The organism is Nocardioides potassii (assembly GCF_021648885.1).
GTDB classification, from domain to species: Bacteria; Actinomycetota; Actinomycetes; order Propionibacteriales; family Nocardioidaceae; genus Nocardioides; species Nocardioides potassii.
Map to the genome: position 1 here is coordinate 108,237 of NZ_JAKJHZ010000005.1, position 56,548 is coordinate 164,784.

A 56,548-nucleotide genomic window follows, 5' to 3' on the forward strand; every position below is an offset into this window, starting at 1 on the left:
GGCACGCCCGGGCGTACGGCGTCGATGCCGGCCTGCTGCGCCGCGTGGACCAGGTCGTAGAGCTCGCGCTGCAGCGGCGTGAAGGTGCCGTCGACGGGCAGCGTGCGCGTCACGTCGGCGGTGTAGAGGTTGCCGCCCTCCACGCCCATGTCGAGCAGCACCAGCTTGCCGGGCTCGATCGCACCGGTGTTGTCGATCCAGTGCAGCGTGGTCGCGTGCGACCCGCCGGCGCAGATCGAGTCGTAGCCGATGTCGTTGCCCATCGCGCGGGCACGGCGGAAGAACGTCCCCTCGATCCAGCGCTCGCCGAACTGGAGCACCCGGTCCCACTCGCGCACCGAGTCCTCGAAGCCGAGGGCCGTGATGTCACAGGCCTCCTGCAGCTCGCCGACCTCCCAGTCGTCCTTGATCAGCCGCAGCTCGTCGGCGACGCGGCCGAGGTCCTCGTCGGTCGTGACGTCGCGGGTCTTGCGGTCGTCGTCGAACGACGGCAGGTCCTTGACGTGGCGCACCTCGATGCCGAGGGAGTCGGAGATCTCCCGGGCCGACGGGCGGCGGCCCGCCCACAGCTCGCCGTACTGCCGGTCGCGGAAGAACTCGTCGGTGTCGCGCTCGGAGCGCGGGCGGGCGTAGAGCACCGACTCGCCATCGTCGATGACGAGGACGGCGTCGGAGGTCTGGTTGCCGCTGAAGTAGGTGTGCGCCGTGTCGGGGCGGAAGCGGTAGTCGGTGTCGTTGGCGCGGACCTTGTAGGTGCCGGCCGGGAGCACGAGCCGCTCGCCGGGGAACGCGTCGGCGAGCTTCTGGCGTCGCGCGGCCGCGGCGTCGGCGACGGGGTGCCGCGGCACGTCGAGCGTGCGGTCGCCCCAGCCCTCGCGCATGAAGGCGGCGTAGGCGGCAGGGACGGCCGGGTCGTGCGACTCGGTCTTCAGCTGCTCGGCAGGGTTCTCGGCGGGGATCTCAGCGGTGGTCTCTGCGGTCGGCTCGCTCACGCCGGTCACTGTACGCGGCCCCGGCCCGCACCCGGACGGGCGTGAGGACCCCCTCGAACGGGTGCGGCGAGGCGGGTCGCACGAGCGTGCTCCGTTAGGGTCGGGGCATGCACCGAGGTCGCCGCGACAGCGTCGCGTTCACCGTCGTGGTGGGCATCCTCGTCCTGCTCGGCGGCCTCGCCATGGCCCTCGTGATCGGCCTCTCCGGCGCCCCCGGCTCGCTCGCCGTGGCGGCCCTCCTCGCGGCCGTCCCGGTCGGCCCGCTCGTGGGCTGCTTCATGTGGCTCGACCGTTACGAGCCTGAGCCACGCAACCTGCTCGCCGCAGGCCTGCTCTGGGGTGCGTTCGTCGCGACCGCGGCCGCCCTCGTGTTCCAGGGGATCGGGCTCGCCGGCGGAGCCAGCGAGCGCGACACCCTCTCCGTCGTCGCACCTCTCACGGAGGAGGCGACCAAGGGCGCGTTCCTGCTCCTGCTGCTGTGGTGGCGCCGCCACGAGCTCGACGGCGTCCTCGACGGCATCGTCTACGCCGGGATGGTCGGCATCGGCTTCGCGTTCACCGAGAACATCCTCTACCTCGCGGCGGCCTACGACGGCACGGACGGCCTCGGTCCCGGTGGCACCGAGGCGCTCACCGGCACGTTCATCGTCCGCTGCCTGATCAGCCCGTTCGCGCACCCGCTGTTCACCGCGTTCACCGGGATCGGCGTGGGGCTCGCGATCGCGTCGCGCCGCACCGTCGTACGGGTGCTGGCGCCGGTCGCCGGGTTCCTCGTGGCGGCGTTCCTGCACGGTCTCTGGAACGCCTCGACCCTGTCGGGCACCGGCCACTTCTTCCTCGTCTACGGGACGCTGATGCTGCCTGCGCTCGTCGCCGTCGCCGCGTTCGCGATCTACCGCCGACGCTCCGAGCGGCCGCTGCTGGCCGCCGCCCTCCAGGACGCCGCCGACCGCGGCCTCCTCCCGGCCACCGACATCCCGTGGTTGGTCGACCTGCGGGCGCGTCGGCACGCGCGACGGTGGGCACGCGCGCACGGTGGCACCCCGGCCGAGCGCGGCATGCGCGAGTACCAGGCGGCCGCGATCGAGCTCGGCTACCTGCACCACCGCTACCTGCGTGGCACCGCGCCGGACGACTTCTCGGTCCGGGGCCAGGAGTTCGTCGAGCAGCTGCGGCGCATCCGTCCCTACATCTCCTTCCCCGGACAGGTGGTGCCGACGCGATGACCGAGCAGCAGCCCGGGATGACCGGTAAGGCGTCGGCGACGGGACGTCGTTCCGCCGAGCCCACCACCGCGATGGTGACCGCCCTGGTGCGGATGCGCGGTGCGCTCCAGGAGACGCGGCTGCCGCTGGAGCTGCCCGGCGCCGACGAGCAGCGGGCGTCGCGCGCCGAGATGGTCGACCAGCTCGAGGACTACGTCATCCCGCGCCTGATGACCCTCGACGCGCCTCTCCTCGCCGTCGTCGGCGGCTCCACCGGCGCCGGCAAGTCGACGCTGGTCAACTCCCTCGTCGGCACCCGCGTCACCACCCCCGGAGTGCTGCGCCCGACCACGCGCTCGCCGGTGCTGGTGCACCACCCTGACGACGCGCAGTGGTTCGGCCAGGAGGGCCTGCTCCCCGACCTCGAGCGGGTGACGCGCCAGACCAACGACCCGTCGGCCCTCCAGCTGGTGGCGTCGCCGGCGATGTCGCCTGGGCTCGCCATCCTCGACGCGCCCGACATCGACTCGGTCGAGGAGCGCAACCGCGTGCTCGCCGCGCAGCTGCTCGCGGCCGCCGACCTGTGGCTCTTCGTCACCTCGGCGGCGAGGTACGCCGACCAGGTGCCCTGGGACTTCCTGCGCAAGGCGGCCGAGCGGTCCGCTGCCGTGGCGATCGTGCTCGACCGCACGCCGCCGGACGCCGTGGAGACGATCCAGACCCACCTCGCCCGGATGCTCGCCAGCCGCGGCCTGAAGGACTCGCCCCTCTTCACCGTCGAGGAGGGCGAGGTCTCCGAGATGGGGCTGCTCAGGTCCTCGGCCGTGATGGAGATCCGCCAGTGGTTGCAGGCCCTGGCCAACGACCAGGAGGCGCGCGCGGCCGTCGTGCAGCAGACCCTCGAGGGCGCCGTGCGCACGCTGGCGCGCCGTACGCACCAGGTGGCGGACGCGGCGGGCGAGCAGGCCGACGCCGTACGACGCCTGCGCGAGGACGCCAACGAGGCCTACGACCGTGCCGCGGTCGCGATCGCCGAGTCCTCGGCCGACGGCACGCTGCTGCGCGGCGAGGTGCTGGCGCGCTGGCAGGAGTTCGTCGGCACGGGCGAGCTGCTGAAGTCGCTGGAGACGCGGGTCGGCTGGATCCGCGACCGGGTGGTCAACGCGGTGAAGGGCAAGCCGCAGCAGGCCGAGCGGGTCACCGTCGCCGTCGAGTCCGGGCTCGAGACGCTGATCCTCGAGCACGCCGAGGCGGCCGCCGAGCGTGCCGAGGCGTCGTGGCGCAGCACCGCCGCCGGCCAGATCCTGCTCCGCGACGCGGGGGAGGATCTCGGTCGGGCGTCGCGCGACTTCCGCCGCCGGGCCGAGCGCGTCGTCCGCGACTGGCAGTCCGACGTGCTGGAGATGGTCCGCACCGAGGGCGCCGACAAACGCTCCACCGCGCGCTTCCTCGCCTTCGGCGTCAACGGCCTCTCGGTCGCCCTGATGGTGGTCGTGTTCGCCCACACCGCGGGCGTCACCGGCGCTGAGGCGGGCATCGCCGGAGGCTCGGCCGTGCTGGGCCAGAAGCTGCTCGAGGCCGTGTTCGGCGACCAGGCCGTGCGCTCGCTCGCCGAGCGCGCCAAGCGACTCCTCGAGGCGTCGGTCAGCGAGCTGCTCGACAGCGAGCGGCGCCGCTACACAGACCTCCTCGACAGCCTCCGCATCGAGCCCGAGGCGCCCGAGCGGCTGCGCAAGGCCGCCCGCAAGGTCGACGACCTGCGGTTCGCCGCGAGCCGCGGGTCGCAGGTCGCAGAGCCGGGGTCGGACGCGCGTGACGCCGCCGAATAGGGTTGGTGGCGAAGCCGCACCACCAGGACCGTGAGGGAGTCATGACGTCATTGCTCGAAGGGGCCAAGAAGCTGGTCACCCGGAGCTCTGACGTCGGCGCCCGGGTCGACGGCCTCGAGCGCGCCGCCGCGGGTGCGCGAGGTCGGGTCGACGACGAGGTCGTCGACCACGCCGACGCCGTCGCCGCTCGCGCGGCCGGTCGCCTCAAGCTCTCCGCCGACCACACCGTCGTCGCGCTCGCCGGCGCCACCGGCAGCGGCAAGTCGTCGACGTTCAACGCCCTGAGCGGGCTCGAGCTCTCCGCGGTCGGGGTCCGCCGCCCCACCACGTCGTGGGCCACGGCGTGCGTGTGGGGCAAGGAAGGTGCCGAGGAGCTCCTCGAGTGGCTCGGCATCCCGGCCCGCCACCAGGTCACCCGCGACTCCATGCTCTCCTCGGCCGACGAGGACGACGAGCTGCGCGGCGTCGTGCTGCTCGACCTCCCCGACCACGACTCCACCGAGGTCTCGCACCACCTCGAGGTGGACCGGCTCGTGCAGCTCGCCGACATGCTGGTGTGGGTGCTCGACCCGCAGAAGTACGCCGACGCCGCGATCCACGAGCGCTTCCTCCGCCCGCTCGCCAGCCACCGCGACGTGATGCTCGTGGTGCTCAACCACATCGACTCCGTGCCGGAGAACCGGCGCGCCAGCATGGTGGAGGACGTACGACGCCTCCTCGACGCCGACGGCCTCGCGGGCGTGCCGGTGCTGCCGATCAGCGCGCGCCACGGCTGGGGCGTCGACGAGCTGCGCGGCATGGTCGCCAAGCGGGTCGCCGAGAAGAAGGTGACCCGGTCGCGCCTCGAGGCCGACGTCCGCGCCGCCGCGGAGCGGCTGCAGGAGGCGACGGGCAGCGGGAGGACGCCGACCCTCTCGAAGGAGCGGGTCGCCGCGCTGGACGACGCCTTCGCCGACGCCGCCGGTGTGCCGACCGTGGTGAAGGCGGTCGAGGACTCCACCCGGATGCGAGCCAACCGCGCCACCGGCTGGCCGGTCACCGCGTGGTTCTCCAGGCTCAAGCCGGACCCGCTGAAGAGGCTCCACCTCGACCTCGGAGCCGCCGGCAAGGAGCTGACCGGTGCGGCCCGCACGTCGGTGCCGAAGGCCACCGGTGTCCAGCGTGCTCGGGTCGACACCGAGGTGCGCGCCCTGGCCGACCAGGTCGGCGAGGGGATGGCGCCGTCGTGGGCGCAGGCCGTCCGCGCCGCGTCCGTGTCCCGCCTGCCCGACCTCGGCGACCGGCTCGACCGCGCGGTCGCGTCCACCGACCTGGGCGCCGACCGGATCCCGGCGTGGGCCGGACTGGTGAAGGTCCTGCAGTACGTCCTCATCATCTCAGCGCTCGTCGGCGCCGGCTGGCTCGCGCTGCTCGCTTTCGGCTCCTATGCCCGCCTGCCCGAGCCGCCCACCCCCGAGGTGTGGCAGTTCCCGGTGCCGACCTTGCTCCTGCTCGGCGGCATCGGCCTCGGGCTGCTCCTCGCGCTCGTGTGCCGCTGGCTCGTCTCGCTCACGGCACGGGCTCGCGCCCGCAGGGCCGACAAGCGCCTGCGCGACGCGATCTCCGAGGTGTCGCAGGAGATGGTCGTGACGCCGATCCAGGCCGAGCTGGCGTCCTACGCCGAGGTCCGCGACGGCCTCGCCGCCGCCCTGCGCTGACCTCCCTCCGCCGACGGCGGCGGCACGTGTCCGCGAAGTGGCCCTCGGGCTGACCGGCCGGACCACACGTGTCCGCGACGTGGCCCCGGAACCGCTGGTGTGAGGGCCAGTTCTCGGACACGTGTACGCCGTCCGCTGCCAGCAGGCTCCCCGGCAGCCAGGCGCGAGCGACGCTGTGTCGGGACCGACTCGGGCCACCAGCTGTCCACAGCCCACACCGATCGACCGTCGTCCACAGGCCGTCGAGTCGGGTGGGCGCCGCTGTCGGCGTACCGCCGCAACCTTGGGTGATCCGCGGCGGGACCGACCGCCGCCTCGAGAGGAGACCCGATGTACGACACCCAGATCACCCTCGCCGGCTGGATCGGCGGCGACGTCACCCTGCGCGAGGTCGCGCAGGGCCGGCACGTCGCGTCGTTCCGGATGGCCTGCACCCCGACCCGCTACCGCGACGGCGAATGGGTGAAGGGCACCACGTCGTGGCACACCGTGAAGGTCTGGAACCGCCTCGCGCGCCATGTCGCGGCCTCGCTGCACAACGGCGACCCGGTGGTCGTCCACGGCCGGCTGGTCGCGGACGTGTGGGAGCGCGACGGCAAGCCGCAGACGTCGTGGGAGGTGGTGGCGAGCTCGGTCGGCCACGACCTCGCCCACGGCACGACCACCTTCGCCAAGCCGGAGGTCGTGCAGGTCGCGGCTCCCGAGGTCGCGGAGCCGCAGGCCGCGTGACAGGGCGTGTGACGAAGCGGTCGCCCGGACGGCCGGACTGTCACACGTCCTCGAGCCGGATCAGGGCTCGTACGACACCCACACGTCGTTGCGGACCAGGTTTTCCAGGTCGTCGAGGCTCAGCGGTGGCCTGGCCGCCGACACGGGGGAGTCCTCACTCCACTTGTCGTCGAGGCTGTTCGCGCCCGCCGCGTACACGGTGCCGCCGTCGCGGCGCAGGACGACTTCGTTGATCACGACGCCGTCGAACCACCGTGCACTGAGCCGGTGGCCGACGACGTTGCCCGCGGCGTCGAGCAGCTCTTCGCACCGGGTGCGGTCGGACGAGCTCTCGCCCCCGCAGCCGATCCGGCGGTCCATGCCGATCTGGCCCATGTCCTCCGCAGGCCCCGGCGAGAGGATGACGTTCAGGCGGCCCGGCCCACCCGTGGTGACGAGCATCGGGCTGATCGAGCCGTGAGCCAGCCCGCCCTCGGGGGTGTCGGCCTCCAGAGGACCTGGATCGGTGACGGTGACCCCGTCGGGCGCGATCGCCTCTACCGCAGCCACCATGTCGGTCGCCGGCATGTCCCACCAGCCCTTCGGGGCGGGGTGGACGGGTGCTGGCGGCTGGGTGGCGATGAGATCTCCGTCGCGCACCGGCCTGTCACCGCCCGCGGCGATCCACGGACCGGCCAAGCCCGCGAGCGCGATCGCGGCGATACCTGCAGCGGCGTACGACGCGCGTCGGCGGGTGCGTAGCCGGCGACCGCGCGCGAGCGCGATGGATGGCAGGTCGGACGGGGGGCGAGTGCCACTCATCGCGGAGTCGATGACCTCGCGGACGTAGTGCTCGTCGGTGTCGATGCTCATCTGGTTCCCTCCTGGGACGGGATCGGCTCGCGGATGTCGGCGAGCTGGGTGCGCAGGGAGGCGAGGGCGCGCAGTGACCTGTTCTTGACCGCCGCCCTGCTGAGGTGGAGCGCGCGAGCGGTCTCCTCGACGGAGTGGTCCTCCCAGTAGCGCAGCACCACCACCGCCCGGTCGAGCGGTGCGAGGTCGCGCAGCGCCGCGAGCAGGGTCATCCGCAGCTCGGGGTCGTCGCCCGCCGCGGCAGCGCTGTCGGACATCTCGGCCACGGCGACCTCGCTGCTGCTCCGACGCCGCTTCTCGCTCAGGAAGGTCTTCAGGACGATGCCGCTGACGTAGGCCGTCGGGTCGTCGGCAGTGCTCACCCGACGCCAGTGGACGTACGCCTTGGCCAGCGCCGACTGCAGCAAGTCCTCGGCGGCTGACGACGACGTCGTCAGCAGCCAGGCCTTGCGGTGGAGCTGTGCCGAGGCGGACGCGACGAAGGCGGTGAACTCCTCGTCGACGCTGGTGCTCGCTCGCATCGGTCCCTCTTCTGCGGGGCCTCCCGGGTGGAGGCCGGCACCCTGCTCGACGTCGTGGACGGCGGATCGGTCTCACGCCCGTCGCAAGGCTAGACGCGATTGTCGGGGCGGGTGCCGTTCCCCGTAGGCTCGCCCGCATGGCTGAGTACGTCTTCACACTGCGCAACGTGCGCAAGGCCCACGGTGACAAGGTCGTCCTCGACAACGTCACCCTCTCGTTCCTCCACGGCGCCAAGATCGGTGTCGTCGGACCCAACGGAGCCGGCAAGTCCACGCTCTTCAAGATCATGGCCGGGCTCGAGCACGCCAACAACGGCGACGCGATCAAGGACCCCGAGGCGACTGTCGGCATGCTCCAGCAGGAGCCGCCGCTGACCGAGGGCAAGACCGTGCTCGAGAACGTCGAGGAGGCCGTGGCCGACCTCAAGTCGAAGATGAAGCGTCTCGAGGACGCCTACATGGAGATGGGCGACCCGGACGCCGACCAGGACGCCCTCATGCAGGAGACCGGGGACCTGCAGACCGAGCTCGACAACGCCAACGCGTGGGACCTCGACAGCCGCCTCGACCAGGCGATGGACGCCCTGCGGTGCCCGCCGCCGGACGTGCTCGTCGACAACCTCTCCGGTGGTGAGCGCCGCCGCGTCGCGCTGTGCAAGCTGCTGCTCGAGCAGCCCGACCTGCTGCTCCTCGACGAGCCCACCAACCACCTCGACGCCGAGTCGGTCCAGTGGCTCGAGGGCCACCTGAAGACCTACCCCGGCGCCGTCATGGCGATCACCCACGACCGGTACTTCCTCGACAACGTCGCCGAGTGGATCGCCGAGGTCGACCGCGGAAAGATCCACGGCTACGAGGGCAACTACTCGACCTACCTGGAGACCAAGCGCGAGCGTCTCAAGGTCGAGGGGCAGAAGGACGCCAAGCGCGCCAAGATGCTCGAGAAGGAGCTGGAGTGGGTCCGCTCCAACGCCAAGGCCCGCCAGACCAAGAGCCGCTCGCGTCTCGCGCGCTACGAGGAGATGGCCGCCGAGGCCGATCGCGCCCGCAAGATCGACACCTCCGAGATCAACATCCCCGCCGGTCCACGCCTGGGCGACGTGGTGCTCGAGGCCGAGAACCTCGGCAAGGGCTTCGAGGGGCGCACCCTCATGCACGACGTCTCGTTCAAGCTGCCGCGCGCCGGCATCGTCGGCGTGATCGGCCCCAACGGCGTCGGCAAGACCACGCTCTTCCGGATGATCACCGGCCAGGAGGAGCCCGACGAGGGCTCGCTCAAGGTCGGCCAGACGGTGAAGATCTCCTACGTCGACCAGACCCGCGGCGGCATCGACCCCAACAAGAACGTCTGGGAGGTCGTCTCCGACGGCCTCGACTTCATCAAGGTCGCCAACTTCGAGATGAACTCGCGCGCCTACGTCGCGTCGTTCGGCTTCAAGGGTCCCGACCAGCAGAAGAAGGCCGGCGTCCTCTCCGGCGGTGAGCGCAACCGCCTCAACCTCGCGCTCACGCTGAAGATGGGCGGCAACATGCTGCTCCTCGACGAGCCCACCAACGACCTCGACGTCGAGACCCTGTCGTCGCTCGAGGACGCGCTGCTCGACTTCCCCGGCTGCGCCGTGGTCACCTCCCACGACCGGTGGTTCCTCGACCGTGTCGCGACCCACATCCTCGCCTGGGAGGGCGACGACGAGGACCCGGCCAAGTGGTTCTGGTTCGAGGGCAACTTCGCGTCCTACGAGGAGAACAAGATCGAGCGCCTCGGCATCGAGGCCGCCCGGCCGCACCGCGTGACGCACCGCCGCCTGACCCGCGACTGACGAGCTTCGTAGCCGAGTCCCACGCTTGTCAGCCGAGATCTCGGCTGACAAGCGTTGTGGTCACCGGACATCCGGTGACTCCAGAGGTACCACGCCCGGGCGGAAACGGCGCTACTGCTTCCGGATCTCCGACTCCGGGTGCCGCGGCACGAGGTGGTCGCTGACGGCGTCGAAGACCCGGCCGACGGCGGCGAAGTCCTCCTCGGACACCAGGTCGACGAGGTTGCGGCGCACGCTCTCGACGTGGCAGGGGGCGGCCTTCACCAGCAGGTCGTAACCCCGCTCGGTCATGGTCGCCACGACCCCGCGGCCGTCGTCCGGTGTGGTGCCGCGAGTGATGTAGCCGGCGGCCTCCATCCGCGCGACGGTGTGCGTCACCCGGCTGCGGGAGTGCGCCATGGCGTCGGCGAGCTGCGCCATCCGCATCGCGCGCCCGGGGCGTTCGGAGAGCCGCACCATCACCTCGTACTCGGTGAGCGACATCCCGAACTCGCGTCGTAGGTCGTCGTCGAGCCGCTCCTGCAGCAGCGTGATCCCCATCATCAGGGCACGCCACGAGTGCTGCTGGTCGTCATCGAGCCAACGGGCTTCCCCGGCGTCCGTCATGCCGCGAGCCTAGTGCTCAGACGCGCTCGAGGATCATCGCCATGCCCTGGCCGCCGCCGACGCACATCGTGATCAGCCCGGTGGACTTGTCGTGCCAGTCGAGGCTGTTGAGCATCGTGTTCTGCAGGCGGGCGCCGGTCATGCCGAAGGGGTGCCCGACCGCGATCGCGCCGCCGTTGACGTTGAGGCGGTCGAGGTCGATGCCGAGGTCCTGGTAGGACGGCACGACCTGCGCGGCGAACGCCTCGTTGATCTCGACGAGGTCGATGTCGCCGATCGACATGCCGGCGAAGCGCAGCGCGTTCCTCGTCGCCTCGACCGGGCCGAGGCCCATGATCTCGGGGGAGAGGCCCGAGACGCCGGTGGAGACGATGCGGGCGAGCGGGGTCAGGCCGAGCTCCTTCGCCTTCGTGTCGGACATGACGACGACGGCAGCGGCGCCGTCGTTGAGGGCGCAGCAGTTGCCGGCGGTGACCACGCCGTCGGGACGGAAGACGGGGTCGAGGCCGGCGATGGCGTCGTACGTCACTCCGGCGCGGGGGCCGTCGTCCTTGGTCACGAGGGTGCCGTCGGGGGTGGTGACGGGCGTGATCTCGCGCTCCCAGAAACCGTCGGCGATCGCCTTCTCGGCGAGGTTCTGCGAGCGGACGGCGAACTCGTCGAGCTCCCGGCGGTCGAGGCCGCGCAGGCGGGCGACGTTCTCGGCCGTCTGGCCCATCGCGATGTAGATGTCGGGCAGCTGGCCGTCCTCGCGCGGGTCGTGCCAGTCCACACCGCCCTTGGCCATCTCGTCCGTACGGGCGCCCGCGTCCTCGAAGACGGGGTTGCGGGTGCCGGGGATGTGGTCGGAGGTGCCCTGGGCGAAGCGGGAGACGGTCTCGACGCCCGCGGAGACGAAGATGTCGCCCTCGCCGGCCTTGATCGCGTGGAAGGCCATGCGGGTGGTCTGCACCGACGAGGAGCAGTAGCGGGTGATGGTCGCGCCGGGGACCTCGAGCCCGAGGAGCGTGGTGACGACGCGGGCCATGTTGTTGCCGGACTCACCGCCCGGGAGGCCGCAGCCGAGGAGCAGGTCCTCGATCGTCGCCGGGTCGAGGCCCGGGATCTTGTCGAGCGCCGCACGGACGGCCAGGACCGTCAGGTCGTCGGGGCGGAAGTCCTTGAGGGACCCCTTGTTGGCGCGGCCGATGGGCGTACGCGCTGCGGAAACGATCACTGCCTCGGGCATGGCGAACTCCGGGTTACTCGTGGGTCACTGTCTGCCGGCACCCTAGTCCGGAGCGTGTCGTCAGGCGTCCTGCGGGTGGGGCCCGAGCGCGGTCAGCAGCTGCTCGGTGCTCGAGGCGACGTACGCGTGCCGGGCTGCCGGCGGCCGCAGCAGGGAGGCGACGAGGACGCCGTCCATGGCGGCGACGAGGGTCTCGGCCGAGGCGGAGCCGGTCGCCCCGGCGTCGTCGGCGTCCGCGATCACCCGGTCGACCGTGCGGACCAGCTCCGCGCGCCACTGGGTGAAGCGCTCGGCGAGCGCATCGTCGCGGGTCGCGGCGACCGTCAGCTCGAGGCGCGCGGTGAGCAGCTCGGGGTGGTCGAGCCACCGGGAGAAGAGGGCGGACACCTCGGCGACCGCTCGTCCCACGTCGCCCGGGCAGGAGGCCAGCCTCTCGCCGAGCGCTGCGACGTCGGCTGCGAGCCGGTCGGCGACCAGGTCACCGAGCGCGCCCAGCAGCGCCTCCCGCGTGCGGTAGTAGGCCGACGAGCTCCCCTCGGCCAGCCCCGCCTCGCGGTCGACGGCCCGGTGGGTGAGGCCCCGGTTGCCCTGGCGGGCGAGCACGGTCGTGGCGGCCTCGAGGATCGCGCGGCGGCGCGGTGAGAGCTCCTCCTGCGTCGGGCTCACGAGTGCTCCGCCTCCTCTGCAGCGTCACGAACCGTGCGGTGACGCAGGACACTACCGCTCCGGCTTGCTCCTCCGAGCCATCGGCGTATGCTTCTACACAAGTAGAATCTACATGTGTAGAAAGGAACTGATCATGCAGATCATCGACGCCACCGCCGCCTACCTCCTCCTGACCCTGACCGGCCTCGCCGCGCTCGCCGTCGTGGTGCTCGCCATCGTGGCGCTGCCCCCGGCGCTGCGCGAGTCGCGCCGCGACCGCGTCGCCCGCCAGGAGTCCATCCCGACCTACTACGGACGCCTGCACTTCGCGCACTGATCGTCTGCGACCATCGAGGCGTGCGCCATCTCTACCGGTGCCCGCTGAGGTGGGCCGACCTCGACCTCCTGGGCCACGTCAACAACGTCACGTACGTCGACTACCTCCAGGAGGCGCGGGTCGACATGTTCCGGACGCACGCGCCGGACAGCCGGAGCGACGACCTGGCCGAGGGCGTGGTGGTCGTCCGGCACGAGGTCACCTACGTGGCCTCGCTGACCTTCGGCTTCGAGCCGGTCTCGATCGAGTGCTGGGTCACCGAGATCCGCGGTGCGAGCTTCACGATGGCCTACGAGGTCTTCGCCGAGGACGAGGCGGGGGAGCGCACGGTCTACCTCAAGGCCCGCACCCTCCTGACGCCCTACGTCTTCTCGACCGAGCGCCCACGTCGGCTCCACCCGCAGGAGCGGGAGTCGCTCGCCCGGCTGCTCGAGCCGGACGAGCCCGTCCGTCCCCCCGCGGTCCCGGACGTGGTCGACGTCCCCGGAGGTCGGTACGACGTCCACGTGCGGTTCAGCGACGTCGACGTCTACGGCCACGTGAACAACGTGAAGTACTTCGAGTACTTCCAGGAGGCCCGGATCCAGCTGATGGTCGCCCAGGGGCGCGACCTCGGTCAGGGGCGCGCGGACGGCTACCACCTCGTCGTGGCGCAGACCGACGTCGACTACAAGCGACCGATCCTCTTCCGCCCCGAGCCCTACGACTGCCGCACCTGGGTCTCACGCATCGGCAGCACGTCCGTCGTCTTCGAGTCGGTCGTGCGCGACGACCTGGCGGACGGACAGGTGCTCGCCCGCGCCAGGGTCGTCGGCGTCTGCATCGACAACGGGACCGGCCGGCCGGCGCCGGTGCCCGACGCGTTCCGCGAGCTCGCAGCCGGCTGACCCCTGGCTGACCCTGCTGACCCCGGGCCGTTCCCTACTCGACGGGCTCCATCGTGTTGACCATGAACTGGGCGGCGTGGGTGACGTAGTCCCAGAACCGGGCGTCCTGCTCGGGCGTCAGGTCGGCCGCGTCGAGCCCGGCGCGGAAGTGGGTCAGCCAGTGCTGGGCGGCGGTCGGCGTCACCTCGAACGGCGCGTGGCGCATCCGCAGGCGCGGGTGCCCGCGCGTGTCGCCGTACGTCGTCGGGCCACCCCAGTACTGGATGAGGAAGAGTGCGAAGCGCTCCTCGGCCGGCCCGAGGTCCGCCTCGGGGTACATCGGGCGCAGCACGTCGTCGGTGGCCACGCCCTCGTAGAAGCGGTGCACGATCGTGCGGATCGTCGCCTCGCCGCCGATCTTGTCGTAGAAGGAGTCGCTCACCTCAGGCCTCCCGGTCCGTCTGGGTCGCCTCGGCGGAAGCCGCCGACGGGGCGCTCTCCTGCCACATCACCCGCTGCGCCACGGCGAGCTCGATGCCCTCGTGCTGGAAGCGCGCCTTGACGCGCTCGCGCATCGCCCGGGCGATGCCCCACTGCTCCATCGGCGCCGTCTTGAGGGTCACCCGGACGACGATGCCGTCGACGCCGAGCGACTCGACGCCCCAGACCTCCGGCTCCTCGATGATGAGGCCCTTGAAGTCCTCGTCCTCCCAGAGGTCGTGCGCGACGTCCTCGAGGACCCGGCGCACCTTCGTGAGGTCCTCGGTGTAGCCGACGGTGACGTCGAGGACGGTGCGGGCCCAGTTCTGGCTCATGTTGCCCACCCGCAGGATCTCGCCGTTGCGGACGTACCAGACGGTGCCGTTGACGTCGCGCAGCCGGGTCACGCGCAGGCTCACGGCCTCGACGGTGCCGGAGGCCTCACCCAGGTCGACGACGTCGCCCACGCCGTACTGGTCCTCGAAGATCATGAAGATGCCGGACAGGAAGTCCTTGACCAGCGTCTGCGAGCCGAAGCCGAGCGCGACGCCGATGATCCCCGCGCTGGCGATGAGCGGCGCGATGTCGTAGCCGAGCTCGGCGATGAACATCAGCACGACGACCGTGAAGACGACCCCGCTGACGATGCTCTTGAGGAGCGTGCCCATCGTCGCCGCGCGCTGGACCCGGCGGGTGTACGTCGCGTCGTCGCGGAGGTTCAGCGCGGCGCCGGCCTTGCTGCCCGAGATCGCGCGGCTGAGGCGGTTGGGCAGCACGCCGACCTCGGCCTGCTGGACGACGCGGTCGATGAGCCGGTGGAGCAGCCACCGGGCGACCAGGCCGATGATGATCAGCCCCAGCAGGGCGCTCGGCTTGCCGACGACCCAGTCCGTGACGTTGGCCAGCGTCTGGTTGCCGGTGCGGTCGAGGACCCAGGTGCAGAGGGTCCCGTCGGTGCAGACGGTGAGAGGCGTGTGGGGGGTGATGGTCTCGCTCCCGGAGACCTCGGTCACGTCAATGATCGGGGCGTGGAGGGGGTGAGGCATGCCCGCCAGTATGGCGATAGCCTGTTTGCCGTGACCACGCGCCTCAGCCATCCACGCCCGGCCCGTCGAGGTGTCCGCGCCCTCGTCCTGGGCAGTGCGCCCGTGCTCGCCCTCCTCGCCGTCCCGGCCCACGCCGACGTGCCCGAGGGCTGGGGTGGCGAGACCCAGCACCGCAGCCTCGACTTCCTCCACGCGCTCGGGCTCTACCTCGGCGCGCCGCTGCTGCTGTTCGTGCTCATCGCCCTCGCTGTCTACATCCCTGCGATGGTCCGCGGCGAGAAGCTCCTGCCCGACCACGGCGGTCCGGGCGGCCACCCCGAGGGCCAGTGGATCGGCGGCCCGCGCCAGGGCGTCGCCGAGCTCCCCGCGCCCGACGGCGACGACTCGCGAGCGGGTGGCGCAAGTGGCCGCTGGTGAGCTGAGCGAGGCCGACCGCCTCGCCCTGGACCGGACGATCCGGCTCGCCGAGGAGTCCAGCCGCGTCGAGTTCTCCGTCTACGTCGGCAGCGCCGACGGCGACGACACCCGCGCCTGGGCGACCCGCCTGCACAACCGGCTCGTCGTCCCCGCGCGCAGCGTCCTGGTCTTCGTCGACCCCTCGCGTCGGGCGATCGAGGTCGTCACGGGTGGCGACGTACGCCGTCACCTCACCGACGCCGAGGTCGAGCTGGCCGTGCTGGCCATGTCGTCCGAGTTCGCCAGCGGCAGCCTGGTCTCCGGCCTGCAGCGCGGCATCGCCATGCTCGCCGACCACGCGCGACCGCAGAACACGCTCCACGCCTGAACCTCGACCGCTGGTCGAGGAAGGACGAAGTCCTGTCACGAGACCCGTGATCCGGTCTCGTGACGGTCGCTGCGCGACCTCCTCGACCAGCGGTGACGCCGTAGCTCAGCGGGCGTCGTGCTCCTGCGCGGCCAGGGCGCGGGCGACGTCGGCGCGCGCCTCGCCGATGTAGCGCTTGGCCTGCTTGGGTGCGTCGCTCTGCGCCAGCCACTCGTCGAGGCGGGCGAGCGTGGCGGCCGAGCCCAGCGGCTTGGGGAAGGCGTACTCCAGGATCGTCGACGCCTTGTGGAAGCCGAGCACGTCGACCAGCGTCTCCGCGGCGGTCAGGAACTTCTCGAGGTAGGGCTCGAGCACGTCCTCCTGGCCGAAGCGGAAGATCGAGAAGGCGACCTCACGGGCGGTCTCGTTGGGGGTCGCCGGGTCGACGATCGCCGCCCAGGCGGCCTCCTTGGCCTCGGGCGTCGGCTGCGCGGCGCGAGCCGCGGCGGCGAGCTCCTGGCCGGAGATCGTCCTGTCGACCTCGAGCTCGGCGTCGATCTCGGCGTCGCCGAAGCGCCCGGCCTTCGCCAGCGCGGTGATCAGCGTCCAGCGCATGTCCTGGTCGATGGCGAGGCCCTCGACGGTGAACGAGCCGTCGAGCAGCCCGATCAGGTCGTCGAGCGCGGCGTCGTGGTGCGCGGCACCGGCGTAGGAGCGCGCGAAGGTCAGCTGGTGGTCGCTGCCCGGCTCGGCGGCGAGCAGCAGCTCACGCAGGCCCGACTCCCACGTCGTACGGAGCTCGGCGCGGTGAGCCGGGTCGGAGTAGAAGTTGACCGCCAGTGCCGTCGAGGCGGGGATCCGCGTGACGGCCCAGGCGTCGGTCTCCTGACCGATGTTGGCGAGCACCAGGTCGGTCCAGTCGCGGGTGCGCATCTCGGCGTCGCGGGTCATGTCCCACGCCGCACCCCACACGAGCGCACGCGGCAGCGAGTCCTCGAACGTCGACAGCGAGGAGATCGCCGTGGCCATCGAGCGCTCGTCGAGGCGGATCTTGGCGTAGGCGTGGTCCTCGTCGTTGAGCAGGAGCAGCGCCGGCTGCTCGACGCCGGCGAGCTCCGGCACCTCGGTGCGCGCGCCCTCGACGTCGATCTCGAGGTAGTCGCGACGGACCAGCGACCCGTCCACCTCGTCGTACAGGCCGATGCCGAGGCGGTGCCGGCGCAGCGTCGGCCAGTCCTCGTGGGCGGTCTGCGTGACGGCGAACGACGTGTAGGTGCCGTCCTCGCCGAGCTCGAAGGACGGGGCGAGCGTGTTGACGCCGGCGGTCTGGAGCCACTCCTGCGCCCAGCCGTCGAGCTCGCGGCCCGAGGCCTTCTCGAGGGTCGCGAGCAGGTCCTTGAACTCGGGGTTCCCGTACTCCCACTCCTTGAAGTAGGCGCGCAGGCCCTCGAGGAACGGCTCGATGCCGACCCACGCGACGAGCTGCTTGAGCACCGAGGCGCCCTTGGCGTAGGTGATCATGTCGAAGTTGACCTCGACCGCGTGCAGGTCGACGTTGTCGGCCGCGATCGGGTGCGTGGAGGGCAGCTGGTCGGCGCGGTAGCCGGTCTGCTTGCGGGCGTTGGCGAAGCCGGTCCAGGCATCCGTGAACTCGGTGGCGTTGGCCTCGCACCAGTAGCAGGCCCACTCGGCGAACGACTCGTTGAGCCAGAGGTCGTCCCACCACTTCATCGTCACGAGGTCGCCGAACCACATGTGCGCCATCTCGTGGGTGATGACCGAGGCGCGGAACTCGAAGAACGAGCGGGGCTGGCGGCTGCGGGGGAGGTACTCGTCGCGCAGCGTCACGCACCCGGCGTTCTCCATCGCCCCTGCGTTGTACTCGGGGACGTAGAGCTGGTCGTACTTGCCGAACGGGTAGGGGTAGTCGAACTGCTCCTCGAACCACTCGAAGCTCTTCTTGGTGAGCTCGACCAGCGCTGCCGTGTCCATGTGCTCCTTGAGCGACTGGCGGCAGTAGTGGCCGAGCGGGATCGTGCCGAACTTGCCCTCGTAGGTGTCGAGCTCGCCGTGGTACTCACCGGCGACGATCGCGGTGATGTAGGTCGACATCCTCTTGGTGGTCGGGAAGCGCCACACCGAGGCGCCCTCGGACCCTGCGACCGGCTCGGGGGTCGCGGCGTTGGAGACGACCACCCAGTGCGAGGGAGCGGTCACGTTGAAGGTGAAGACCGCCTTGAGGTCGGGCTGCTCGAAGGTGGTGAAGACGCGGCGCGCGTCGGGCACCTCGAACTGGCTGTAGAGGTAGACGCGGTCGTCGGCCGGGTCGACGAAGCGGTGCAGTCCCTCACCGGTGTTGGAGTACGCGCAGTCGGCGGCCACGACGAGCGTGTTCGTCGCCTCGAGGTCGTCGAGCGCGATGCGGTTGTCGACGTACGCCGTCGCGGGGTCGAGGCGGCGTCCGTTGAGGGTGATCTCGCGGACGTGCGGCGCGACGAGGTCGGCGAACGTGCTCGACCCGGGCTCGCGGCAGGTGAACTCCAGCGTGGTGACGGAGCCGAACGTGGCCTGCTCGGGCTGGGTGGCGCCCATCAGGTCCAGGTCGACGGTGTACGACGTGACGTCCAGGAGGGAGGCGCGGGTGGCGGCCTCGTCCCGGGTGAGGTTGGTTCCAGGCATGGGCGCATCCTGCCACCGAGCCCGGAATACTCCACGGCCGCGGCGGATTGCACCCGGTATGGCTACCGCTGACTTCTGGTTCGACCCGCTCTGCCCCTTCGCCTGGATCACCTCGCGGTGGATCAAGGAGGTGGAGCAGGTCCGCGAGATCGACGTGCAGTGGCACGTGATGTCGCTGGCGTACCTCAACAAGGACAAGGACATCCCGGACGGCTACCGCGAGATGCTGGCCGGCAAGGAGAAGCCCGTCCGCGTCGCGATCAAGATCGCCGAGGACTACGACAACGCCACGCTCGGCGAGTGGTACACCGCGATCGGCACCCGCCGGCACAACAACGGCGAGGAGCTCGACCGCGACATGGTCGCCGCCTCGCTGGCCGACGTCGACCTGCCCGCCGACCTGATCGAGGCGTGGGACGACGAGTCGCTCGACGCGCTCGTCGCGAAGAGCCACCACGAGGGCATGGACGCCGTCGGTGACGACGTGGGCACCCCGACGATCCACATCAACGGCTCGGCCTTCTTCGGTCCCGTGCTGTCGAAGATCCCGCGTGGCGAGGAGGCCGGCGAGCTGTGGGACGGCGCCGTCGCCGTCGCCAAGTTCCCCTACTTCTACGAGCTCAAGCGCTCGCGCACGGGCGACCTCGACTTCTCCTGACCCCACGCTGGTCGGCTCCTGACCACCGACGTCCCGACGGGCGCGACCCGAGGGAATCGGGTCGCGCCCGGTCACTAGGCTTGCGCCCATGACTCGTGTCCTGTCCGCCGTCGCCTGGCCGTACGCCAACGGCCCGCGCCACATCGGCCACGTGGCCGGTTTCGGCGTGCCCTCCGACGTGTTCAGCCGCTACATGCGGATGGCCGGCCACGACGTGCTGATGGTCTCGGGGACCGACGAGCACGGCACGCCGATCCTCGTCACCGCCGACCAGCAGGGCATCAGCGCCAAGGACCTCGCCGACAAGAACAACGCGGTCATCGTCAACGACCTCGCGGACCTCGGGCTGTCCTACGACCTCTTCACCCGCACCACGACCGGCAACCACTACGGCGTCGTGCAGGAGATGTTCCGCACCGTGCTGGCCAACGGCTACATGGTCGAGCAGACGACGAAGGCAGCGATCAGCCCGTCGACCGGCCGCACCCTCCCGGACCGCTACATCGAGGGCACCTGCCCCATCTGCGGGTACGGCGACGCGCGCGGCGACCAGTGCGACAACTGCGGCAACCAGCTCGACGCGACCGACCTGATCGACCCCAGGTCGAAGATCAACGGCGAGACGCCGCAGTTCGTCGACACCCAGCACTTCCTGCTCGACCTGCCCGCGCTCGCCGACGCGCTCGGCGCGTGGCTCGACGAGCGCGAGGCGAGCGGCACGTGGCGGCCCAACGTCATCAAGTTCAGCCAGAACATCCTCAAGGAGATCCGCCCGCGCGCGATGACGCGCGACATCGACTGGGGCATCCCGGTCCCGGGCTGGGAGGACCAGCCGACCAAGCGGCTCTACGTCTGGTTCGACGCGGTCATCGGCTACCTGTCCGCCTCGATCGAGTGGGCTCGCCGGCTGGGGGAGCCCGACAAGTGGCGCGAGTGGTGGAACGACGCCGACGCCGAGTCCTACTACTTCATGGGCAAGGACAACATCGTCTTCCACTCGCAGATCTGGCCCGCCGAGCTGCTCGCCTACAACGGCCAGGGGTCGCGCGGCGGCGAGCCGGGGACGTACGGCGTGCTCAACCTGCCCACCCAGGTGGTGTCGTCCGAGTACCTCACGATGGGCGACCAGCAGTTCTCGACCTCGCGGGGCCACGTGCTCTACGTCGGCGACTTCCTCGCCCGCTACGGCCCGGACCCGCTGCGCTACTTCATCTGCGCGGCCGGACCGGAGACCTCCGACGCCGCCTTCACGTGGGCCGACTTCGTCACCCGCAACAACTCCGAGCTCGTCGCAGGCTGGGGCAACCTGGTCAACCGCACCGCGACGATGGTCGCGAAGAGCTTCGGGGAGATTCCGCCGCTCGGCGAGCTCGAGCCGGTCGACGAGGCCGTCCTCGCTGCCGTGCGCGGCGGGTTCGACACGGTCGGCGACCTGCTGGGCCACCACCGGCTGCGCGCCGCGACGGCCGAGGCGATGCGGATCGTGGGCGAGGTGAACAAGTACCTGACGGTCACCGAGCCCTACAAGATGAAGGACGAGTCGCAGCGCGACCGCCTGGCGACGGTGCTGCACGTGGCGGTGCAGTGCGTGAGCGACTGCAACACGCTGCTCGCGCCGTTCCTGCCACACGCGGCCAACAAGGTGCACCTGGTCCTGGGCGGCGAGGGTCAGTTCGTCCCGATGCCGCGCATCGAGCAGGTCGACGAGCTCGACCCCGACAACGGCGCCGGCCTGGTGTCGTACCCCGTCATCACCGGTGACTACTCCGCGACGCCTCGCTGGGAGTCGCGGCCAGTCACCGTCGGGGCGAAGGTCGAGAAGCCGACGCCGGTCTTCACCAAGCTCGACCCCTCCGTCGTCGACGAGGAGCTCGCGCGCCTCAGCGGCTGACCGGCGCCTCCGGGCTGGCTACGCTTCCGGCATGCCTGCCGAGATGTACCTTCCGAACTTCGTGGTGAAGCAGAAGCTCACCATGATGGTGAACCGCTACGAGGTGTCGGAGTCCGACGAGGCGGGCAACCCGACCCGGCTGATGGCCTTCGCCGAGCAGAAGCGGCTGGCGTTCAAGGAGCAGGTGACCTTCTGGACGGGCCCCGACCGCCAGCGTGCCGTCTTCGGCTTCAAGGCGCGCAAGAAGCTCGACCTCAACGCGGGGTACGACGTCACGGACGAGGGCGGCGCGCAGATCGGGTTCTTCCGCAAGGACTTCGGCGCCTCGCTGCTGCGCTCGACCTTCCACGTCGAGGGGCCGGGCTACACCGGCACCGGGCGCGAGCGCAACCAGGTCGTCGGCCTGCTGCGCCGCTTCACCGAGCTCGACTTCATCCCGATCCACTTCGACTTCGTCGACCCAGCGGGCAACGCGCTCTTCTCCGTCGAGCGCACGATGTCCATCGGGGACCGCTACCGCGTCTCGGTGCCCGACGACCGGGTGGACTTCCGCGTCGCAGCGGCCGTCGCCGTGGCGCTCGACGCGCTGATGTCGCGCTAGGTCACACCGAGGCACGAGGAGGTCGACATGCACGTCGCAGTCCTGGGGACCGGTGCCGTGGGCCGCACGCTCGCCGCGCGGCTGGTCGAGCTCGGCCACGTCGTACGCCTCGGCACCAGGGACCCGTCCACGACCCGCTCGCGCGACGACTGGTCGGAGCTGCCGGGCGTCGAGCTGACGACGTTCGCCGAGTCCACCGTTGGCGCGGACCTCGTCGTCCACGCCGGCAACGGCGTCGCGGCCCTCGACCTCCTCGCCGGAGCCGGTGACCTCGCCGGCAAGGTGCTGGTCGACGTCTCCAACCCGCTCGACTTCTCCGCCGGCTTCCCCCCGACGCTGACGGTCAAGGACACCGACAGCCTCGGCGAGCAGGTGCAGCGCGCCTACCCGGAAGCGAAGGTCGTGAAGACGCTCAACACGCTGACCGCCGACCTGATGGCTCACCCCGACCGGCTGCCGGAGCCGACCACCGTGTTCGTCAGCGGCGACGACCCGGACGCCAAGCGGCTCGTCACGGGCCTGCTGCTCGACCTCGGCCACGCGGACGTGCTCGACCTCGGGGGCATCGAGACCGCGCGCGGGGTGGAGATGTGGCTGCCCCTGTGGCTGCGCGTGATGGGCGCGATCGGCACCGCGGACTTCAACATCAAGGTGGTCCGTTGACCGAGCCCGTGATGTACCCCGAGGTCCGCGCCGCCGTGGCGGCCGACACCAGTCCCGACCTGACCGCCCCCGGCTTCGACATCGCCGCGCACCGGGAGGAGGCCCGGCGCGCCAGCCTCCGGCTGCCGCGGGAGGACGTCGCCTCGGTGGTCGACATCGACGCCGACGGCGTGCCGTGCCGCCTCTACACGCCCGCCGACGCCCTGCCCGGGCTCGTCGTGCACGCCCACGGCGGTGGCTTCGTGCTCAACGACGTCGACGTCCACGACGGCATCTGCCGGCGGATGGCCAACCGCGGACGTCGCGCCGTGCTGAGCGTGGACTACCGCCGACCTCCCGAGGCGCCGTTCCCCGCCGCGCCGGACGACCTCGACACGGTCGTCGGCTGGCTGGGGCGGGAAGGTCTGCCCGGGCCGTACGCCGCCCACGGCGACTCGGCGGGCGCCAACCTCGCGCTGGTCGCCGCGCTCCGCAACCCGGGCTTCTTCTCCGTCGTGGCCCTGGTCTACCCGTTCCTCGACCCGCACTGCGCCTTCCCGTCGTGGGGCGAGGCCCGCGACACGGGCTTCGACCCCACGGAGGCGCACTGGTACTGGGCGCAGTACGCGCGCGACGAGGCCGACTTCGACCACCCCGACCTCGCGCCGCTGCTCTCCGACCGCCTGGGCACGCTGCCCCCCACCTTCGTGGCGAGCGCCGAGGCGGACCCGCTGCGCGACGAGGGGGAGGAGCTCGCCCGGCTCGTCGCGGAGGCGGGTGTGGAGACCGTCGGCATCCGTTGCCTCGGCCAGACCCACGGCTTCTGGCGCCACGCCGACTTCACCGCCTCCGAGCCCCTCGTGCGCACGGTCGCGGGCTGGATCGACCAGCACCTGCGTTGAGCGTCCCGGACGACCACCACGAAGGCAGTTCGACCGGAGCCGCGGCATCGCCACGCTCGGGCGTACGGCGCGGCCGCCGAACTGCCTTCATGGTGTCCGTCCCACTCTGGGAGACTTCCGCCATGCGCGTTCACCTGGGCTCCGACCACGCCGGACTCGAGCTGAAGGACCACCTGATGACGTGGCTCGTGGACCACGGCTACGAGCCGGTGGACCACGGGCCGTTCACCTACGACGCGGAGGACGACTACCCGGTCTTCTGCCTGCGTGCGGGGGAGGCCGTCGCCGCGGACCGCGCCGAGGGCCTCGACAGCCTCGGTGTGGTCATCGGCGGCTCGGGCAACGGTGAGCAGATCGCGGCCAACAAGGTGACCGGGATCCGCTGCGCGCTCGCGTGGTCGGAGGAGACCGCCGCGCTGGGCCGCCAGCACAACGACGCCAACGTGGTCTCGGTCGGCGGTCGGATGCACTCGGTCGAGGACATGACGCGCTTCGTCGAGGTCTTCCTCACCACCCCGTTCTCCGGCGAGGAGCGCCACGCCCGGCGGATCGGCCAGCTCTCGGTCTACGACGAGACCCGTGAGCTTCCCCCGCTGCCCGAGTCCGCGCTCCGCGGCCCGGGCCAGGACGGGGATGCCTGAGGGTCACACCCTCCGCCGGCTCGCCGACGACCTCGCCGCCGCGTTCGCGGGACGGGTCGTCCGCGTCACCTCCCCCCAGGGACGCTTCGCCGCGGAGGCAGCCCAGCTCGACGGGTCGACGGTCGTCGGCGCCGACTCGGCCGGCAAGCACCTCTTCGTCGACCTCGACCACGACCGGTTCGTCCACGTCCACCTCGGCCTGATCGGCTCCTTCGACGTGCACACCGAGGTCGACACGGTGCCCGAGCCGGTGGGGGCCGTCCGGCTCCGGCTGGTGACCGTGCCCGGACCCGGCTCCGACGGGCGCGGGACGGCGTACGCCGACCTGCGGGGCGCGATCGTGTGTGACCTGATCGGCACCGCGCGCCGCGACGAGGTGCTCGGCCGGCTCGGTCCGGACCCGCTGCGCGCCGACGCGGATCCCGACCTCGCGTGGCGCCGCATCTCGCGCAGCCCGCGCCCGATCGGCGACCTCCTGATGGACCAGAAGGTGCTCGCGGGCGTCGGCAACGTCTACCGCGCCGAAGTGCTCTTCCGGCACCGCATCCACCCGCTCCGCCCGGGCAGCACGCTGCGCGTGGGCCAGTGGCGCGCGATGTGGGCCGACCTCGTCGAGCTCATGGCCGAGGGGGTGCGCACCAACAGGATCGACACGGTGCGCCCCGAGCACCTGCCCGAGGCCATGGGTCGCGCGCCCCGCCGGGACGACCACGGCGGCGAGGTCTACGTCTACCGCCGGACGGGGATGCCGTGCCACGTGTGCGGCTCGACGGTCCGTACCGGTGAGCTCGTCGGACGCAACATCTTCTGGTGTCCGCGATGTCAGCCCACCTTCCGCTCGCGCGCCGTACAGTCTGCGTCCAAGGACGGCGGCGCATCGGGAGGAGCGCGGACATGAGCCCTGCCCGCGACCGCGGCACCCGCAGCGCGGGCGAGCGGTTCGAGTCAGCGCTCAACCGGGTCGTCCCGCGCGGGTCGCGGATCCTCGTCGCGCTGGTCGTCGCCACCGTCGCCATCGGGCTGGCGATCTGGATGTTCTCCGCCCAGACGCCACTGGTGACTCTCCTGGTGCCGCTCGTCGTGTCCAGCCTGGTGCTGGGGCCACGCCAGCTGCCGTGGTTCGTGGTCTTCGTCCTGTTCGTGCTCGCCCTCGTGGTGCCGCTGCAGGACCCGATCAACGCCCGCATCATCTTGACGGTCGTCATCATCTTCGGACTCGGGCTGCTGGTGCTGGTGTCCTCGTTCCGGCGCTCGCGCCTGGGCGTCGCCGGTGTGCAGGGCGAGCAGATGTTCGTGGACCTCCGCGACCGGATCCTGCGCCAGGGCGGCATCCCCACGCTCCCCGACGACTGGTACGCCGCCGCCGAGCTACGGTCGTCGGGTGGCACGCCGTTCGCCGGCGACTTCGTGGTGGCCTCGCGCACCGGCAACCGCCTCGACGTGGCGGTCGTCGACGTCTCTGGCAAGGGCCAGGGCGCCGGCACGCGTGCACTGCTGCTGTCGGGAGCCATCGGCGGCCTGCTCAGCGCCCTGCCGCCCGGCGACTTCCTGCCGGGCGCCAACACCTTCCTGCTCCAGCAGGACTGGGACGAGGGGTTCGCCACCGCGATCCACCTCTCGCTCGACCTCGACACCGGGCACTACGACATCCGCAGCGCCGGGCACCCGCCCGCGGCGCTGCGCCACGCCGGGTCCGGACGGTGGGAGGTGCTCGAGGCCGAGGGTCCGATCCTCGGGCTGATCGAGGGCGCGAGCTTCGAAGTCGTCTCGGGCGAGATGCGCCGCGGCGACGCCCTGCTGCTCTACACCGACGGCATGGTCGAGACCCGCACGCGCGACATCGCCTCGGGCATCGACAAGATGCTCGGCCAGGCCGAGCGCCTGCTCCGCGGCACGTTCGAGGGCGGCGCCGAGCGCCTGATCGGCTCGCTCGGCTCGCGCAGCGACGACCGGGCGCTGCTGCTGGTGCACCGGCGCTGAGCCGTCACCCGCGCGTGCTCGGCGATCGTGGAGGCGATGGGGGAGGGGCACCGCACCTGTGGCACCATGACACCCGCACCGGGCGTCGTACGGCCAATGGGACGAGCGGCACCGGGCACGCGGATGTAGCTCAATGGTAGAGCCCCAGTCTTCCAAACTGGCTACGCGGGTTCGATTCCCGTCATCCGCTCCAAGCAGGCCGGCGGCCGCCTCGCGGGCGGCCCGGCGGCCCGTTTGGCGGGGCGTAGCGTAGTGGCTAGCGCGCCTGCTTTGGGAGCAGGAGACCGCAGGTTCGAGTCCTGTCGCCCCGACTGAGCACCCACTGGGCACCGACTGGGCACCGCCTGGGCACCGACTGATTCGGCCCCTGCCCGCACCCTCGATAGACTCGCAGGGTTTGCGGTCGCGCCTTCCCCGGCCCCGTGTGCCACGCGCGCCCACGCCACTCACCCCCCATGACCAGCACCAGGAGACATTTGTGAAGAGCGCCGTCGAGACCTTGAGCCCCACCCGGGCCAAGCTGACCGTCGAGGTGCCCTTCGAGGAGCTCAAGCCGAGCCTCGACGCGGCGTACCAGAAGATCGCGAAGCAGATCAACGTCCCCGGCTTCCGCCGTGGCAAGGTCCCGCCGGCGGTCATCGACCGCCAGGTCGGTCGCGGTCCCGTGCTCGACGAGGCGATCAACGCGGTCGTCCCGCAGCAGTACATGGCGGCCCTCCAGGAGCACGACCTCGAGCCGCTGGCGCAGCCGGAGATCGAGGTCACCAAGTTCGAGGACAACGAGTCGCTCGAGTTCACCGCCGAGGTCGACGTCAAGCCCGACTTCGAGCTGCCGTCCTACGAGGGCCTCGAGGCCACCGTCGACGACATCGAGATCAGCGACTCCGACGTCGACGAGCAGGTCGAGGCGCTCCGCGAGCGGTTCGGCACCCTGGTCCCCGTCGAGCGCGCGGCCGCCGAGGGCGACTTCGTGACGATCGACCTCGTCGCGGCCGCCGACGGCGAGCCCGTCGAGGGTGGCGAGGTCACCGGCATGTCCTACAAGGTCGGCCGCGGCGGCATGATCGACGGCCTCGACGAGGCCCTGGTCGGCCTGTCGGCCGGCGAGGACAAGACCTTCGACTCCGAGCTCGTGGGCGGCGACCTGGTCGGCGAGCCGGTGCAGGTCACCGTCAAGGTGACGGCCGTGCAGGAGCAGCAGCTGCCGGAGTACGACGACGAGTTCGCGCAGCTCGCCTCGGAGTTCGACACCGCCGAGGAGCTCACCGCCGATGTCCGCGAGCGCCTGGGCCGGGGCAAGCGCCTCGAGCAGGCGGCCGCGGCCCGCGACGCCGTCCTCGAGGCCCTCCTCGAGAAGGTCGAGATCCCGCTCCCCGAGGTGATGGTCACCGACGAGCTCAACGCCCGTCGGCAGAACGTCGAGCAGCAGCTCGCGTTCGCCGGCATCACCATGGAGAAGTACCTCGAGGACGAGGGCCAGACCCAGGAGGAGTTCGAGGCCGACCTCGAGCGCCGGGTCCGTGACGCCGTCGCCGCCCAGTTCATCCTCGACAAGATCGCGAAGAAGGAGGAGTTCGGCATCGACCAGGCCGAGCTCTCCGAGCACCTCGTGCGCCGTGCCCAGCAGTCCGGGCAGGACCCGCAGGAGTTCGCGAACCACATGTTCGAGCACAACCACATCCCCGAGCTCGTGCAGGAGATCATGCGCGGCAAGGCGCTGGCGCAGATCGTGGAGTCCGCGACCGTCAAGGACGCCTCGGGCAACGTGGTCGAGCTGAAGAACCTGCGTCCCGACGGCACGATCGGCGAGCCCGCCGACGAGGCCGCCGAGGCCGGCGACTCCATCGAGGAGTCCGAGGAGGACAAGGAGGCCTGAGCCTCCTGCTCCCACGAGCACCGCGACCGGCGTCCACCCCTCGGGTGGGCGCCGGTCGTTCGTCTGCAGGGTCAGGCCTCGGTGCGCTCCAGCACGTCGAGGGCGTAGCGCGCGATGCGCGAGCGCTGCAGCGCCCAGTCGTGCAGCGCCGCGGTGGGCTCCTCGCCGAGGTGCTCCATCGGCAGGCTCGGCAGGCCGTTGAACAGCGCCAGGCTGACCGCGTGGCAGCGGCGCAGCACGTCGTCGGGCACCTCGACGCCCTCGGCGGCCAGCCCGGCGCCGTACGACGTCAGGCAGGCCTCGGCCAGCTCCGGCAGGTCGGCGGCGTCGCGCTGGCCGATCTGGATGTCACCCACCAGGAGCTGGGACAGGTCGTAGCCGACCGGCTGCGGACGCCAGAAGCCGAAGTCGATGAGCGTGAAGCCTCCGCCCGAGGCGTGCCGCAGCAGGTTGTTGGGACAGGCGTCGCCGTGCGCGGCGCGGTGGGGCATCCGGGCGAACTCCTCGCCGAGGGCGTCGAGGTGGTCGGCCACGGCCGTCAGTCGGCCGCGCAGGTCGCCGAAGCACGGCGCGACCAGCTCGTGCCGCCAGGTGGCGTCGTCGAGGAGCCCGGGCAGCACCGTGTGGGCGACGCGTCCGTGGATGAAGGACTGGACGTGCCACGGGAGCGGGTCGATGCCGGCGAGCTCGTCGACCCGCGGGCTGCCGCTCAACCGGCCCAGCAGGCCGGCGGCCTCGACGTAGGTCTCCCGGGTCCACGGCTCGCCGCTCGCCTCGACCGCCTCCATCCAGATGACGGCCGTCTCGTCGGGTCGCTCGTCGACGCGGACGGCGCGCGGCATCGTCAGCCCCTCGGGGAGCCGCTCGGCCAGGTCGCTCGCGTAGAGGAGGGGCTCCGCGCGCCAGGGCACGGACGCCGCCGCCCACTCCCCAAGCTCCGGGGGGACGAAGGCGAAGGCGGGGGAGTGGCGCCAGTGGTGCACCCGCTTCACGAAGAGCGTGAACGCCCGTGGGCCGTCGCCGGCGTCGGCGCGCCCGCGGACCCACGTGCGGGCGCCGGTGAGGATCGACGGCACGTGGTAGTCGACGACCTCCGCGGCCGAGTCGACCAGCTCGACGGACGGCACGCGCCAGAGGTCGGCGACCATGGCGGCGAGCTCGTCGTCGCCGACGTCGTCGGCACCCAGCGGCGCCCGCTCGTGCACCCCGGTGGGTCCGTCGCTCGCGAAAGTTGCTTTCATGACCAAAAAAGGTAAGTTGCTTTCATGACTGGCGTCAAGGGTCGGCTCCCCGAGGTCGAGCCCCACCTCCCGATGCTCATGGGCATGGTGTTCGCCCGGCTGCGCGAGCGCCTGGCCGAGGACGGGCCCGAGCTGCGACCGTCGCAGCTGCGGGTGCTCGAGTGGCTGCCCGCAGAAGGCCTGACGATCAGCGAGCTCGCCGAGCTGGTGGACATGACCACCCAGGGCTGCGGGCAGTTCGTCCGACAGCTCGCCGACCTCGAGATGGTGGAGGTCGCCGTGGCCGATCACGACGCCCGCGCCCGCGTCGTACGCATCACGACGCGGGGGCGCCAGGCCCTGGCCGCGTCGGCGGAGGTGCTCCGGGCGTGCGACGAGGAGTGGGCCCAGCGCGTCGGGGCCGAGCGCTACCGCGTCTTCCGCGAGGTCCTGGCCGAGGTCGCCCTCGGCTGAGCCGCCCGTCCCGCCGGTGAATCCGCTGTGGGCGAACAGGGTGGGTCATCGCGTGGATGTGTCCGACCTTCCGGCTAGTGTCGCCAGCGTGAACCAGAACTCCAGCCCAGCCCTCTCGCCCGAGATGAACGGCGCCGGTGGGATGTATGGCCTCGACGACCACATCTACCAGCGCCTCCTCCGCGAGCGCATCGTCTTCCTCGGCTCGGAGGTGCGCGACCAGAACGCCAACGCGATCTGCGCCCAGCTCCTGCTGCTGTCCGCCGAGGACCCCGAGGCCGACATCTTCCTCCACATCAACAGCCCCGGCGGCTCGGTGGACGCCGGCATGGCGATCTACGACACGATGAACTACATCCCCAACGACGTCGCGACGGTCGGCATGGGCCTCGCCGCCTCGATGGGCCAGTTCCTGCTGTGCGCCGGCACCAAGGGCAAGCGCTACGCCCTGCCCCACGCGCGCATCATGATGCACCAGCCCTCCTCGGGCATGGGCGGCTCGGCCTCGGACATCAAGATCCAGGCCCAGCAGTCGCTCCACATCAAGAAGGTGCTGCTCGACCTGATCGCCGAGCACACCGGCCAGAGCGTCGAGCAGGTCGTCGCCGACGCGGACCGCGACCGGTGGTTCACCGCGGACCAGGCTGTCGAGTACGGCCTGGTCGACCAGGTCATCACCAGCGCCCGCGAGGCCGCCGACGAGGGCCGCCCGGCCCGGAACAAGGACTGAACATGAACTACTACATCCCCCAGTGGGAAGAGCGCACCTCCTACGGGTTCCGGCGCATCGACCCCTACGCCAAGCTGTTCGAGGAGCGCATCATCTACCTCGGCACGCCGATCAGCGACGACGTCGCCAACGCGGTCATCGCCCAGCTCATGTGCCTGGAGACGATGAACCCCGACACCGACATCAGCATCTACATCAACAGCCCCGGCGGATCGTTCACCGCGCTGACCGCGATCTACGACACGATGCGCTTCATCAAGCCCGACGTGCAGACCGTGTGCCTGGGCCAGGCGGCCTCCGCGGCGGCGATCCTGCTCGGTGCCGGCGCCAAGGGCAAGCGGATGGCGCTGCCCAACAGCCGCATCCTGATCCACCAGCCCTACACCGAGGGCACCTTCGGCCAGACCTCCGACATCGAGATCCAGGCCAACGAGATCCTCCGCATGCGCGAGCTGCTCGAGCGGATGATCGCCGACTCCAGCGGCAAGGACATCGACCAGGTCAGCGCCGACATCGAGCGCGACAAGATCCTGACCGCCGAGCAGGCCGTCGAGTACGGCCTGATCGACGCCGTGATCGAGTCCCGCAAGGGAGCCCCCGCGCTCGTCTGAGCGCACAAAGATGACCCGCGACATCTCGTGTCCGGCCCCCGCCGGGGGCCGGCACGGGGTACCGTCGGGGGGCCTTCGCCGGACGTGACGGCGAGGGTGCGGACAGCCGGGGCCCCCACCCGGTGAGACTGGAGGACACGACTCGTGGCACGTATCGGTGACGGCGGCGACCTGCTGAAGTGCAACTTCTGTGGCAAGAGCCAGAAGCAGGTCAAGAAGCTCATCGCTGGGCCCAACGTCTACATCTGCGACGAGTGCATCGAGCTCTGCAACGAGATCATCGAGGAGGAGCTCGCCGAGGGTTCGGAGGTCAGCCTCGAGGAGCTGCCCAAGCCCAAGGAGATCTTCGAGTTCCTCAACGCCTACGTGATCGGCCAGGAGCACGCGAAGAAGTCGCTCGCGGTCGCGGTCTACAACCACTACAAGCGCGTCCAGGCCGGTCTCCAGCCCGTCAGCGGCAAGGCCAAGGACGACGTCGTCGAGGTCGCCAAGTCCAACATCCTGGTCATCGGGCCCACCGGTTGCGGCAAGACCTACCTCGCCCAGACCCTCGCCCGGATGCTCAACGTCCCCTTCGCCATCGCCGACGCGACGGCGCTGACCGAGGCCGGCTACGTCGGCGAGGACGTGGAGAACATCCTGCTCAAGCTCATCCAGGCCGCCGACTACGACGTCAAGAAGGCCGAGACGGGCATCATCTACATCGACGAGATCGACAAGGTGGCCCGCAAGTCGGAGAACCCCTCGATCACCCGCGACGTCTCCGGCGAGGGCGTGCAGCAGGCGCTGCTCAAGATGCTGGAGGGCACGACCGCGTCGGTGCCCCCGCAGGGCGGTCGCAAGCACCCGCACCAGGAGTTCATCCAGATCGACACCACCAACATCCTCTTCATCGTGGGTGGTGCCTTCGCCGGGCTCGAGCAGATCATCGAGCAGCGCGTCGGCAAGAAGTCGCTGGGGTTCACCGCCGAGGTGCGTGGCGCCGCCGAGCGCGAGGCCGACGACCTGCTGGCGCAGGTCCGGCCGGAGGACCTCACGAAGTTCGGGCTGATCCCCGAGTTCATCGGTCGTCTGCCGCTGATCGCCAGCGTCTCCAAGCTCGACCGCGAGGCGCTCGTGCAGATCCTCACCGAGCCGCGCAACGCGCTCGTGAAGCAGTACCAGAAGCTCTTCGACCTCGACGGCGTCGAGCTCGAGTTCACCCCCGACGCCATCGACGCGATCGCCGAGGCGGCGCTCGAGCGCGGCACGGGTGCGCGCGGGCTGCGCGCCATCATCGAGGAGGTCCTCCTCTACGTGATGTACGACGTCCCCTCGCGCGGCGACGTGGCCAAGGTCATCGTCACCCGCGAGGTCGTCGAGGACGACGTCGCGCCGACCCTCGTGCCGCGCGAGTCCGAGGGCCGGAAGAAGAAGTCCGCCTGACCTCTGGCCCGTTGTGACCAGACTGGTCTAGTCATTTCGGACTATTCCGGGCCATCGACCGTGATCACGCGTCATGACTCGACCACACTGACGTCTCGTCAACGTGTGGGAAGGAGACCCCGTGGGGGTTGATCCGAAGCGGCCGCTCGTCGGTTTCGCTCTCGTGGCCGTGCTCTGCGCCGTCCTGATGACGGTGTCGATGGGTCGCGGCTCGAGCTTCGCCGACGTCTTCAAGCCCGGCAAGCCGATCGCCGCAGCCGTCGCTCGAGTGCCCGAGCGGGTGCCCACGCCCGCCCCGACGCCCGCCGCTCCGACCGCGGTCGGGGTCCCGGTCGAGCTCACCACCACGCCGCTCGCCGTACCCACACCCGCGTCGGCCACGAAGGCCGTGGCCAAGCCGGCCACCGGCAAGCCTGCCGGCTCGCGCGCGTCCGCCGAGACCACCTCGACGACCTCGACGACCACGACCGCCACGTCGACGGACGACCAGGCGACGGTCGACCGGGACGCTGCCACGGCGAACCGCACAGCGGACCGCGAGGCGGCGAGGGCACAGCGACGGGCCGACCGCGAGGAGATGAAGGCCCAGCGCAAGGCGGACCGCGAGGCCGCGAGGGCCGAGCGGAAGGCGGACCGCGAGGCCGCGAAGGTCGCGCGCAAGGCGGACCGCGAGGCGGCCAAGGCCGAGCGTCACGCGGCAAAGGCGGCCGAGAAGGCCGAGCGGCAGGCGGCGAAGGCGGCCGAGAAGGCCGTTCGCGACGCCGAGAAGGCGGCCGCGAAGGCTGACCACGACGCGTCGAGGCATGCCGCCAAGGCCGCTCGAGACGCGGAGAAGGCTGCCCGCAAGGGCTGAGTCCGCCTGACCGTGAGCGCGCCAGGGGTCCGGACCACCGGAGGGCGCCCCGCTCCCCAGTGCACTCAACTGGCGGTGACCCAGCCACATTCGTAGCCGACGGAATGTGGCTCGGCCACCGCTCATCCGCGTGTCCTATGACGGCACGCTGGCGAGCGGTGACCCAGCCACATTCGTAGCCGACGGAATGTGGCTCGGCCACCGCTCACCCGGGCGTCGTACGGCGGCGCGCCGGCGAGCGGTGCGTGAGGAGGGTTCCGGCGGGCCCGGAATGCCCCTCACGCACCGCTCGAGCGGCGCTCAGTCCTCCGTCGGGGCGAGCTCGGCGGTGACGCGCAGCTCGGTGGCGGAGTCGTCGGTCTCGAAGTCGAGCGAGCCGACGACGTTGCCCACGGCGCGGAGGTCGTCCTGCGCCTGGGCGGCGGCCTCGACCAGGGCGGCCGGACCGGTGATCACCACGCGGGAGAGCGGGGCGCGCATCTTGGCCTTGGCCTGCGACTTGGCGCCGCGGATGCCCGTGAGGGCGGAGGCGACGGCGTCGAGGACCAGCGGCTGCGAGGCGGCGGCCGACCCGAGGTCGGCCGCGGTCGGCCAGGCGGCGTGGTGGATGGAGCCTTCCTGCCACCACGACCAGACCTCCTCGGTCGCGTAGGGCAGGATCGGCGCCAGCAGTCGCAGCTGGACGTGCAGGGCGATGGCCAGGGTCGCGCGGGCCGAATCGGTTCCGGGGCCGCCGTCGGCGTCGTACGCCCGCTCCTTGACCAGCTCGAGGTAGTCGTCGCAGAACTCCCAGAAGAACTTCTCGGTGACCTCGAGCGCCGTCGTGTAGTCGTAGGCCTCGAACGCCTCGGTCGCCCGGCGGACGACGATCTCGAGGCGGCCGAGCAGGGCGCAATCGACGGGGTTGCTGACCGCGCTGGGCGACAGCGTGGTCGCGCCGACGTTGCCGAGGACGAACTTGGAGGCGTTGAGGACCTTCATCGCCAGGCGGCGGCCGACCTTCATCTGCGACTCGTCGAAGGGCGAGTCCATGCCGGGACGCCCGATCGCGGCGCGCCAGCGGACGGCGTCGGCGCCGTACTTGTCGAGGATGTCGGTCGGGACGACGACGTTGCCCTTGGACTTCGACATCTTCTTGCGGTCGGGGTCGACGATGAAGCCCGAAATCATGGCGTGCGACCAGGGGGCGACGCCGTTCTCGAAGTCGGACCGGACGACGCGGGAGAAGAGCCAGGTGCGGATGATGTCGTGCGCCTGCGTCGCGAGGTCGTAGGGGAAGACCCGCGAGAACAGGTCGTCGTCGACCTCCCACATGCCCGCGATGTGCGGGGTGAGGGAGGAGGTCGCCCACGTGTCCATCACGTCGGGGTCACCGATGAAGCCGCCGGGCTTCCCGCGCTGGTCCTCGGTGTAGCCGTGCGGCGCCTGCGTCGACGGGTCGACGGGGAGCTGGTCCTCCGACGGCATGAGCGGGTGGTCGTGGTCGGGCTCGCCGTCCGCGTCGAGCGGGTACCAGACCGGGAACGGGATGCCGAAGAACCGCTGCCGCGAGATCAGCCAGTCACCGTTGAGGCCGCCGACCCAGTTGTCGTAGCGGTGCTTCATGTGCGCGGGGATCCAGGTGATCTCCTCGCCGCGGACGAGCATCTCCTTGCGGAGCTGGGCGTCGCGGCCGCCGTTCTTGATGTACCACTGGCGGGTCGCGACGATCTCGAGCGGCTTGTCGCCCTTCTCGTAGAAGTTCGCCATCCGCTGCGTGGCCTTCGGCTCGCCGTCGAGGTCGCCGGACTCGCGGAGCATGGCGACCATCGCCTCGCGGGCGCTGAAGGTGGTCTTGCCGGCCATCTCGGCGTACGCCGTCGCCGCGGCGTCCGCGGTGAGCCACTCGGGCGTCTCGCGCAGCAGGCGGCCGTCGCGGCCGATGACCGTGCGGACCGGCAGGCTCAGCTCGCGCCACCACATCACGTCGGTGAGGTCACCGAACGTGCAGCACATCGCGATGCCGGCGCCCTTGTCGGGCTCGGCGGCGGGGTGCGCGAGGACCGGGACCTCCACGCCGAAGACGGGCGAGGTGACGGTCGTCCCGAAGACGTCCTGGTAGCGCTCGTCGTCGGGGTGGGCGATCAGCGCGACGACGCTGGGGATCAGCTCCGGCCGCGTCGTCTCGATGTGGATCGGGCTGCCGTCGGGCTTGTGGAACGCCACGCGGTGGTAGTGGCCGGGGTAGTCGCGTGCCTCGAGCTCGGCCTGGGCGACGGCCGTCTGGAACGTGACGTCCCAGAGCGTCGGCGCCTCGGAGAGGTAGGCCTCGCCGCGGGCGTAGTTGCGCAGGAACGCGCGCTGGCTGACGGTGCGCGAGTGGTCCCCGATCGTCGTGTAGGTCGGGTTCCACTGGACCGACAGGCCGAGCTGGCGCCACAGCGCCTCGAACGCCTTCTCGTCCTCGACCACGAGCCGCTCGCACAGCTCGATGAAGTTGGGCCGGCTGACCGGGACCTGCTTCTTCGGGTCCGGGTTCTCCGGGGGCGTGAAGTCGGCGTCGTACGGCAGCGTGGGGTCGCACCGCACGCCGAAGTAGTTCTGGACGCGCCGCTCGGTCGGCAGGCCGTTGTCGTCCCAGCCGATCGGGTAGAAGACGGCCTTGCCCTGCATGCGCTGGTAGCGCGCGATGAGGTCGGTGTGGCTGTAGGAGTAGACGTGGCCGACGTGCAGCGAACCGCTCACGGTCGGCGGCGGCGTGTCGATGGAGTAGACGTTCTCGCGCGGCTGCGTGCGGTCGAAGGCGTAGGTGTCGTTGTCGGCCCACGACCGCGACCACTTGTCCTCGAGCCCCTCCAGCGCCGGACGCTCCGGTACGACGACGGCACGCGGGTCGGTGCTCGTCGTGTCCGCGGTCGGGGCGCTGGGGTTCTCAGTCATGCGGGAAGTCTATTGACGGGCCTCCTGCCTGCGAAAACGAGTATGCCGCCGCTGCACGGATGACTAGCGTCGCGCCATGGAGCTCGAGTTCTTCGACACCCCGCAGCCGTTCCTCGATGCGGCCGGCGACCTGCTCGCCGCCGATCCGGTCCTGGGCAGCGTGATCGCGAGCGTCACCGCGCGCACGGCCCGCGAGCTGGCCGACGGGATCGACTCGTGGGCCGAGGTGGGTGCGCCCTTCCAGCGCTGGTGGGTGGTGGTCCGCGGCGACAGGGGCGACGTCGTCAGCGCCGCCATGCGCACCGCGCCGTTCAAGCCCTACCCGTCCTTCTCGCTGCCGATGTCGGACGAGGCCGCGCGAGCCCTCGCGGCCGCTCTGCACGCGCGCGGCGAGCACCTCGGCGGCGCCAACGGGGCGCTGCCCGGGGCCGAGGTGCTGGCGCGGACCACGGCCGACCTCGGTGGGGGAGAGCTGGTGGTCGACAAGACCACGCGCCTCTGGGAGTGCACCGAGGTGGCGGCCCCGCCGGCGCCCGAGGGTCGCCTGCGCCGAGCGACCGAGGACGACGCCGAGCTGGTGCTCGCGTGGTTCACGGACTTCCACGCCGAGGCCGACGAGCAGGCCGGCCGCGAGCCCGACCCCGACTCCGGCGAGCACAACACCCTGGACAGCATCCTGGTCCGGATCCGCGAGGGGGTCGAGTGGCTGTGGGAGCTGCCCGACGGCACGGTCGCGCACCTCTCCGGCTCCGGGCTGCCGACGTACGGCGTCGTGCGGATCGGTCCGGTCTACACGCCCAGAGAGCACCGGGGTCGCGGCATCGCGTCGTACGTCGTCGGCGAGCTGACCCGCCGCGGCCTCGAGGCGGGGCACCGGATGTGCCTGTTCACCGACCAGGCCAACCCGACCTCCAACAAGATCTACGCCGCGCTCGGCTATCAGCCGGTCGTCGACATGGCCGAGCACCTCGTCAGCCCGCCGCCGAGGCCCTAGCCTCGTCGGATGCGCCGGGTCCTGATCGTCACCGTGTCCCTGGTCGTCACCGCCGTCGTGCTCCCTGCAGCGGCGACCCCTCAGCTCGAGCGGCGCGCGCCGGTCCACACCGTCGGCGGGTGCCGGGTGTTCCCTGCCGACAACCCGTGGAACCGGCGGATCGACGACCGGCCGGTGCACCGGAAGTCCCGGGCGATCGTCTCGCGGCAGGCCGCGGGCCACGACCTGCACCTCGACCTCGGCACGACCGAGGAGTACTACGGCATCCCGGTCAACGTCGTCGACGCCGACCAGCCCCTGCTGCCGCTGCAGTTCGGCGTGGACGGCGAGGACTACGGCGACGAGAGCGACCGCGGTCCCGTGTTCGTCCCGGCCGACGCCGCCATCGAGGGCGGCAGCACCCGCGACCCCGACCCCGGTTCCGGCGACCGGCACGTGATCACCGTCCGGCGCGGCACCTGCGACCTCGTCGAGCTGTACGCCGCCGAGCGGGTGTACGACGCCAGTGGGCAGGTCGTCGCCTGGCGCGCCGCCGCGGCCGCGCGCTGGGACCTGTCGTCCAACAGGCTCCGCCCGGCCCGGTGGACCTCCGCCGACGCCGCCGGCCTGCCGATCCTGCCGGGGCTGCTGTCCTACGACGAGGCCGCCTCGGGGCGGATCACCCACGCCCTGCGCTTCACGCTGCCCAGCGCGCGGGCGGCGTACACCTGGCCGGCGCGCCACTGCGGCCCGAGCGGCAACACGGCCTCCGGCCTGCCGGCGTACGGCATGCGCTTCCGGCTCAGGAGGTCCTTCCCCGCAGGGCGCTACACCGGCGCCGCGAAGGCGATGGTCGTCGCGATGAAGCGCTACGGGCTCGTCTACGCCGACCAGGGCTCGTCGATGTTCGTCACCGGCACCGCGGACCCGCGGTGGGCCGACGCCCTGGACCAGTTCCGCGCGCACCCGCTCGACGGCCGCTCGCTCGAGGTCGTGAAGCCGTGGAAGCGGATCGTGCGCTGCTGACGCCCCTAGACTCAGCACGAGATGACTGACGCCCCGCCTGACGCCCGCCCAGCCGAGACCTTCGACGAGGTCGAGGACGCCCTGCTGTCCCGCTGGCCCGAGACCAAGCTCGAGCCGAGCCTCGACCGGATCCTCGCCTTCGCCGAGCTCCTCGGCGAGCCCCAGCGCTCCTTCCGGTCGGTCCACCTGACCGGCACCAACGGCAAGACGAGCACCAGCCGGATGGTCGAGACGCTCCTGCGCGCGCTCGACCTGCGCACCGGCCGGTTCACCTCGCCCCACCTCGAGAAGATGAGCGAGCGGATCAGCATCGACGGCGAGCCGCTCGACGACGAGGAGTTCGTCCGGGCCTTCAACGACGTCGCTCCCTACACCCACCTCGTCGACGCCGAGCAGGAGCACCCGCTCAGCTTCTTCGAGACGATCGTCGGGATGGCCTACGCCGCCTTCGCCGACGCCCCGGTCGACGTCGCGGTCGTCGAGGTCGGGATGGGCGGTGCATGGGACGCGACCAACGTGATCGACGCCGACGTGGCCGTCGTGCTGCCGATCGCCGTCGACCACGAGAAGTACCTCGGCAGCGATCCCGCGACCATCGCGGTCGAGAAGGCCGGCATCATCAAGCCGGGATCGGTCGCCGTCCTCGCGCAGCAGACGCCGGAGGTGGCCGCCGTGCTGCTGGAGCGTGCCGCCGAGGTCGGCGCGACCGTCGCTCGCGAGGGCATGGAGTTCGGTGTCGTCTCCCGCACGCCCGCGGTCGGTGGCCAGGTCGTCTCCATCCAGGGCCTCCGGGCGCGGTACGACGACGTGTTCCTGCCGCTCTACGGCGCCCACCAGGCGCAGAACGCCGCCGTCGCCCTCGCCGCGGTGGAGTCGTTCGGCACCGGCGCGCTCGACGAGGACCTCGTCCGTGCCGCCTTCGCCGAGGTGACGTCGCCCGGCCGGCTCGAGATCATCCGCCGCAGCCCGACGATCCTGCTCGACGCCGCGCACAACCCGCACGGCGCGGAGGCGGCCGCTGCGGCGCTGTCCGACTCCTTCTCCTTCAGCCCGCTGATCGGCGTGATGGGCGTGATGGAGGACAAGGACTACGAGGGCGTGCTGGCCGCGTTCGAGCCGCACCTCGCCCACCTGGTCGTCACCCAGAACTCGACACCGCGGTCGATGTCCGCCGTCGCCCTCGGCCGCGTGGCAGCCGAGGTCTTCGGCGAGGACCGCGTGACCGTCGTGCCCGACCTCGCCGAGGCGATCGACCGCGCCGCGACCCTCGCTGAGGCGGGGGAGGCGATCGACGTCTCCATCGGCGCCGGCGCCGTGCTGGTCACCGGCTCGGTCGTCACGGTCGGCGAGGCCCGCGCGATGCTCAAGGGCCGCCGATGAGCGATGAGCCCGACCCGGTGCCCGCCGACCCTGTGCCTTCCGAGGGGGTGCCCGCCAACACCGAGCGCTCGCCGCGACGCGGCATGTGCGCCGCCGTGCTCAGCCTCGAGGCGATCGCGCTCGGCCTCACGACCCCGGTGATGATCACCATCGCCGACGTGGACACCGGCACGGCCCTGGCCGTCGGTCTCGGGATGGCCGTCGTCTGCCTGCTGCTCGCCGGCATGCTCCGCGCCGAGTGGGCCTTCGCCGCCGGGTACGTGGTCCAGGTGGCCGCGATCGGTCTCGGCTTCGTCGTACCGGTGATGTTCGGCCTCGGCGCCATCTTCGCCGCGCTGTGGGCGGGCGCCGACCTGCTCGGCCGCAAGATCGAGCGCGAGCGTGCCGCCGCGTGGGCGGCGTACCGAGCGGAGAACGGCTGACCCGCCTCGCTAGGCTGCGCGCATGACCGACGTCCAGCGTTCCCTCGTCCTCGTCAAGCCCGACGGCGTGCGCCGCGGCCTCTCGGGAGAGATCCTGCGCCGGATCGAGGCCAAGGGCTACACGCTCACGGCCGTGGAGCTGCGCACCGCGACCACCGAGATCCTCGCCGAGCACTACGCCGAGCACGAGGGCAAGCCGTTCTACGGCCCGCTCGTCGAGTTCATGCTGTCCGGCCCGGTGCTGGCCGTCGTGATCGAGGGCCAGCGCTGCATCGAGGGCTTCCGCTCGCTCGCCGGCGCCACCGACCCGACCCTCGCCGCCCCCGGCACCATCCGCGGCGACCTCGGTCGCGACTGGGGCCTCGCCGTCCAGCAGAACCTCGTGCACGGCTCGGACTCCGAGGAGTCCGCCGCCCGCGAGATCGGCATCTGGTTCCCCGGGCTGTGAGCCGTAGCAGGAGTCACCGCTGAAGCGGGGACTCCTGCGCGGACCGGCCGTTGCAACCCCCACATCGCGCAAGACTCACCCAGTCCGGCGGCCCGGCGCCGACCTCGTACGTCCCACATGCCCCATGCACCCCGCGCGTGTCCTGCCGGGAAGACCGCACCACGCTCCTTAACCTGAGCGTGGGTCGGAACCAGCGCTGACCCCTCTTCCCGGAGCACCACCCGACCTGCAGGGGCAGCAGCGGCAATGGCACACAACCTCATCGGCCGAGACATGGCTGTGGACCTCGGCACCGCCAACACGCTGGTCTACGTCCGGGGCAAGGGTGTCGTGCTCGACGAGCCGTCGGTCGTGGCGATGAACACGACCACGGGCGAGGTGCTCGCCGTGGGCCACGAGGCCAAGCGGATGATCGGTCGGACCCCCGACAACATCGCCGCGATCCGGCCGCTGAAGGACGGCGTGATCGCCGACTTCGAGGCGACCGAGCAGATGCTGCGCTACTTCATCCACCAGGTGCACCGGCGCCGCTACTTCGCCAAGCCCCGCATGGTGATCTGCGTGCCGAGCGGGATCACCGCCGTCGAGCAGCGCGCGGTCAAGGAGGCCGGCTACCAGGCCGGCGCCCGCCGGGTCTACATCGTCGAGGAGCCGATGGCCGCGGCGATCGGCGCCGGGCTGCCGGTCCACGAGGCCACCGGCAACATGGTCGTCGACGTCGGCGGCGGTACGACCGAGGTCGCCGTGATCAGCCTCGGCGGCATCGTCACCAGCCTCTCGGTCCGCACTGCTGGCGACGACCTCGACCAGGCGATCATCGCGTGGATGAAGAAGGAGTACTCCCTCATGCTGGGGGAGCGCACCGCCGAGGAGATGAAGATGACCCTCGGGTCGGCCTTCCCGCTCCCCAGCGAGCCCGACGCCGAGATCCGCGGCCGCGACATGGTCTCCGGCCTGCCCCGCACGGTCGTGGTGTCGAGCTCCGAGCTCCGCCAGGCGCTCGAGGAGCCGCTCCACAACATCGTCGACGCGGTGCGCAGCACCCTCGACCAGACCCCGCCCGAGCTCGCCGGCGACATCATGGACCGCGGCATCGTCCTCACCGGCGGCGGCGCGATGCTGCGTGGCCTCGACGAGCGGCTGCGCCACGAGACCGGCATGCCCGTGCACGTCGCCGAGGACCCGCTGTCCTCGGTCGCCTACGGCGCCGGCAAGTGTGTCGAGGAGTTCGAGGCCCTCCAGCAGGTGCTCGTCTCCGACGTGAGGCGCTTCTGATGGGCGCGCTCGGGGGACGCGAGCGGCGCTGGACCGGGCTGGACAGGCTCGAGTCGCGCAACCGCCCGCCACGCTCGCTGCTGGTCGCGCTGGTGCTCGCCAGCATCACGCTCGTGACGCTCGACGTCTCCGGCGGCGCCGGCTCGCCGCTCGACCCGGCCCGCCGGGCTGTCGGCGAGGCGTTCGGGCCGGCCGAGTCGACCGTCGCGGCCGCCGTACGCCCGTTCACCTCCGTGCCGGCCTGGTTCCGGAGCAAGAGCGACCTCGCCGACGAGGTGCGTGACCTCGAGGCCAGCAACGCCGACCTCAGGAGCCAGGTCGAGCTCGCGGGCTTCGAGCGCAACCGCCTCGAGCAGTACGACGGCCTCACGACCGCCGCGGCCGACCTGGGCTCGGCCCTGCTCCCCGCCCGGGTGGTCGCCGTCGGGTCGCGCCAGTCGCAGAGCTTCACGGTCACCATCGACGCGGGCTCGGCCGCCGGCGTCGGCCCCGACATGACGGTCGTCAACAACGACGGCCTCGTCGGCCGCGTCCTGCGCGTCACGCGCAGCACCGCGACCGTCCTGCTGATCGTGGACCCCGACTCGACGGTCGGCGGCCGCGTCGGCTCGAGCATGGAGATCGGCTTCGTCAACGGCAGCGGCTCGCTCGACCAGGCCGCCGGCCTCGACCTGCGCCTCGTCGACGACGCGTCCGTCCCCGCCCGCGACGACACCGTCGTGACGTGGGGGAGCAGCACGGGGCCCTACGAGCCGGGGGTGCCGATCGGCCGCATCACCGAGGTCTACTCCTCCCTGCGCGAGGCCTCCCAGCGGGCCGTCGTCGAGCCGTTCGTCGACTTCTCCTCCCTCGACGTGGTCGGGGTGATGGTGCCCAGCGGGTCGACCAGCGACCGCGCCCTCATCGAGGCGGACGGGACGCTGCGATGACGTACCTCCGCTGGCTCGCCGCGCTCGCCGCCGTCGTGGTCGCCCTCGTCGTGCAGGTCTCGCTGTTCCCGCACCTGGCGTGGCACGGCATCGTGCCCAACCTGTGCCTGCTCGTCGTCGTCGCGGCCGCGCTCACCGTCGAGGCGCCCTTCGCGCTGGTGCTCGGCTTCGTGGCCGGGCTGACCCTCGACCTCGCGCCCCCGGCCGACCACGTGGCCGGTCGCTGGGCGCTCGCGCTGACGATCGCCGCGTTCCTCGCCGCGCGCGTGCGGCAGGACCAGAAGCCCAGCGCGATGGCCGTCGTCGGCACCGTTGCCGCGGCGTCGTTCGTCGCGACCTCCCTGTTCGCGCTGTCCGGGATCGTCCTCGACGACCCGGGCTCGTCCGTCGGCGGCCTGCTGGAGGTCGTCCTGGTCGCAGTCGTCTGGGACGTGCTGCTCACGCCGTTCGTCCTCCCGCCGCTGATGAGGCTCTTCGCCCGCCTGAGCCCGCAGTGGGCGACGACGTGACAGGCACCCGCACCGCGCAGACCAGGAGCCGGTTGCGCCTCGTCGTCGTGCAGGCGCTGGCGTTCGCGCTGTTCTCGACCCTGTTCGTCCGGCTCTACTACCTGCAGGTCATCGGCGGCGAGGGCTACCAGGCGCAGGCCGCCAACCAGTCGGTCCGCGACATCGTCGTCCAGCCCCAGCGCGGCCTCATCGTCGACAGCCAGGGCCGCCCGCTGGTCGCCAACCGCACGTCGTGGGTGATCTCCGTCGACCGCACGCTGCTGGGCAAGCTCGACGAGGACCAGCGCACCGAGCTGGTCCGTCGCGTCGCCGTCGCGGTCGAGTCCACGCCGGAGGACGTCGAGGCGCGGCTGGTCACCTGCGGCGACCCCGGCAGCGTCAGCGGTACCTGCTGGAACGGCTCGCCCTACCAGCCCGTCCCGGTGGCCTCCGACGTGTCGAAGGACGTCGCGCTGCGCGTGCTCGAGCAGCCCGAGGACTACCCGGGGGTCCTCGCCGAGCAGCAGAGCGTGCGCTCGTACCCCCGCCCCTTCGGCATCAACCTCGCCCACGTCCTCGGCTACCTCAGCCCGGTGACCGAGGACGAGTACGACCTCGCCGTCGAGCGCGACGACCGCTCCCTCAACGGCGCCTCGGTCGTCGGCCGCGCCGGCGTCGAGAAGCAGTACGACGAGTGGCTGCGCGGGCTCCCCGGCTACCGCCGCGTCGCCGTCGACTCGATGGGCCGCGTGCTCGGCGACGACTCCGTGGTCGAGAGCACCCCGGGCGACACCCTCGTCACCTCGATCGACGCCAAGGTCCAGTCGGTCGTCGAGAAGCAGCTCGCGGCCCGGATCGCCTACCAGCGCACCCAGGTCGACCCCGTGACCGGTCGCAGGTACGTCGCCGACTCGGGCGCCGCGGTGGTCCTCGACGCGAAGACCGGCCGGGTCGTGGCGATGGCCAGCCAGCCGACCTACGACCCCGACGTCTGGACGGGTGGCATCAGCAAGGCGCAGCTCGCCCACCTCTACTCCGAGAAGGCCGGCACGCCGCTGCTCTCGCGCGCCACCCAGGGCCAGTTCGCCCCGGGCTCGACGTGGAAGCCGTTCATGACCGCGGGGGCGCTGACCAACGGCTACTCGATGGACACGACCCTGCCGTGCTCGTCGGGCTTCCAGGTCGGCAACCGGGTCTTCAAGAACTACGAGTCCGGCGCCTACGGCAACATCGGCTTCGCCAAGGCGCTCGAGGTCTCCTGCAACACCTTCTTCTACCGGATCGGCTACAGCTTCTGGCAGAGGTTCGGGAGCGACCCGGCCGACGTCGACGCCAAGGACCCGCTGGTCGAGGAGGCCAAGGAGTTCGGCTTCGGCTCGCGCACCGGCGTCGACCTCCCCGGCGAGGCTCCCGGCCGCATCGCCGACCGGAAGTGGAAGCTCGACTACTACACCTCGCAGAAGGACTACTACTGCGACCTGAGCTCCAAGCCGCAGACCGCGGACACCAGCGACTTCGTCTACAAGTTCGCGCGCGAGTTCTGCCTCGAGGGCAACCTCTACCGCGCCGGTGACGCGGTGAACTTCTCGATCGGCCAGGGCGACACCATCGTGACGCCGCTGCAGCTCGCCCGGGCCTACGCCGCGCTCAGCAACGGCGGCACGCTCTGGGCGCCCACCGTCGCCAAGGCGCTCGTCAGCCCCGACGGCGAGGTCCTGCGCCGCATCGCCCCGCGCAAGGTCGCCCAGGTGGACGTGCCGAAGAAGTACCTCGACTACATCGACTCCGCCCTCCAGGGCGTCGCCCGCGAGGGCACCATGGCCTGGAAGCTCGTGGGCTTCCCGCTCGACGACGTGACCATCCGGGCGAAGACCGGCTCGGCCGAGGTCTACGGCAAGCAGACCACCGGCTGGGTGGCGTCCTACACCAAGGACTACGTCGTCGTGATGATGATCAGCCAGGCCGGCACCGGCTCCGGCTCGACCGGCGACGGCATCCGGGCGATCTGGGAGGCGCTGTACGGCGTCGACGGTGAGACCGTCCGCCCCGCCCGAGCCGCGACCCCGGGCACCGTCCCGCCGCAGCGGCTGCCGCAGTTCCTCGACGACGGCTCGATCATGCCGCCGAAGGTGACGACGACGGGGGTGGAGTGACGCCATGACCATCCTGGGCAACCGCCCGACGACCAGGCCCGGCCAGCCGACGAGCTCGCTGCGTGCCCCCGGGCTCGACTGGCTGCTGATGCTCGCCTCGCTCGCACTGGTCACGATGGGCACGCTGCTCGTCTGGTCGGCGACCTCGACGCGCGCCGACCTCACCGGCGGCGACCCCAACGCCTACCTCCGCAAGCAGCTGGTCAACGTCGCCATCGGCCTCGTGCTGATGGTCGCGGTGATGGCGACCGACCACCGCTGGGTGCGGATCCTCGCCCCGCTGGCCTACGTCGCCAGCGTCGGCGGCCTGGTCATGGTGCTGGTCGCCGGCAGCACGATCAACGGCTCGCGCTCGTGGCTCCAGCTGGGTGGCATGTCGATCCAGCCGTCGGAGTTCGCCAAGCTCGCCGTGGTGATCGGGATGGCACTCGTCGTGGCCGAGCGCACCGAGCGCCGCTGGGGCAGGGGAGTGGGCAGCCTCGAGGTCGTGGGGATGCTGCTGGTCGCGGCCGTCCCGGCGGTGCTGATCCTGCTCCAGCCCGACCTCGGCACCATGCTGGTGCTCGCCGCGACGGTGTTCGGCGTCCTCGCGGTCGCAGGCGCCGGTCGGACCTGGCTCGCCGGGCTGACCGTCGGCGCGGTCGTCGGCGCGATCGCCGCCGTCTCTGCCGGCGTGCTGAAGCCCTACCAGGTCGACCGGTTCATGGCGTTCACGAACCCCACGCTCGACCCGCGCGGCGCCGGCTACAACGTCGAGCAGGCGCGCATCGCGGTCGGCAACGGCGGCCTCCTCGGGCAGGGCCTCTTCGAGGGCTCGCAGACCCGTTCCGGCTTCGTCCCCGAGCAGCACACCGACTTCATCTTCACCGTCGCCGGCGAGGAGCTCGGGCTGGTGGGTGCGGGCGTGCTGATCCTGCTGCTGGCCGTGGTGATCTGGCGCGCGCTCGCGATCTCCGCCGACGCGGGCGACCTCTTCGGCCGGGTAGCGGCGGCCGGCATCGCGTGCTGGTTCGGCTTCCAGGCCTTCCAGAACATCGGGATGTGCCTCGGCATCATGCCGGTCACCGGTGTTCCGCTGCCGTTCGTGTCCTACGGCGGCAGCTCGCTGTTCGCCGGGATGCTCGCGCTGGGCCTGTTGCAGAACATCCATCTGCGCTCGTCGGTCGCGTCGCGTCGCTGATCCGCTGAGTAGGCGGCGTCCGCGCGGGCGACGTACCCTTGACGGTCGGCTCGTCCCCTAGTCACCCGAGGTGTTCCCCGCATGACCGTCGCGTCGGTCTTCCCGCGCCTGGAGTCCAGGCTCCCGTCGGTGCAGAAGCCCATCCAGTACGTCGGCGGCGAGCTCAACTCGGTCGTCAAGGACTGGGACTGCGCGGCTCTGTCGGAGGCTGGGGGCCCCACCGTCCGCTGGGCGCTGATGTACCCCGACGCCTACGAGGTCGGCCTGCCCAACCAGGGCGTGCAGATCCTCTACGAGGTGCTCAACGAGCGTGACTGGATCCTCGCCGAGCGCACCTACTCCGTGTGGCCCGACATGGAGCAGGTGATGCGGACCGGTGACGAGCACGGCCCGATCCCCCAGTTCACCGTCGACAGCCACCGCCCGGTCGGCGCCTTCGACCTGTTCGGCCTGAGCTTCTCCACCGAGCTCGGCTACACCAACATGCTCAACGCGCTCGACCTCGCCGGGATCCCGCTCCACGCGGCCGACCGGGGCGACGGGGACCCGATCGTGATCGCCGGCGGCCACGCCGCGTTCAACCCCGAGCCGATCGCCGACTTCATCGACGCCGCCGTCCTCGGCGACGGCGAGGAGGTCGTGCTCGCGATCTCCGAGGTCGTGCGCGAGTTCAAGTCCGAGGGTGAGCCCGGCGGCCGTGACGAGCTGCTGCGCCGCCTCGCCGTCACCGGCAACATCTACGTCCCGCGCTTCTACGACGTGGCCTACGCCGAGGACGGCTCGATCGAGGCCGTCGTGCCCAACCGGCCCGGCATCCCGTTCCGGGTCCGCAAGCACACGCTGATGGACCTCGACCAGTGGCCCTACCCGGCCAACCCGCTCGTGCCGCTCGCCGAGACCGTCCACGAGCGCTTCTCCGTCGAGATCTTCCGCGGCTGCACCCGCGGCTGCCGGTTCTGCCAGGCCGGGATGATCACGAGGCCGGTGCGCGAGCGCTCGATCGAGACCATCGGCAACATGGTCGAGAACGGCATCCGCAAGTCCGGCTTCGAGGAGGTCGGCCTGCTGTCGCTCTCCAGCGCCGACCACACCGAGATCGGCGACGTGGCCAAGGGCCTCGCCGACCGCTACGAGGGCTCCAACGTCTCCCTCTCACTGCCCAGCACCCGCGTCGACGCCTTCAACATCACCCTCGCCAACGAGTTCTCCCGCAACGGCCGCCGCTCGGGCCTCACCTTCGCCCCCGAGGGCGGCTCGGAGCGGATGCGCAAGGTCATCAACAAGATGGTGAGCGAGGAGGACCTGATCCGCACCGTGGCGACGGCCTACTCGCACGGCTGGCGCCAGGTGAAGCTCTACTTCATGGTCGGCCTGCCCACGGAGACCGACGAGGACGTTCTCCAGGTCGCGGACCTCGCCAAGCGTGTGATCGCCAAGGGTCGCGAGGTCACGGGCCGCAACGACATCCGCTGCACCGTGTCGATCGGCGGCTTCGTGCCCAAGCCGCACACGCCGTTCCAGTGGGCCGCGCAGCTCGACCACGAGACGACGGACGAGCGGCTGCGCAAGCTGCGCGACGTCGTGCGCGAGGACAAGAAGTACGCCCGCGCGATCGGCTTCCGCTACCACGACGGCAAGCCCGGGATCGTCGAGGGACTGCTGTCCCGCGGCGACCGCCGGGTGGGCCGCGTGATCGAGGAGGTCTGGCGCGACGGCGGCCGCTTCGACGGCTGGAGCGAGCACTTCTCCTACGACCGCTGGATGGCGGCCGCCGAGCGCGCCCTCGCGGCCCTCCCCGATGAGCAGAGCGGCGTCGACGTCGACTGGTACACCACCCGTGAGCGTGACTACGACGAGGTGCTGCCGTGGGAGCACCTGGACTCGGGCCTCGACAAGGACTGGCTGTGGGGTGACTGGGAGGACGCCCTCGCGGCCGCCGACGGCGCCGACATCGAGATCGAGGACTGCCGCTGGACGCCCTGCTACGACTGCGGTGTGTGCCCCGAGATGCAGACCGAGATCCAGATCGGCCCCACCGGCCAGAAGCTGCTCCCGCTGTCCGTGGTCTGAGGCCAGGGTGCGCGACGTGCTCCCTGTGTGATCGAAAGCTCCCGATCGCCGCCGGAGAGCGGGTCGCCCCGGTGCACGGGACACTCTCCACCGGTTCAGTCCGCCCTGACGGGCGCGGCCGGCGTCGCTACGGTTGTCCCTCGCACAGGGGAGGGGTGACGCTTGCAGCAGGACAGGCACGCGGAGGCGGACGCGGTACCGGACGCGCGGGCAGAGTCGCCGCGGCGGGTGGTCTACCGGGCGCTGATCGGCGGCTACGAGCGGTTGCGTGAGGAGGAGGTGGCCCGCGACTCCGACGTGGCGTTCATCTGCTTCACCGACGACCCGGAGCTGACCAGCGAGACCTGGCGCCTCGTGGTCGTCGAGCCACGGCTCGCCCGCGACGCCACGCGCAGCGCGCGGGCCCTGAAGATCCTGGGACACCCGGTCCTCGAGGAGTACGACGAGACGCTCTGGGTGGACAACACCGTGGCCCTCACGCGGCCGCCGGACGGACTGTTCGACGAGTGGCTCGGCGAGGCCGACGTGGCGGCGCCGCTGCACTCGTTCCGGTCGTCGGTGCTCGGTGAGGCGGAGGCCGTGCTCGACGCCGGTCTCGACGACTTCGCCCGCGTCTACGAGCAGCTCGCCCACTACCTCGCCTTCGACGCCGACGTCCTGGAGGAGAACCCGCACTGGACCGGCATGCTGGCGCGGCGTCGTACGACGGTCACGGACGCCGCCATGACGGACTGGTGGGAGCAGGTGCTGCGCTACTCCCGGCGCGACCAGCTGTCGTTCGTCCCGACGATGCGCCGGCACGGCGTCCGCCTCGCGTCCGTGCCGGTCGACTCGCACGCCTCGCCGTGGCACGAGTGGCCGCGCGCGGAGGGACGGGACCGCAGCCGCCTCGGCTCCGGGCTGCGCGAGTCGCTGCGCCTGCCGTCCGCCCGGATCGGCGTGCTCGAGCAGGCTCTCGACGAGACCAACCGGTCGCTGGCGGACACCACCGCCCACCGAGACGAGACCGTCGCCCGGCTGGACCGGACCATCGTGGGACTGCAGGACGCCCTCGCCTCGGCCGACCGCGAGGCTTTCGACACCCGGGTCGAGCTCGACCGGGTGCGCCACGAGCGCAACCTGCTCGCCAAGGACCTCGAGGACGCGAAGCGGCGGATGACCCGCATGCGGCGCCCCCTGCGGCGCGTCGACGGCACGGACGGCGACGAGGTCGAGGACCCCGTGGGCGAGGCCCGGGAGCCGGTCCGGAGTGAGATAACGTGACGCGCGCACACGACGCCATGGAGGAGCCAGACGTGACCCAGGACGCGACCGACCGGTCCGAGACGGACCGCCTTCGCGAGGAGGTCGCCGAGGCCCGGCACCACCTGCTCACCGTGCAGGACCACATCGTGGGGCTGGAGGCCGAGAACGGTCGGCTGAACCGCGACCTCACCCGCGTCACGATGGAGCTGCGCCAGCAGATCAAGCGCTCCCGGCGCATGACCCAGCAGCGTGACGAGGCCCGGGCGCGCCTGGCCGAGCTGCGCTCCCGGCTCGCGGTCGCCCGTGCCCGTCTCGCCGAGGTGGAGCAGCCACGCGCCTCGGTGGCCCGTCGTGTCGCCCGGCGGGTGCGCGGAGCGCTGAGGTGAGCCCGAAGCGGCGCCGAGAGCCCCGCTTCTCGATCGTCACCCCCGTCTACGACCCGCCGGTGGACGTGCTCAAGGAGTGCATCGAGTCGGTCATCGCCCAGGACTTCGAGGACTGGGAGCTGATCATGGTCGACGACTTCTCGCAGAACGCCGCCGTCCCGACGGTCATCGCGCAGTACGCCCAGCAGGACCCGCGCATCACGTTGATCGAGCGCGACACCAACGGCCACATCGTGGCTGCGTCCAACGACGGTGTCGACGCGGCCGTGGGGGAGTTCATCGCACTCCTCGACCACGACGACCTGCTCGTGCCCGACGCCCTGTCCAAGGTGGCCGACGCGATAGACGAGCACGAGGACGTCGACTACGTCTACACCGACGAGGACAAGGTGGGCGAGGACGGGTCGACCTACGGCGCCTTCCACAAGCCCGACTGGTCGCCCGAGCGGCTCCGCGGACAGATGTACACCTCGCACCTGTCGGTCCTGCGGACCAGCCTGGTCCGCGAGGTCGGCAGTTTCCGGGAGGGCTTCGAGGGGTCGCAGGACCACGACCTCGTGCTGCGCGTGACCGAGAAGGCGCGCCGCATCGTCCACGTCCCGGAGGTGCTCTACCACTGGCGCGCCGTGGCCGGGTCCACGGCGGTGGACATCGAGGCCAAGCCCTACGCCGAGACCTCCGGGATCCGCGCGGTCCAGGAGCACCTCGACCGTCTCGGGATCGACGCGACGGCCGGTCCGGGCGCCGAGCCGGGGCGCTACTCCGTCCAGCGGCGCCTCGACCCCTCCCGTCGGGTCTCGCTGGTGATCCCGACGATGGGCCAGTCGTCCCTCGTGCGCGGCGTCCGCCGGGCGCTGGTCGTCGAGGCGGTGCGCTCCGCCCTCGCCCGCACCGACCATGCCGACGTGGAGGTCGTCGTCGTCCACGACACCCCCACGCCGGACGCCGTCCTCGCCGAGCTCCGTGAGGTCGCGGGCGACCGGCTGGTGCTGGTGCCGTTCGAGCGGCCCTTCAACTTCAGCGAGAAGATCAACGTCGGCGTCTGCCACTCCTCGGGCGACCGCGTCGTCTTCCTCAACGACGACGTCGAGGCGATCTCGCAGGGCTGGCTCGAGCAGCTGGTCGCGCCCCTCGACGAGCCCGACGTCGGCCTCACCGGCGCCAAGCTCTACTTCAGCGACCAGACCGTGCAGCACGCCGGTCACGCCTACTACAACGCCGGCTACCACCACCCGTTCAAGTTCTGGACCCGCGACGAGGTCGGTCCGTTCGGGGAGCTCGTCGTCAACCGCGAGGTCACGGGCGTGACCGCTGCGTGTGCCGCCATGCGCCGCGACACCTTCTTCGGCATCGGCGGCTTCTCCGAGACGCTGCCGGGCAACTTCAACGACGTCGACCTCTGCTACAAGGTGCGGGCCACCGGGCTGCGCACGCTGTTCATCGCGAACAGCGAGCTCTACCACTTCGAGTCGCGCACCCGCGAGGCCCGCGTGCAGGAGTGGGAGCGGCTCGCCGTCGTGTCCCGGTGGGGCGTCCCCGACGAGGACGCCTTCACCCCGCGCGCCGTCGCGATGCCCAACCTGCGACGCGTGCAGCAGCTGCCCGACGACCTGTTCGCGTGACCTACCGCGTACGACGACCCAGGTAGGGCGCCAACGCACGCGCGACCGGCTCCGCGACCGCGTCCCACGACCACCGGCTGTGCGCCACCTCGGCGGCCGCCAGTGCGTGGTCGGCGTACGCCCTGGTGTCCCTGGCGAGCGCGACGGCCTCGCGGAGCGCGCCGTCCCACTCGTGGGCCTTGGCGAGGCGACCGGTGACGCCGTCGTCGATCGCGTGGTCGAGCGAGGGGGTGTGCGAGGCGACGGTCCACGTCCCGACGGCAGCCGCCTCGAAGAACTTCAGGTCGGACTTGCAGATGTTGAAGGCCGTGTGGGACAGCGGCGCGATGTTGACCTCGACCTCGGCGATCGAGCGCTGGAGATCGACGTAGTGCATGAACTTCTGGAACTCGACGCGGTCGCGGTGCGGCTCGAGCGGTCCGAGGTCGTCGAGGTAGCCCACGATGCGCACCGAGACGCCGTCGTCCTCGTCGAGGAGGCGGGCGAGCGAGAGGCCCGCGACCGCGAAGTCGCGCACGTGTGACGGCGTACCGCTGAAGTAGCCGATGGTGACCTGGTCGTCCCGGCGCCACCCGCCCGCGACCTTCGCGTCGAGCAGCTCGCGGGAGTAGGCCTGCTGCTCCCTGTTCATCACGTTGGGCACGATGGCGGGCGCGTCCTCGACGTAGGAGGCGAGCTGGTGCGCCAGCACGGGGTTGGTCGTCGTGGCGCCGCGGCACACGTCGAGCGAGGCCCGGAGCCGGCCCATGTAGGCGAACCACACGTCCCACTCGGCGTTGACGTCGACGTCCTTGCCCAGCGAGCTCATCACGATCTCGGCGAACCGGACGTCGAAGACGAGGTCGTCGCAGTCGAAGACGAGGGGCACGCCGTGGCGCTGGGCGGTTTGCACGAGCTCGCGCAGCGCCGCGTTCCACGGGTAGCGCGCGACGACGATGACGTCGAGCTCGGGCACGATCCGCAGCAGCGCCCGCAGCTCGTCGTCGCAGTACCACGCGGCGCCGATGTCGCCGTCGGCGTGGTTCAGCGCGTCGACCGTGTTGGCCACGCGGTAGCGGAACGTGCTGGTGTCGGGCGTGCGGTAGACGTAGGCCACCCGGTGCGGGCGGTCGAGCATCGTGCCCGTGCGCCGCGCCATCGAGATGTCCCAGAGGTCGCCGACCCGGTCCGGGGCGGCGGGGAGGTCACTGAACATCGGGGACGATGCCCTCGCCGTCGGTGGGCACGTCCTTGCCGGCCCCGATCACCCGCTGGAAGCGCTCCATCGTCCAGTCCACGACGGGCACGAGGGCGGCCGCCCAGTCGCGGTTGACGTGGTCGGCGGCGACGTTGGCCGCCCGCCGCTCCGGGTCGCGCGCCAGCTCCACGAGCTCGCGGAGCCCCTCGAGCAGGCCGTCGACGGTGGAGGGCGCCACGATGATGTTGTCCGAGACGTCGGACAGGTCGGTCTTGATGCCGTGGGAGTTGGTCAGCACCGCGGCACCGACCGAGGCCAGGTCGTAGGGCGGGTAGGACGGGTGCGGGGTGTCCATCAGCACGAGCGCGGCGTCCATCGAGGCGACCAGGTCCTGGTAGTCGGTCCAGCCGAGGCCCTCGATGATGTTGACGCGCACGTCGCGGGGGAGCGTCAGCTCCGGCGTGCCGCGCCCCACGAAGTGGAAGTCCCACTCGTCCGGGTCGAGGATGCGCTGCTCGACGGCGCGGGCGATCACCTGCGCGCCGCGCCAGAACAGGTTGCGGGCGTTGTGGGGACGGGAGTAGAAGAACAGGTTGCGCTTCGTCGTACCCGACCCGGCCGGTACGACGGAGGGGTCGCGGGTGGGGAAGGCCGGCTCGAGCGCGACGGCGGACTCGGCCAGGTGGGGGAGGCCACCGGGGCCGGACAGGTGCTCGAGCAGCCGGGAGGTGTTGACCACGACGGCGAGGTCGGGCTCGGCGAGGGTCTCCGAGCACAGCAGCCGCTCGTCGCCGAAGGCGTAGAACATCCGCTCGTCCTCCTGAAGGAGGTAGAGGACCTGCTCGCGGGGGATGTCGCTGTCGAGCACGGCACGCGTGGTCCACCACGACGTGGTCATGACGATGTCGCGGTCGGTGTACTGGAGGCGCTGCGTCCCGTCGGTCGAGACCTGCTCGAGCTCGAGGATCCCGTCGAGGTGGATGCCGGTCGCCTCCTCGAGGAGCGAGATGACCTGGCCGTCCGGCATGTCGGTGCGGGTCACCAGGCGCAGGGTGCCGTTGCCGAGCCGGTTGGCGAGCTGCACGCCGAGGATGATCGCCGTGCCGACGCCACCGAAGAGGCTGTGCGGGGCGACGCTGTCCGTGATGATGCTGATCCGGCGCTCGCCACCCGCGACCTTGGTGACGGGCATCGGCTGGATGGCCTGCCAGCGGTCGGCGTACAGCGCGTCGACGTAGGGCTCGCGGAGCGCTCCGCGGGGGGCCAGGCGCCCCTCGGTGCGACCGTGGCGCAGGTAGTGGATCAGCGGCTGGGCGTTGGTCCGGGCGACGTCGGGGTTCTGCCGCAGGTAGCCGGAGGTCGAGAACTTCTCGCTGGGGTCGAGCCCCTCCCTGGCCCCGAAGCGGAGGTAGTGCTTCACCACGTCGCGGTCGGGCGGGAGGTCGGGCCGGAAGTGGCGGTAGTACTCCTCGTCGAAGAAGCCGGACTCGCGCACCAGGCGGGCGTCGTCCTCGGCCGGGTTGAGCACCCGGCCCTCGGCCTTGCCGGTGCGCAGGTAGTGCACGAGCGGGTTGATGCCCGCCCCGGCGACGTCCTTGTAGCGGCGGAGGTAGGCGGTGGTGGAGAACGCCTTGGACGGGTCGCGACCGTCCTTCGCGCCCTGGCGCAGGTAGTGCAGGACCGGGTCGATGCCGGACGCGCGGACCTCGGGGTTGCGCTTCAGGTAGAACTCGACGTCGAAGAGCTCGGACTCCCGCAGCAGCTCTGCGTCGGTCTTCTTGTTGCTCACGTCGGGACCTCTCGTGTCGTCAGGGTGCGGCGAGCATAGTGGCCCGCCGGGGTGGGTGCGTCAGGAGACGAGGCCGGCCGTCGGCCTCGGCTTGTGCTTGAGCGCCGGCCGCTCGACGAGGTGCCACGACGCCTGTGCGAGCAGCCACACGATGGGGGTGGTGATGGCGATGACCGCCCAGGGGCTGGGATGGCCGCCCATCAGCTCGATGGTGGTCTGCTGCACGGGCCACGCCCAGATGTAGACGCCGTACGACGCGTCGCCGAGATGGGTGATGCGCCGCCCGATCGCTGGCAGGGCGTAGGCGAACCAGCAGCACAGGTAGACCGCGCACACGGTCCACACGACCACGCGCAGGGCCGGGGGGCCGAGGCCGGTCAGGACGCAGAGCACGAGGCAGGCCGCGGCCACGGGCCAGGTCAGCACGATGCGGTCCCGGAAGGAGTACGCCGTCGCGCTGACGGCGAAGGCGGCGAGCACGTAGATCGCACCGAGGCTGTCGCTGGTGACCGAGATCCACACGGCCGCCCACGCCAGCCCGAGGGCCGAGAGGGCGACCATGAGGCGGGTCCGGCGCAGCAGGCCGGTGACGCCGAGCGCGGCCAGCCCGGCGTAGGCGAACACCTCGACCGGCAGGCTCCACAGGGGACCGTTGACTGCACCGGCGTACTCGAGGTCCTCGAAGACCCCGGGCAGCCCGGCGCCGAAGGGGAACAGGAGGGTGATCCGGACGGGGTAGATCCAGGTCTCCCACGACGTGAAGTAGGTCCGCAGGCTCTGGGACGTGACGAAGGGACCGAGGACGAACGCCGTGACCAGCCCCACGACGGCCAGCGCGGGGAGCAGTCGCAGCGCCCGCTTGACCCAGAAGTCGCGCGGCGACGGGTCGTACTCCCAGCTGCGTCGGATCAGCAGCCCGCTGACGGAGAAGAAGATGAGTACGCCGACGCTGCCGAGGCTCGCGTTGAGCTGGTGGAGCGGCTCGACCTCGCCGACGAGGGCGAAGGAGTGCGAGACGAGGACGGCCCAGGCGGCGAGCAGCCGGAGGATGTCGAAGTTGTTGTCGCGGTCACCGATGCGGTCCCCGAGGCGAACGGGCGCGAAGCGACCGGTCCTCCCCGTGGCAGGGACCGGATGGGACGGGGCTGACATCGCAGGCACCGTATCAAGCGCTGGCGGGCGTGCTGGCTGGCGTGCTGGCGGGCGTGCTGGCGGGCGTGCTGGTGGACGCAACCGCCGTGTCCCGCAGGAGGACCCAGGCGAGGATCGCGAAGGACGCGGAGCCGACGAGCCAGACCAGCGTCGGCGCGGGCGCGAAGGTCCACCACCACTCGCCGTCCCGGTCGAGGTTGACGCCGACGACGTCGAAGCCCGTGATGTAGCGACGCATCTGCACGTGGAGGGCGATGCTGTGCGCAACCGTGAGCGCCGCCGTGGCGGCGATGGCGGGACCGCGCGACAGCGAGAGCGAGGCTCCGCGGTGACCGAGCATGGCCACGCCGGTGAACATGACGAGCAGGGGGAGGATGTAGCGAGGCTGGACGCCCTGTCCGACCACCACGCCCGTCTGGACGAGCAGGTAGAGCGGGTAGACCACGAGTGCCGCCGCGGTGAGGGCGAGCCCCAGCGCCTTGGCCGGGAAGACCTGGCGCACGGCCGTCGACACGCTGAGCAGCCACACCCCGATGCCGGACGCGATCACCAGGGCGGGGAACGCCACGTCGAGCCACCCGGTGCCACCGAGCGGGCCGAACCCGAACGGGCCGAGCCACAGCACCGGCAGCCCGCCGAGGTTGATCAGGATGAGCTGCCACCTCGACCACGGCAGGGCCGCCTGGTCGGTGATCGCCCCGTTGAGGACGTCGCTGTGGCCCGCGTGCAGGAAGTAGGCGGCGGCGATCGCCATTGCCACGACCGCGGTCGCGGAGGGCAGGAGGTTGGCGCGGATCCGCCGGACCCGCATCAGCAGGACCAGGACGACGGCCATGATCGCGAAGAGGCCGCCGTCGGCGCGCGAGCCCGCGCTGATGGTCGCCCCCACCACAGTGAGGGCGCAGAGCGCGGCCTGCCTGCGTCCCCTGGTCTCGAAGGCGCCGTAGAGCGCCGGCCAGGTGACCGCGGCTCCCAGGACCGCCCACGCGCTGGGGTTGGTCGACGCCAGCACGAACCAGGCGAGCGGGACGCTCGTCACGAGCAGCGGGACCGTGGCGAGCGGCCGGCGCCGTCGGGGGAGGGCCCACGCCAGCGCGCCCAGCAGGACGACCGCG

52 protein-coding genes and 2 tRNA genes (2 of these 54 only partly in view) are annotated in these 56,548 nt (G+C 71.4%); 39 read left to right on the top strand and 15 right to left on the bottom strand.

The window, feature by feature from the left end:
• On the bottom strand, window positions 1-992 hold the 5' portion of the coding sequence (locus L2K70_RS04960) for an aminopeptidase P family protein (RefSeq protein ID WP_236399873.1). Its footprint begins 406 nt before the window's first position; the window shows 992 of its 1,398 coding nt (coding positions 1-992); the start codon lies at window positions 990-992; the stop codon falls past the left edge of the window.
• Window positions 993-1,099: 107 nt separating this feature from the next.
• Between L2K70_RS04960 and L2K70_RS04965 the strand changes: the two genes are divergently transcribed.
• The 4 genes from L2K70_RS04965 (at window position 1,100) to L2K70_RS04980 (ending at window position 6,452) form a co-directional block, all read left to right on the top strand.
• Window positions 1,100-2,218, top strand: a complete 1,119-nt coding sequence (locus L2K70_RS04965; protein ID WP_236399876.1) for a PrsW family intramembrane metalloprotease — start codon at window positions 1,100-1,102, stop codon at window positions 2,216-2,218.
• Window positions 2,215-4,026: a dynamin family protein gene (locus L2K70_RS04970; protein ID WP_236399880.1), complete on the top strand. Its 1,812-nt coding sequence runs from the start codon at window positions 2,215-2,217 to the stop codon at window positions 4,024-4,026. Before L2K70_RS04965 ends, L2K70_RS04970 begins: the two co-directional genes overlap by 4 nt.
• A gap of 41 nt (window positions 4,027-4,067) precedes the next feature.
• Entirely contained in the window at window positions 4,068-5,723 is a 1,656-nt protein-coding gene (locus L2K70_RS04975) for a YfjP family GTPase (protein WP_236399883.1), read from the top strand.
• Window positions 5,724-6,053: 330 nt separating this feature from the next.
• Window positions 6,054-6,452, top strand: coding sequence for a single-stranded DNA-binding protein (locus tag L2K70_RS04980; RefSeq protein ID WP_236399886.1), 399 nt, complete (start codon window positions 6,054-6,056; stop codon window positions 6,450-6,452).
• A 60-nt stretch (window positions 6,453-6,512) separates the two neighbouring features.
• Here the strand turns inward: L2K70_RS04980 and L2K70_RS04985 are convergent, their stop codons facing one another.
• Together L2K70_RS04985 and L2K70_RS04990 are read right to left on the bottom strand one after the other, a co-directional pair.
• Window positions 6,513-7,304 (bottom strand): hypothetical protein, encoded by a 792-nt coding sequence (locus tag L2K70_RS04985; protein ID WP_236399888.1) that lies wholly within the window; start codon window positions 7,302-7,304, stop codon window positions 6,513-6,515.
• On the bottom strand, window positions 7,301-7,825 hold the full coding sequence (locus L2K70_RS04990; RefSeq protein WP_236399891.1) for a SigE family RNA polymerase sigma factor: 525 nt from the start codon (window positions 7,823-7,825) through the stop codon (window positions 7,301-7,303). The genes L2K70_RS04985 and L2K70_RS04990 overlap by 4 nt, the downstream gene beginning before the upstream one ends.
• A 137-nt stretch (window positions 7,826-7,962) precedes the next feature.
• Here L2K70_RS04990 and ettA point away from each other — a divergent pair, with 137 nt between their 5' ends.
• Entirely contained in the window at window positions 7,963-9,645 is a 1,683-nt protein-coding gene (ettA, locus tag L2K70_RS04995) for an energy-dependent translational throttle protein EttA (RefSeq protein WP_236399894.1), read from the top strand.
• 111 nt (window positions 9,646-9,756) lie between these two features.
• Here the strand turns inward: ettA and L2K70_RS05000 are convergent, their stop codons facing one another.
• The 3 genes from L2K70_RS05000 to L2K70_RS21560 are packed head-to-tail and all read right to left on the bottom strand — an operon-like array spanning window position 9,757 to window position 12,145.
• Complete coding sequence (locus L2K70_RS05000; protein ID WP_236399897.1) at window positions 9,757-10,251, bottom strand: MarR family winged helix-turn-helix transcriptional regulator; 495 nt, start codon at window positions 10,249-10,251, stop codon at window positions 9,757-9,759.
• A 16-nt stretch (window positions 10,252-10,267) separates the two neighbouring features.
• Window positions 10,268-11,479: an acetyl-CoA C-acetyltransferase gene (locus L2K70_RS05005; protein WP_236399900.1), complete on the bottom strand. Its 1,212-nt coding sequence runs from the start codon at window positions 11,477-11,479 to the stop codon at window positions 10,268-10,270.
• Between the two features lie 60 nt (window positions 11,480-11,539).
• Window positions 11,540-12,145 (bottom strand): TetR/AcrR family transcriptional regulator, encoded by a 606-nt coding sequence (locus L2K70_RS21560; protein ID WP_236399903.1) that lies wholly within the window; start codon window positions 12,143-12,145, stop codon window positions 11,540-11,542.
• A gap of 133 nt (window positions 12,146-12,278) precedes the next feature.
• Between L2K70_RS21560 and L2K70_RS05015 the strand changes: the two genes are divergently transcribed.
• Together L2K70_RS05015 and L2K70_RS05020 are read left to right on the top strand one after the other, a co-directional pair.
• Entirely contained in the window at window positions 12,279-12,461 is a 183-nt protein-coding gene (locus L2K70_RS05015; RefSeq protein WP_236399906.1) for a hypothetical protein, read from the top strand.
• A 20-nt stretch (window positions 12,462-12,481) separates the two neighbouring features.
• Complete coding sequence (locus L2K70_RS05020; RefSeq protein ID WP_236399908.1) at window positions 12,482-13,348, top strand: acyl-CoA thioesterase; 867 nt, start codon at window positions 12,482-12,484, stop codon at window positions 13,346-13,348.
• A gap of 34 nt (window positions 13,349-13,382) precedes the next feature.
• Here the strand turns inward: L2K70_RS05020 and L2K70_RS05025 are convergent, their stop codons facing one another.
• Together L2K70_RS05025 and L2K70_RS05030 are read right to left on the bottom strand one after the other, a co-directional pair.
• Entirely contained in the window at window positions 13,383-13,769 is a 387-nt protein-coding gene (locus L2K70_RS05025; RefSeq protein ID WP_236399911.1) for a globin, read from the bottom strand.
• A 1-nt stretch (window position 13,770) separates the two neighbouring features.
• Window positions 13,771-14,853: a mechanosensitive ion channel family protein gene (locus L2K70_RS05030; protein ID WP_236399913.1), complete on the bottom strand. Its 1,083-nt coding sequence runs from the start codon at window positions 14,851-14,853 to the stop codon at window positions 13,771-13,773.
• Between the two features lie 30 nt (window positions 14,854-14,883).
• On the opposite strand from L2K70_RS05030, the gene L2K70_RS05035 reads away from it, so the two are divergent.
• Together L2K70_RS05035 and L2K70_RS05040 are read left to right on the top strand one after the other, a co-directional pair.
• Window positions 14,884-15,270 carry a hypothetical protein gene (locus L2K70_RS05035; RefSeq protein ID WP_236399916.1) on the top strand — a complete coding sequence of 129 codons (387 nt, stop codon included), beginning with the start codon at window positions 14,884-14,886 and terminating at the stop codon, window positions 15,268-15,270.
• A complete protein-coding gene (locus L2K70_RS05040) occupies window positions 15,257-15,637 on the top strand; it encodes a DUF5130 family protein (RefSeq protein WP_236399919.1) in 381 nt (126 codons plus the stop codon). Before L2K70_RS05035 ends, L2K70_RS05040 begins: the two co-directional genes overlap by 14 nt.
• Before the next feature lie 105 nt (window positions 15,638-15,742).
• On the opposite strand, the gene pepN is transcribed toward L2K70_RS05040, so the two are convergent.
• Window positions 15,743-18,295, bottom strand: coding sequence for an aminopeptidase N (gene pepN, locus L2K70_RS05045; RefSeq protein WP_236399922.1), 2,553 nt, complete (start codon window positions 18,293-18,295; stop codon window positions 15,743-15,745).
• A 58-nt stretch (window positions 18,296-18,353) separates the two neighbouring features.
• Here pepN and L2K70_RS05050 point away from each other — a divergent pair, with 58 nt between their 5' ends.
• The 11 genes from L2K70_RS05050 to tig all read left to right on the top strand — a co-directional run bounded on the left by L2K70_RS05050 (window position 18,354) and on the right by tig (window position 27,486).
• Entirely contained in the window at window positions 18,354-18,953 is a 600-nt protein-coding gene (locus L2K70_RS05050) for a mycothiol-dependent nitroreductase Rv2466c family protein (RefSeq protein ID WP_236399924.1), read from the top strand.
• Window positions 18,954-19,041: 88 nt separating this feature from the next.
• Window positions 19,042-20,844 (top strand): methionine--tRNA ligase, encoded by a 1,803-nt coding sequence (gene metG / locus L2K70_RS05055; protein WP_236399928.1) that lies wholly within the window; start codon window positions 19,042-19,044, stop codon window positions 20,842-20,844.
• Between the two features lie 31 nt (window positions 20,845-20,875).
• Complete coding sequence (locus L2K70_RS05060) at window positions 20,876-21,445, top strand: LURP-one-related/scramblase family protein (RefSeq protein WP_236399931.1); 570 nt, start codon at window positions 20,876-20,878, stop codon at window positions 21,443-21,445.
• 27 nt (window positions 21,446-21,472) lie between these two features.
• A complete protein-coding gene (locus L2K70_RS05065) occupies window positions 21,473-22,108 on the top strand; it encodes an NADPH-dependent F420 reductase (protein WP_236399934.1) in 636 nt (211 codons plus the stop codon).
• Entirely contained in the window at window positions 22,105-22,989 is an 885-nt protein-coding gene (locus tag L2K70_RS05070) for an alpha/beta hydrolase fold domain-containing protein (protein WP_236399938.1), read from the top strand. Before L2K70_RS05065 ends, L2K70_RS05070 begins: the two co-directional genes overlap by 4 nt.
• 122 nt (window positions 22,990-23,111) lie before the next feature.
• The gene (locus tag L2K70_RS05075) at window positions 23,112-23,630 is read left to right on the top strand and encodes a ribose-5-phosphate isomerase (protein ID WP_236399939.1); all 519 of its coding nucleotides are present in this window, start codon (window positions 23,112-23,114) and stop codon (window positions 23,628-23,630) included.
• Complete coding sequence (locus L2K70_RS05080) at window positions 23,623-24,528, top strand: Fpg/Nei family DNA glycosylase (RefSeq protein ID WP_236399942.1); 906 nt, start codon at window positions 23,623-23,625, stop codon at window positions 24,526-24,528. Before L2K70_RS05075 ends, L2K70_RS05080 begins: the two co-directional genes overlap by 8 nt.
• Entirely contained in the window at window positions 24,525-25,610 is a 1,086-nt protein-coding gene (locus L2K70_RS05085) for a PP2C family protein-serine/threonine phosphatase (RefSeq protein ID WP_236399945.1), read from the top strand. Before L2K70_RS05080 ends, L2K70_RS05085 begins: the two co-directional genes overlap by 4 nt.
• Before the next feature lie 119 nt (window positions 25,611-25,729).
• Window positions 25,730-25,803 (top strand) — tRNA-Gly (locus tag L2K70_RS05090).
• A gap of 45 nt (window positions 25,804-25,848) precedes the next feature.
• Window positions 25,849-25,921, top strand: a tRNA-Pro gene (locus L2K70_RS05095).
• A gap of 167 nt (window positions 25,922-26,088) precedes the next feature.
• Window positions 26,089-27,486: a trigger factor gene (tig, locus tag L2K70_RS05100; RefSeq protein ID WP_236399948.1), complete on the top strand. Its 1,398-nt coding sequence runs from the start codon at window positions 26,089-26,091 to the stop codon at window positions 27,484-27,486.
• A gap of 71 nt (window positions 27,487-27,557) precedes the next feature.
• Here the strand turns inward: tig and L2K70_RS05105 are convergent, their stop codons facing one another.
• Entirely contained in the window at window positions 27,558-28,727 is a 1,170-nt protein-coding gene (locus L2K70_RS05105; protein ID WP_236399950.1) for a phosphotransferase, read from the bottom strand.
• Window positions 28,728-28,751: 24 nt separating this feature from the next.
• On the opposite strand from L2K70_RS05105, the gene L2K70_RS05110 reads away from it, so the two are divergent.
• The 5 genes from L2K70_RS05110 (at window position 28,752) to L2K70_RS05130 (ending at window position 32,799) form a co-directional block, all read left to right on the top strand.
• Window positions 28,752-29,180 carry a MarR family winged helix-turn-helix transcriptional regulator gene (locus L2K70_RS05110; protein ID WP_236399954.1) on the top strand — a complete coding sequence of 143 codons (429 nt, stop codon included), beginning with the start codon at window positions 28,752-28,754 and terminating at the stop codon, window positions 29,178-29,180.
• A gap of 124 nt (window positions 29,181-29,304) precedes the next feature.
• Entirely contained in the window at window positions 29,305-29,910 is a 606-nt protein-coding gene (locus tag L2K70_RS05115) for an ATP-dependent Clp protease proteolytic subunit (RefSeq protein WP_236401534.1), read from the top strand.
• Between the two features lie 2 nt (window positions 29,911-29,912).
• Window positions 29,913-30,521, top strand: a complete 609-nt coding sequence (locus L2K70_RS05120; RefSeq protein ID WP_230443946.1) for an ATP-dependent Clp protease proteolytic subunit — start codon at window positions 29,913-29,915, stop codon at window positions 30,519-30,521.
• Window positions 30,522-30,665: 144 nt separating this feature from the next.
• The gene (clpX, locus tag L2K70_RS05125) at window positions 30,666-31,946 is read left to right on the top strand and encodes an ATP-dependent Clp protease ATP-binding subunit ClpX (protein ID WP_236399957.1); all 1,281 of its coding nucleotides are present in this window, start codon (window positions 30,666-30,668) and stop codon (window positions 31,944-31,946) included.
• A 121-nt stretch (window positions 31,947-32,067) separates the two neighbouring features.
• Window positions 32,068-32,799: a hypothetical protein gene (locus L2K70_RS05130; RefSeq protein ID WP_236399961.1), complete on the top strand. Its 732-nt coding sequence runs from the start codon at window positions 32,068-32,070 to the stop codon at window positions 32,797-32,799.
• A 300-nt stretch (window positions 32,800-33,099) separates the two neighbouring features.
• Here the strand turns inward: L2K70_RS05130 and valS are convergent, their stop codons facing one another.
• Window positions 33,100-35,718, bottom strand: coding sequence for a valine--tRNA ligase (valS, locus tag L2K70_RS05135; RefSeq protein WP_236399964.1), 2,619 nt, complete (start codon window positions 35,716-35,718; stop codon window positions 33,100-33,102).
• A gap of 76 nt (window positions 35,719-35,794) precedes the next feature.
• Here valS and L2K70_RS05140 point away from each other — a divergent pair, with 76 nt between their 5' ends.
• From L2K70_RS05140 to L2K70_RS05205, 14 genes are all read left to right on the top strand, one after another.
• Window positions 35,795-36,712 (top strand): GNAT family N-acetyltransferase, encoded by a 918-nt coding sequence (locus L2K70_RS05140; protein WP_236399966.1) that lies wholly within the window; start codon window positions 35,795-35,797, stop codon window positions 36,710-36,712.
• A 9-nt stretch (window positions 36,713-36,721) separates the two neighbouring features.
• Window positions 36,722-37,717, top strand: a complete 996-nt coding sequence (locus tag L2K70_RS05145; protein ID WP_236399969.1) for a hypothetical protein — start codon at window positions 36,722-36,724, stop codon at window positions 37,715-37,717.
• Window positions 37,718-37,738: 21 nt separating this feature from the next.
• Window positions 37,739-39,097, top strand: a complete 1,359-nt coding sequence (locus L2K70_RS05150) for a bifunctional folylpolyglutamate synthase/dihydrofolate synthase (RefSeq protein WP_236399973.1) — start codon at window positions 37,739-37,741, stop codon at window positions 39,095-39,097.
• The gene (locus tag L2K70_RS05155; protein WP_236399976.1) at window positions 39,094-39,519 is read left to right on the top strand and encodes a DUF4233 domain-containing protein; all 426 of its coding nucleotides are present in this window, start codon (window positions 39,094-39,096) and stop codon (window positions 39,517-39,519) included. The genes L2K70_RS05150 and L2K70_RS05155 overlap by 4 nt, the downstream gene beginning before the upstream one ends.
• A 22-nt stretch (window positions 39,520-39,541) precedes the next feature.
• Entirely contained in the window at window positions 39,542-39,967 is a 426-nt protein-coding gene (gene ndk, locus L2K70_RS05160; RefSeq protein ID WP_236399983.1) for a nucleoside-diphosphate kinase, read from the top strand.
• Window positions 39,968-40,213: 246 nt separating this feature from the next.
• The gene (locus L2K70_RS05165) at window positions 40,214-41,242 is read left to right on the top strand and encodes a rod shape-determining protein (RefSeq protein WP_236399986.1); all 1,029 of its coding nucleotides are present in this window, start codon (window positions 40,214-40,216) and stop codon (window positions 41,240-41,242) included.
• Window positions 41,242-42,171 (top strand): rod shape-determining protein MreC, encoded by a 930-nt coding sequence (gene mreC / locus L2K70_RS05170; RefSeq protein ID WP_236399988.1) that lies wholly within the window; start codon window positions 41,242-41,244, stop codon window positions 42,169-42,171. Before L2K70_RS05165 ends, mreC begins: the two co-directional genes overlap by 1 nt.
• On the top strand, window positions 42,168-42,680 hold the full coding sequence (gene mreD, locus L2K70_RS05175) for a rod shape-determining protein MreD (protein ID WP_236399991.1): 513 nt from the start codon (window positions 42,168-42,170) through the stop codon (window positions 42,678-42,680). The genes mreC and mreD overlap by 4 nt, the downstream gene beginning before the upstream one ends.
• Window positions 42,677-44,812, top strand: coding sequence for a penicillin-binding protein 2 (gene mrdA / locus L2K70_RS05180; protein WP_236399994.1), 2,136 nt, complete (start codon window positions 42,677-42,679; stop codon window positions 44,810-44,812). The genes mreD and mrdA overlap by 4 nt, the downstream gene beginning before the upstream one ends.
• A gap of 4 nt (window positions 44,813-44,816) precedes the next feature.
• Window positions 44,817-45,992, top strand: coding sequence for a rod shape-determining protein RodA (gene rodA / locus L2K70_RS05185; protein ID WP_236399997.1), 1,176 nt, complete (start codon window positions 44,817-44,819; stop codon window positions 45,990-45,992).
• 81 nt (window positions 45,993-46,073) lie between these two features.
• On the top strand, window positions 46,074-48,062 hold the full coding sequence (locus tag L2K70_RS05190) for a TIGR03960 family B12-binding radical SAM protein (protein WP_236400000.1): 1,989 nt from the start codon (window positions 46,074-46,076) through the stop codon (window positions 48,060-48,062).
• Window positions 48,063-48,224: 162 nt separating this feature from the next.
• Window positions 48,225-49,325 carry a glycosyltransferase domain-containing protein gene (locus L2K70_RS05195; RefSeq protein WP_236400002.1) on the top strand — a complete coding sequence of 367 codons (1,101 nt, stop codon included), beginning with the start codon at window positions 48,225-48,227 and terminating at the stop codon, window positions 49,323-49,325.
• 32 nt (window positions 49,326-49,357) lie between these two features.
• On the top strand, window positions 49,358-49,693 hold the full coding sequence (locus L2K70_RS05200) for a hypothetical protein (RefSeq protein WP_236400005.1): 336 nt from the start codon (window positions 49,358-49,360) through the stop codon (window positions 49,691-49,693).
• Window positions 49,690-51,315 (top strand): glycosyltransferase family 2 protein, encoded by a 1,626-nt coding sequence (locus tag L2K70_RS05205; protein WP_236400008.1) that lies wholly within the window; start codon window positions 49,690-49,692, stop codon window positions 51,313-51,315. Before L2K70_RS05200 ends, L2K70_RS05205 begins: the two co-directional genes overlap by 4 nt.
• A gap of 1 nt (window position 51,316) precedes the next feature.
• On the opposite strand, the gene L2K70_RS05210 is transcribed toward L2K70_RS05205, so the two are convergent.
• The 4 genes in view from L2K70_RS05210 to L2K70_RS05225 are tightly spaced (at most 60 nt apart) and all read right to left on the bottom strand, a layout consistent with a single transcriptional unit that may run on beyond the window.
• The gene (locus L2K70_RS05210) at window positions 51,317-52,510 is read right to left on the bottom strand and encodes a glycosyltransferase (RefSeq protein ID WP_236400012.1); all 1,194 of its coding nucleotides are present in this window, start codon (window positions 52,508-52,510) and stop codon (window positions 51,317-51,319) included.
• The gene (locus tag L2K70_RS05215) at window positions 52,500-54,281 is read right to left on the bottom strand and encodes a rhamnosyltransferase WsaF family glycosyltransferase (RefSeq protein WP_236400014.1); all 1,782 of its coding nucleotides are present in this window, start codon (window positions 54,279-54,281) and stop codon (window positions 52,500-52,502) included. Before L2K70_RS05215 ends, L2K70_RS05210 begins: the two co-directional genes overlap by 11 nt.
• 60 nt (window positions 54,282-54,341) lie before the next feature.
• On the bottom strand, window positions 54,342-55,433 hold the full coding sequence (locus tag L2K70_RS05220) for an acyltransferase family protein (RefSeq protein WP_236400017.1): 1,092 nt from the start codon (window positions 55,431-55,433) through the stop codon (window positions 54,342-54,344).
• 13 nt (window positions 55,434-55,446) lie between these two features.
• Window positions 55,447-56,548: the 3' portion of a DUF2142 domain-containing protein gene (locus L2K70_RS05225; protein WP_236400020.1), read on the bottom strand. 476 nt of this gene lie beyond the right edge of the window; only the last 1,102 of its 1,578 coding nucleotides appear in the window; its start codon lies off the right edge, out of view; it ends in the stop codon at window positions 55,447-55,449.

Excerpts from the sequence above, each read along its gene's own strand:
- mreC (WP_236399988.1), top strand. The coding sequence starts at position 41,242 with ATGGGCGCGCTCGGGGGACGCGAGCGGCGCTGGACCGGGCTGGACAGG.
- rodA (WP_236399997.1), top strand. The coding sequence starts at position 44,817 with ATGACCATCCTGGGCAACCGCCCGACGACCAGGCCCGGCCAGCCGACG.
- L2K70_RS05220 (WP_236400017.1), bottom strand. The coding sequence starts at position 55,433 with ATGTCAGCCCCGTCCCATCCGGTCCCTGCCACGGGGAGGACCGGTCGC.
- valS (WP_236399964.1), bottom strand. The coding sequence starts at position 35,718 with ATGACTGAGAACCCCAGCGCCCCGACCGCGGACACGACGAGCACCGAC.
- L2K70_RS05150 (WP_236399973.1), top strand. The coding sequence starts at position 37,739 with ATGACTGACGCCCCGCCTGACGCCCGCCCAGCCGAGACCTTCGACGAG.
- pepN (WP_236399922.1), bottom strand. The coding sequence starts at position 18,295 with ATGCCTGGAACCAACCTCACCCGGGACGAGGCCGCCACCCGCGCCTCC.
- L2K70_RS05140 (WP_236399966.1), top strand. The coding sequence starts at position 35,795 with ATGGAGCTCGAGTTCTTCGACACCCCGCAGCCGTTCCTCGATGCGGCC.
- L2K70_RS04990 (WP_236399891.1), bottom strand. The coding sequence starts at position 7,825 with ATGCGAGCGAGCACCAGCGTCGACGAGGAGTTCACCGCCTTCGTCGCG.
- mreD (WP_236399991.1), top strand. The coding sequence starts at position 42,168 with ATGACGTACCTCCGCTGGCTCGCCGCGCTCGCCGCCGTCGTGGTCGCC.
- L2K70_RS05015 (WP_236399906.1), top strand. The coding sequence starts at position 12,279 with ATGCAGATCATCGACGCCACCGCCGCCTACCTCCTCCTGACCCTGACC.
- L2K70_RS05110 (WP_236399954.1), top strand. The coding sequence starts at position 28,752 with ATGACTGGCGTCAAGGGTCGGCTCCCCGAGGTCGAGCCCCACCTCCCG.
- L2K70_RS05005 (WP_236399900.1), bottom strand. The coding sequence starts at position 11,479 with ATGCCCGAGGCAGTGATCGTTTCCGCAGCGCGTACGCCCATCGGCCGC.
- L2K70_RS05000 (WP_236399897.1), bottom strand. The coding sequence starts at position 10,251 with ATGACGGACGCCGGGGAAGCCCGTTGGCTCGATGACGACCAGCAGCAC.
- L2K70_RS05190 (WP_236400000.1), top strand. The coding sequence starts at position 46,074 with ATGACCGTCGCGTCGGTCTTCCCGCGCCTGGAGTCCAGGCTCCCGTCG.
- L2K70_RS05165 (WP_236399986.1), top strand. The coding sequence starts at position 40,214 with ATGGCACACAACCTCATCGGCCGAGACATGGCTGTGGACCTCGGCACC.
- L2K70_RS05115 (WP_236401534.1), top strand. The coding sequence starts at position 29,305 with ATGAACGGCGCCGGTGGGATGTATGGCCTCGACGACCACATCTACCAG.
- metG (WP_236399928.1), top strand. The coding sequence starts at position 19,042 with ATGACTCGTGTCCTGTCCGCCGTCGCCTGGCCGTACGCCAACGGCCCG.
- L2K70_RS04975 (WP_236399883.1), top strand. The coding sequence starts at position 4,068 with ATGACGTCATTGCTCGAAGGGGCCAAGAAGCTGGTCACCCGGAGCTCT.
- L2K70_RS05085 (WP_236399945.1), top strand. The coding sequence starts at position 24,525 with ATGAGCCCTGCCCGCGACCGCGGCACCCGCAGCGCGGGCGAGCGGTTC.
- L2K70_RS05065 (WP_236399934.1), top strand. The coding sequence starts at position 21,473 with ATGCACGTCGCAGTCCTGGGGACCGGTGCCGTGGGCCGCACGCTCGCC.
- L2K70_RS05105 (WP_236399950.1), bottom strand. The coding sequence starts at position 28,727 with ATGAAAGCAACTTTCGCGAGCGACGGACCCACCGGGGTGCACGAGCGG.
- L2K70_RS04965 (WP_236399876.1), top strand. The coding sequence starts at position 1,100 with ATGCACCGAGGTCGCCGCGACAGCGTCGCGTTCACCGTCGTGGTGGGC.
- L2K70_RS05210 (WP_236400012.1), bottom strand. The coding sequence starts at position 52,510 with ATGTTCAGTGACCTCCCCGCCGCCCCGGACCGGGTCGGCGACCTCTGG.
- L2K70_RS05120 (WP_230443946.1), top strand. The coding sequence starts at position 29,913 with ATGAACTACTACATCCCCCAGTGGGAAGAGCGCACCTCCTACGGGTTC.
- ndk (WP_236399983.1), top strand. The coding sequence starts at position 39,542 with ATGACCGACGTCCAGCGTTCCCTCGTCCTCGTCAAGCCCGACGGCGTG.
- L2K70_RS05060 (WP_236399931.1), top strand. The coding sequence starts at position 20,876 with ATGCCTGCCGAGATGTACCTTCCGAACTTCGTGGTGAAGCAGAAGCTC.
- L2K70_RS05080 (WP_236399942.1), top strand. The coding sequence starts at position 23,623 with ATGCCTGAGGGTCACACCCTCCGCCGGCTCGCCGACGACCTCGCCGCC.
- L2K70_RS04985 (WP_236399888.1), bottom strand. The coding sequence starts at position 7,304 with ATGAGCATCGACACCGACGAGCACTACGTCCGCGAGGTCATCGACTCC.
- ettA (WP_236399894.1), top strand. The coding sequence starts at position 7,963 with ATGGCTGAGTACGTCTTCACACTGCGCAACGTGCGCAAGGCCCACGGT.
- L2K70_RS05050 (WP_236399924.1), top strand. The coding sequence starts at position 18,354 with ATGGCTACCGCTGACTTCTGGTTCGACCCGCTCTGCCCCTTCGCCTGG.
- L2K70_RS04980 (WP_236399886.1), top strand. The coding sequence starts at position 6,054 with ATGTACGACACCCAGATCACCCTCGCCGGCTGGATCGGCGGCGACGTC.
- L2K70_RS05145 (WP_236399969.1), top strand. The coding sequence starts at position 36,722 with ATGCGCCGGGTCCTGATCGTCACCGTGTCCCTGGTCGTCACCGCCGTC.
- L2K70_RS05155 (WP_236399976.1), top strand. The coding sequence starts at position 39,094 with ATGAGCGATGAGCCCGACCCGGTGCCCGCCGACCCTGTGCCTTCCGAG.
- L2K70_RS05075 (WP_236399939.1), top strand. The coding sequence starts at position 23,112 with ATGCGCGTTCACCTGGGCTCCGACCACGCCGGACTCGAGCTGAAGGAC.
- L2K70_RS05030 (WP_236399913.1), bottom strand. The coding sequence starts at position 14,853 with ATGCCTCACCCCCTCCACGCCCCGATCATTGACGTGACCGAGGTCTCC.
- L2K70_RS04970 (WP_236399880.1), top strand. The coding sequence starts at position 2,215 with ATGACCGAGCAGCAGCCCGGGATGACCGGTAAGGCGTCGGCGACGGGA.